Annotated in this window: 46 protein-coding genes, 1 tRNA gene and 1 pseudogene; 25 read left to right on the top strand and 23 right to left on the bottom strand. The window is 68.2% G+C overall.

Annotation, left to right across the window (positions count from 1 at the left end):
• Nucleotides 1-199, bottom strand: a pseudogene (locus BLT27_RS16060) (IS5/IS1182 family transposase); the annotation flags it as partial.
• Here BLT27_RS16060 and BLT27_RS16065 point away from each other — a divergent pair.
• The 5 genes from BLT27_RS16065 (at nucleotide 150) to BLT27_RS16075 (ending at nucleotide 2,677) form a co-directional block, all read left to right on the top strand.
• A complete protein-coding gene (locus tag BLT27_RS16065; RefSeq protein WP_245707817.1) occupies nucleotides 150-569 on the top strand; it encodes a GNAT family N-acetyltransferase in 420 nt (139 codons plus the stop codon). The pseudogene BLT27_RS16060 and the gene BLT27_RS16065 overlap by 50 nt on opposite strands.
• The gene (locus tag BLT27_RS20450) at nucleotides 566-694 is read left to right on the top strand and encodes a hypothetical protein (protein WP_281241463.1); all 129 of its coding nucleotides are present in this window, start codon (nucleotides 566-568) and stop codon (nucleotides 692-694) included. The genes BLT27_RS16065 and BLT27_RS20450 overlap by 4 nt, the downstream gene beginning before the upstream one ends.
• A 49-nt stretch (nucleotides 695-743) precedes the next feature.
• The gene (locus BLT27_RS16070) at nucleotides 744-1,040 is read left to right on the top strand and encodes a hypothetical protein (protein WP_089735728.1); all 297 of its coding nucleotides are present in this window, start codon (nucleotides 744-746) and stop codon (nucleotides 1,038-1,040) included.
• Between the two features lie 44 nt (nucleotides 1,041-1,084).
• Nucleotides 1,085-1,252: a hypothetical protein gene (locus tag BLT27_RS20250; RefSeq protein ID WP_368086037.1), complete on the top strand. Its 168-nt coding sequence runs from the start codon at nucleotides 1,085-1,087 to the stop codon at nucleotides 1,250-1,252.
• Between the two features lie 87 nt (nucleotides 1,253-1,339).
• A complete protein-coding gene (locus tag BLT27_RS16075; RefSeq protein ID WP_089735730.1) occupies nucleotides 1,340-2,677 on the top strand; it encodes a hemolysin family protein in 1,338 nt (445 codons plus the stop codon).
• 100 nt (nucleotides 2,678-2,777) lie between these two features.
• Here the strand turns inward: BLT27_RS16075 and BLT27_RS16080 are convergent, their stop codons facing one another.
• Nucleotides 2,778-3,716, bottom strand: coding sequence for a hypothetical protein (locus tag BLT27_RS16080; protein WP_089735731.1), 939 nt, complete (start codon nucleotides 3,714-3,716; stop codon nucleotides 2,778-2,780).
• 172 nt (nucleotides 3,717-3,888) lie between these two features.
• Nucleotides 3,889-4,503, bottom strand: coding sequence for a phosphoribosyltransferase (locus BLT27_RS16085; RefSeq protein WP_089735733.1), 615 nt, complete (start codon nucleotides 4,501-4,503; stop codon nucleotides 3,889-3,891).
• 209 nt (nucleotides 4,504-4,712) lie between these two features.
• Here BLT27_RS16085 and BLT27_RS16090 point away from each other — a divergent pair, with 209 nt between their 5' ends.
• Complete coding sequence (locus BLT27_RS16090; RefSeq protein ID WP_089735735.1) at nucleotides 4,713-5,126, top strand: OsmC family protein; 414 nt, start codon at nucleotides 4,713-4,715, stop codon at nucleotides 5,124-5,126.
• Between the two features lie 243 nt (nucleotides 5,127-5,369).
• On the opposite strand, the gene BLT27_RS16095 is transcribed toward BLT27_RS16090, so the two are convergent.
• Entirely contained in the window at nucleotides 5,370-6,707 is a 1,338-nt protein-coding gene (locus BLT27_RS16095) for a sodium-dependent transporter (RefSeq protein ID WP_089735737.1), read from the bottom strand.
• A gap of 590 nt (nucleotides 6,708-7,297) precedes the next feature.
• On the opposite strand from BLT27_RS16095, the gene BLT27_RS16100 reads away from it, so the two are divergent.
• Nucleotides 7,298-7,370: transfer RNA gene (locus BLT27_RS16100), tRNA-Gln, on the top strand.
• Nucleotides 7,371-7,795: 425 nt separating this feature from the next.
• On the opposite strand, the gene BLT27_RS16105 is transcribed toward BLT27_RS16100, so the two are convergent.
• From BLT27_RS16105 to BLT27_RS16130, 6 genes are all read right to left on the bottom strand, one after another.
• The gene (locus tag BLT27_RS16105) at nucleotides 7,796-8,785 is read right to left on the bottom strand and encodes an HNH endonuclease (protein WP_217639173.1); all 990 of its coding nucleotides are present in this window, start codon (nucleotides 8,783-8,785) and stop codon (nucleotides 7,796-7,798) included.
• A gap of 54 nt (nucleotides 8,786-8,839) precedes the next feature.
• Nucleotides 8,840-9,292: an arsenic resistance N-acetyltransferase ArsN2 gene (arsN2, locus tag BLT27_RS16110; RefSeq protein WP_089735800.1), complete on the bottom strand. Its 453-nt coding sequence runs from the start codon at nucleotides 9,290-9,292 to the stop codon at nucleotides 8,840-8,842.
• An 81-nt stretch (nucleotides 9,293-9,373) separates the two neighbouring features.
• Complete coding sequence (locus BLT27_RS16115) at nucleotides 9,374-9,667, bottom strand: hypothetical protein (protein WP_089735739.1); 294 nt, start codon at nucleotides 9,665-9,667, stop codon at nucleotides 9,374-9,376.
• Nucleotides 9,668-9,732: 65 nt separating this feature from the next.
• Complete coding sequence (locus tag BLT27_RS16120; RefSeq protein WP_089735741.1) at nucleotides 9,733-10,578, bottom strand: arsenite methyltransferase; 846 nt, start codon at nucleotides 10,576-10,578, stop codon at nucleotides 9,733-9,735.
• A complete protein-coding gene (locus tag BLT27_RS16125) occupies nucleotides 10,565-10,945 on the bottom strand; it encodes an ArsR/SmtB family transcription factor (RefSeq protein ID WP_089735742.1) in 381 nt (126 codons plus the stop codon). Before BLT27_RS16125 ends, BLT27_RS16120 begins: the two co-directional genes overlap by 14 nt.
• A gap of 149 nt (nucleotides 10,946-11,094) precedes the next feature.
• Nucleotides 11,095-11,958, bottom strand: a complete 864-nt coding sequence (locus tag BLT27_RS16130) for a universal stress protein (RefSeq protein WP_089735744.1) — start codon at nucleotides 11,956-11,958, stop codon at nucleotides 11,095-11,097.
• 256 nt (nucleotides 11,959-12,214) lie between these two features.
• Between BLT27_RS16130 and BLT27_RS16135 the strand changes: the two genes are divergently transcribed.
• The 5 genes from BLT27_RS16135 (at nucleotide 12,215) to BLT27_RS16155 (ending at nucleotide 17,614) form a co-directional block, all read left to right on the top strand.
• A complete protein-coding gene (locus BLT27_RS16135; protein WP_089735746.1) occupies nucleotides 12,215-12,907 on the top strand; it encodes a potassium channel family protein in 693 nt (230 codons plus the stop codon).
• Nucleotides 12,908-12,958: 51 nt separating this feature from the next.
• A complete protein-coding gene (locus BLT27_RS16140; protein ID WP_089735748.1) occupies nucleotides 12,959-14,518 on the top strand; it encodes a TrkH family potassium uptake protein in 1,560 nt (519 codons plus the stop codon).
• Nucleotides 14,515-14,733 (top strand): hypothetical protein, encoded by a 219-nt coding sequence (locus BLT27_RS16145; RefSeq protein WP_089735750.1) that lies wholly within the window; start codon nucleotides 14,515-14,517, stop codon nucleotides 14,731-14,733. Before BLT27_RS16140 ends, BLT27_RS16145 begins: the two co-directional genes overlap by 4 nt.
• 38 nt (nucleotides 14,734-14,771) lie before the next feature.
• Nucleotides 14,772-15,521, top strand: coding sequence for an Lrp/AsnC family transcriptional regulator (locus BLT27_RS16150; protein WP_089735752.1), 750 nt, complete (start codon nucleotides 14,772-14,774; stop codon nucleotides 15,519-15,521).
• A gap of 197 nt (nucleotides 15,522-15,718) precedes the next feature.
• On the top strand, nucleotides 15,719-17,614 hold the full coding sequence (locus tag BLT27_RS16155) for a cation:proton antiporter domain-containing protein (protein WP_089735754.1): 1,896 nt from the start codon (nucleotides 15,719-15,721) through the stop codon (nucleotides 17,612-17,614).
• 51 nt (nucleotides 17,615-17,665) lie between these two features.
• Here the strand turns inward: BLT27_RS16155 and BLT27_RS16160 are convergent, their stop codons facing one another.
• The 3 genes from BLT27_RS16160 to BLT27_RS16170 form a co-directional block, all read right to left on the bottom strand.
• Nucleotides 17,666-18,076, bottom strand: coding sequence for a methylated-DNA--[protein]-cysteine S-methyltransferase (locus tag BLT27_RS16160; protein WP_089735756.1), 411 nt, complete (start codon nucleotides 18,074-18,076; stop codon nucleotides 17,666-17,668).
• Between the two features lie 117 nt (nucleotides 18,077-18,193).
• Entirely contained in the window at nucleotides 18,194-18,730 is a 537-nt protein-coding gene (locus BLT27_RS16165) for a universal stress protein (protein WP_217639174.1), read from the bottom strand.
• A gap of 161 nt (nucleotides 18,731-18,891) precedes the next feature.
• The gene (locus BLT27_RS16170) at nucleotides 18,892-19,425 is read right to left on the bottom strand and encodes a halocyanin domain-containing protein (RefSeq protein WP_089735757.1); all 534 of its coding nucleotides are present in this window, start codon (nucleotides 19,423-19,425) and stop codon (nucleotides 18,892-18,894) included.
• A 346-nt stretch (nucleotides 19,426-19,771) separates the two neighbouring features.
• Between BLT27_RS16170 and BLT27_RS16175 the strand changes: the two genes are divergently transcribed.
• From BLT27_RS16175 to BLT27_RS16205, 7 genes are all read left to right on the top strand, one after another.
• A complete protein-coding gene (locus BLT27_RS16175) occupies nucleotides 19,772-21,685 on the top strand; it encodes a hypothetical protein (protein WP_089735758.1) in 1,914 nt (637 codons plus the stop codon).
• Nucleotides 21,686-21,758: 73 nt separating this feature from the next.
• Entirely contained in the window at nucleotides 21,759-23,843 is a 2,085-nt protein-coding gene (locus BLT27_RS16180) for a RecQ family ATP-dependent DNA helicase (RefSeq protein ID WP_089735760.1), read from the top strand.
• Between the two features lie 58 nt (nucleotides 23,844-23,901).
• The gene (locus tag BLT27_RS16185; RefSeq protein ID WP_089735762.1) at nucleotides 23,902-24,300 is read left to right on the top strand and encodes a DUF7575 domain-containing protein; all 399 of its coding nucleotides are present in this window, start codon (nucleotides 23,902-23,904) and stop codon (nucleotides 24,298-24,300) included.
• Nucleotides 24,301-24,357: 57 nt separating this feature from the next.
• On the top strand, nucleotides 24,358-24,951 hold the full coding sequence (locus BLT27_RS16190) for a TetR/AcrR family transcriptional regulator (protein ID WP_089735764.1): 594 nt from the start codon (nucleotides 24,358-24,360) through the stop codon (nucleotides 24,949-24,951).
• Nucleotides 24,952-25,213: 262 nt separating this feature from the next.
• Nucleotides 25,214-28,255, top strand: a complete 3,042-nt coding sequence (locus BLT27_RS16195) for an MMPL family transporter (protein ID WP_089735766.1) — start codon at nucleotides 25,214-25,216, stop codon at nucleotides 28,253-28,255.
• A gap of 4 nt (nucleotides 28,256-28,259) precedes the next feature.
• Nucleotides 28,260-29,033 (top strand): TrmB family transcriptional regulator, encoded by a 774-nt coding sequence (locus BLT27_RS16200; protein ID WP_089735768.1) that lies wholly within the window; start codon nucleotides 28,260-28,262, stop codon nucleotides 29,031-29,033.
• Between the two features lie 171 nt (nucleotides 29,034-29,204).
• A complete protein-coding gene (locus BLT27_RS16205; RefSeq protein WP_089735771.1) occupies nucleotides 29,205-29,483 on the top strand; it encodes a hypothetical protein in 279 nt (92 codons plus the stop codon).
• Nucleotides 29,484-29,649: 166 nt separating this feature from the next.
• On the opposite strand, the gene BLT27_RS16210 is transcribed toward BLT27_RS16205, so the two are convergent.
• Complete coding sequence (locus BLT27_RS16210; protein WP_089735773.1) at nucleotides 29,650-30,987, bottom strand: hypothetical protein; 1,338 nt, start codon at nucleotides 30,985-30,987, stop codon at nucleotides 29,650-29,652.
• A 325-nt stretch (nucleotides 30,988-31,312) separates the two neighbouring features.
• Here BLT27_RS16210 and BLT27_RS16215 point away from each other — a divergent pair, with 325 nt between their 5' ends.
• Nucleotides 31,313-32,503 carry an outer membrane protein assembly factor BamB family protein gene (locus BLT27_RS16215; protein ID WP_175526493.1) on the top strand — a complete coding sequence of 397 codons (1,191 nt, stop codon included), beginning with the start codon at nucleotides 31,313-31,315 and terminating at the stop codon, nucleotides 32,501-32,503.
• 131 nt (nucleotides 32,504-32,634) lie between these two features.
• Nucleotides 32,635-33,345: a hypothetical protein gene (locus tag BLT27_RS16220; RefSeq protein WP_089735777.1), complete on the top strand. Its 711-nt coding sequence runs from the start codon at nucleotides 32,635-32,637 to the stop codon at nucleotides 33,343-33,345.
• 213 nt (nucleotides 33,346-33,558) lie between these two features.
• Here BLT27_RS16220 and BLT27_RS16225 read toward each other — a convergent pair whose 3' ends face one another.
• On the bottom strand, nucleotides 33,559-34,413 hold the full coding sequence (locus BLT27_RS16225) for a hypothetical protein (RefSeq protein ID WP_089735779.1): 855 nt from the start codon (nucleotides 34,411-34,413) through the stop codon (nucleotides 33,559-33,561).
• 121 nt (nucleotides 34,414-34,534) lie between these two features.
• On the opposite strand from BLT27_RS16225, the gene BLT27_RS16230 reads away from it, so the two are divergent.
• The gene (locus BLT27_RS16230; protein ID WP_089735781.1) at nucleotides 34,535-34,735 is read left to right on the top strand and encodes a hypothetical protein; all 201 of its coding nucleotides are present in this window, start codon (nucleotides 34,535-34,537) and stop codon (nucleotides 34,733-34,735) included.
• A 3-nt stretch (nucleotides 34,736-34,738) separates the two neighbouring features.
• Here BLT27_RS16230 and BLT27_RS16235 read toward each other — a convergent pair whose 3' ends face one another.
• Nucleotides 34,739-35,086, bottom strand: coding sequence for a TRAM domain-containing protein (locus BLT27_RS16235; protein ID WP_089735783.1), 348 nt, complete (start codon nucleotides 35,084-35,086; stop codon nucleotides 34,739-34,741).
• Between the two features lie 171 nt (nucleotides 35,087-35,257).
• On the opposite strand from BLT27_RS16235, the gene BLT27_RS16240 reads away from it, so the two are divergent.
• Nucleotides 35,258-36,094, top strand: coding sequence for a DUF502 domain-containing protein (locus BLT27_RS16240; protein WP_089735785.1), 837 nt, complete (start codon nucleotides 35,258-35,260; stop codon nucleotides 36,092-36,094).
• 113 nt (nucleotides 36,095-36,207) lie between these two features.
• On the opposite strand, the gene BLT27_RS16245 is transcribed toward BLT27_RS16240, so the two are convergent.
• Nucleotides 36,208-37,437 carry an MFS transporter gene (locus BLT27_RS16245; RefSeq protein ID WP_245707822.1) on the bottom strand — a complete coding sequence of 410 codons (1,230 nt, stop codon included), beginning with the start codon at nucleotides 37,435-37,437 and terminating at the stop codon, nucleotides 36,208-36,210.
• 236 nt (nucleotides 37,438-37,673) lie between these two features.
• On the opposite strand from BLT27_RS16245, the gene BLT27_RS16250 reads away from it, so the two are divergent.
• On the top strand, nucleotides 37,674-38,348 hold the full coding sequence (locus tag BLT27_RS16250; protein WP_089735787.1) for a rhodanese-like domain-containing protein: 675 nt from the start codon (nucleotides 37,674-37,676) through the stop codon (nucleotides 38,346-38,348).
• An 18-nt stretch (nucleotides 38,349-38,366) separates the two neighbouring features.
• Here BLT27_RS16250 and BLT27_RS19925 read toward each other — a convergent pair whose 3' ends face one another.
• The 3 genes from BLT27_RS19925 to BLT27_RS16260 form a co-directional block, all read right to left on the bottom strand.
• Nucleotides 38,367-38,519, bottom strand: coding sequence for a hypothetical protein (locus BLT27_RS19925; protein WP_175526494.1), 153 nt, complete (start codon nucleotides 38,517-38,519; stop codon nucleotides 38,367-38,369).
• 143 nt (nucleotides 38,520-38,662) lie between these two features.
• Nucleotides 38,663-39,964, bottom strand: coding sequence for an oxidoreductase (locus BLT27_RS16255; protein WP_089735789.1), 1,302 nt, complete (start codon nucleotides 39,962-39,964; stop codon nucleotides 38,663-38,665).
• A gap of 56 nt (nucleotides 39,965-40,020) precedes the next feature.
• The gene (locus BLT27_RS16260; RefSeq protein ID WP_089735792.1) at nucleotides 40,021-41,427 is read right to left on the bottom strand and encodes an MFS transporter; all 1,407 of its coding nucleotides are present in this window, start codon (nucleotides 41,425-41,427) and stop codon (nucleotides 40,021-40,023) included.
• Nucleotides 41,428-41,704: 277 nt separating this feature from the next.
• On the opposite strand from BLT27_RS16260, the gene BLT27_RS19930 reads away from it, so the two are divergent.
• Complete coding sequence (locus tag BLT27_RS19930; protein WP_175526495.1) at nucleotides 41,705-41,869, top strand: hypothetical protein; 165 nt, start codon at nucleotides 41,705-41,707, stop codon at nucleotides 41,867-41,869.
• Here the strand turns inward: BLT27_RS19930 and BLT27_RS16265 are convergent, their stop codons facing one another.
• The 3 genes from BLT27_RS16265 to BLT27_RS16275 form a co-directional block, all read right to left on the bottom strand.
• Nucleotides 41,870-42,151 (bottom strand): hypothetical protein, encoded by a 282-nt coding sequence (locus BLT27_RS16265; protein WP_089735794.1) that lies wholly within the window; start codon nucleotides 42,149-42,151, stop codon nucleotides 41,870-41,872.
• Between the two features lie 184 nt (nucleotides 42,152-42,335).
• Nucleotides 42,336-42,818, bottom strand: coding sequence for a hypothetical protein (locus BLT27_RS16270; protein WP_089735796.1), 483 nt, complete (start codon nucleotides 42,816-42,818; stop codon nucleotides 42,336-42,338).
• A 25-nt stretch (nucleotides 42,819-42,843) separates the two neighbouring features.
• A partial coding sequence (locus BLT27_RS16275) for a transposase (protein ID WP_139172316.1) occupies nucleotides 42,844-43,163 on the bottom strand: 320 nt, incomplete at its 5' end.

A 43,163-nucleotide genomic window follows, 5' to 3' on the forward strand; every position in this document is an offset into this window, starting at 1 on the left:
CGTCACAAATCTCGGTCATGTACTGTAGCCGATTCGGTGTTTCACGGTAGCTGTGGCCGTCTTCGAGCCGGAAACAATGGAGAACGACGTGCTTCCAGCGGGCGAACCCGCCGCTGGCGGGCTCGCCCGCGTGCTTTCCCAACGCTTGTTTGACTAGCTGCCGACACTGCTCAACGAAGTCGAGGAGATCAACTTCCATAGCCAGAATCGATTTCCTCGGCTTCGCCCTTCTAACCCGTGACAACCGTCGATTAGATCGCTATTCAACACGGCACAAGATACAGGACCGCACGCGCTGGGCCGAGATCGCCATCAGCATCGCGCCCGAGCACTGGGGCAACGGCTACGCGACCGAAGCGAGCGAGCTCATCGTCGACTACGCGTTCACCGAGCGCAACCTCCACCGCCTCCAGGCTCGCGTCATCGAGCCCAACGACGCCTCCGCGAGCGTCTGGGAGAAGCTCGGCTTCACCCGCGAGGGCACCCTCCGCGAGAACCAGTTCTACGAGGGCGAGTACGTCGGCACGCGGTACTACGGGCTGCTCGAAGACGAGTGGGAGGGGCGGTGACGGAGCTCTCGGACGACGAAGTCGACCGCTGGCTCTCGGGGACGATAGCCTCGGGCGTGGCGACCGACGGGGAGTATATCGACGACATCGTGTACGGTCGAGAACTCGACCCGGAGACGGCGTAGCACGGCCCACGCAACGGTTAAGACGCATATCATCTTATTTAGAAGTATAATGTTCGAGAAAGTAACCCTCGTAGAGCTTCGTGTCGAAGACCCCACCGTCGGCGGCGCAGCCACCGGAGACGACGAGTCGGCCCGCGAGTCGATGGCCAAGGAGTCGAGCGAGTCCGAGGAGCAGTCCCGACGCTCCATCGGGGCCCGCGTCCGCCGCATCGCCATGCTCGGCGCGGTCCTCGGTGCGGTCGCAGCCGTCACCGCGGTCGCCCGCCGCGTGCGTGGCCGCCGTGGCATGGCCGACGACCGCGACATCGAACTCGCGCGAGAGGACGACGTCGAGCTGCCCGCCTGAGGCCGACCGCGTCGCGGAGCGCGGACGGCCGGCTGCGCGCGGCGATTCGGGAGACCTGCCGAGCGTACCGGCCCGACGTGCCCATCTGCTTCGACCTCGACTCCGGCCACACCGACCCGCAGCCCCCGGTCCCCATCGGCGGACACGTCGAACTCGACCCGACGACCGAGTCGGTCGTGTTCGGCGCGGGGCGGCGAGCAGCCGCCGCGTGACCCAGTGACCGCGTTTTAATACCCCGACCCGCAAGGTCCAGCCATGGAAACTCGACGTTCGAACGGACAGCCGACCGCGGAGGAGCGATGGTAGACCTCGTGTTCTCCGCGGCACGGGTCCTCGCCGCGCTGTTCCTCGTCGCCCTGAACGGCTTCTTCGTCGCCTCCGAGTTCGCCTTCGTCCGGGTCCGCTCGACGTCGGTCGAGCAGCTGGCCGAGGAGGGGCTCGCCGGCTCCGCCGCCCTCGAGGGCGTGATGGCGAACCTCGACGACTACCTCGCGGCGACACAGCTCGGCATCACGCTCGCATCGCTGGGGCTCGGCTGGATCGGCGAACCCGCCGTCGCGGCGCTCATCGAACCCGTCCTCGACCCGTTCCTCTCGGGGGACCTCATCCACCTCGTCGCGTTCGCGCTCGGGTTCAGCATCATCACGTTCCTCCACGTCGTCTTCGGCGAACTCGCTCCGAAGACCATCGCCATCGCCGACGCGGAGCGTGTCTCCCTGCTGCTCGCGCCGCCGATGGCCGCCTCGTACTACCTGTTCAAGCCCGGCATCGTCGTGTTCAACGGGGCCGCCAACGCCTTCACGCGCCTGCTCGGCGTCCCGCCGGTGTCCGAGACCGACGAGACGATGGAGGAGCGCGAGATCCGCCGCGTCCTGATGCGCTCGGGCGAGGAGGGCCACGTCGAGATGGCCGAGGTCGACATGATCGAACGCGTCTTCGACCTCGACGACACCACGGTCCGCGAGGTGATGGTGCCCCGACCCGACGTCGTGAGCATCCACGCGGACGTGCCGCTGTCCGAACTCCGCGCGACGGTCCTCGACGCCGAACACACGCGCTACCCCGTCGTCGACGCGGAAGACCCCGACCAGGTTGTCGGCTACGTCGACGTGAAGGACCTCCTCCGAGCCACCGAGTCCGACCTCGAGTCCGCGACCGCCGGCGACCTCGCACGCGACGTCATCGTCGTCCCCGAGACGACGACGGTCAACGACCTCCTCCTGCAGTTCCGCGAGGAGCAGCGCCAGATGGCCGTCGTCATCGACGAGTGGGGTGTCCTCGAGGGCATCGCCACCGTCGAGGACGTCGTCGAGGCCATCGTCGGCGACCTCCGCGACGAGTTCGACGCCGAGATCCGCGAGCACTCCATCAGCCGGCAGGACGACGGCAGCTACGACGCCGACGGCTCGGTCACGCTCTCGGACGTCAACGAGGAGCTCGGCACCGCGTTCGAGAGCGACGGCTTCGAGACGCTCGGCGGCTTCGTGCTGGAACACCTCGACCGACTCCCCGAGGTCGGCGACAGCGTCGACGCCGGCGACTACACCATCGAGGTGACGGGCGTCGACGGGGCGCGCATCTCGACGCTCCGGATCGAGGGCGGCGACGAGGACGGCGAGGAGACGACGGCGGCGTAGCTCGCCCCCTCAGCCGTCCGAGTACGGGTCATCGTCGGGGCGCAGCACCCCCAGCTGAACGGGGTCATCCGGAGACGGGTCGTCGACGGTTCGGCCGCCCTCACCTGTCGACCGCGGTCACCTCGAACGTCGTCCCCTCGTAGGCGAACGTCGCGCCGCGGTGGAACCGGGTGCCGAGCCTGCCGTTCGTCCGAACGGTGACGCGCTCGACGCCCGGTTCGAACTGTGCGAGGACGTCCCGCAGGAGCGGGTTCCCGTAGACGGACTCGGTGACGTACGTCGTCCGCTGGTCACCCGCTGGGGCCTCCTCCTCGGTCCGTCTCGTCACCGTCACCGAGCGGTCGGGGTCGTCCGCCCCGACCGTCACGGTCACCGTCTCGCCGTCGCGAGCGACGTCCTGGACGCGGTTCGTCGGGGTCAGTTCGAGGGGGTCGCCCTCGACCGTGAACGGCGCGGCGTATCCGACGACCGGCTGGCTCTCCCGCCACGGCTCGCCCTCGCCACCGTAGGACCCGACGACGACGAACGCGTACTGGCCGGGGCCGAGCGCCCGCAGTTCGAGTGTCTCGTCGGCGGTCACCGGCTCGACCGGGCGTTCGAGGCCGTCGTTTCGGATCGAGAGCGACCACGTGTGCGACCCACCGGGGGCGAGCGACGCGCCGGCAGCCGCCGAGAAGCGCCTGGCGACGGTCTCGTGCCACGAGCCGTCGACGTGCTTCTGCAGGTGCCAGTTGTAGAAGTTCCCGTTGAACGCCTCGTCGCGGTTGTTCACCAGCGTGAACGTGGTCGCGGCCGCCGGGAGTGAGACGGCCCGCTCCCCCGGCACGAGCGCGGTCTCGTCGGCCGCTGCCGTCGATTCGATGTCCGTGTTGCACTGCACGCGAACCTCACCCTCGAGGTCCGCGTTCCCGACGACCGAACTCGAAGTCGGACAGGGCGGGGCGTCGGACGAACTCGAGAGGGGACCAATGCCGTCGAGACAGCCGGCGAGCGCACAGGGGAGTGCGGCGCCTGCGTGGAGGAGGGTACGGCGTTTCATACACCTACCCGTGTTGTGACAGGACAAAAAGCTGTAACGGAATACTCGATAGCAACCGGGGTCGTCCGAGATGGGCTACCCGCCGTACCGGCGGCTGGGGTTCGAGACGGTCGTCACCGACCACCAGTCCGAACCCGCCGCCGGAGCGGCTCGCAGCAACCCGCGTCCCGGCTCAATCGTCCCAGATCGCCCGGTCGAGCACGCCGAGGTGGCGGAGGTCCCGGTGCCGTTCCTCGTAGTCCAGTCCGTACCCCACGAAGAACGAGTCCGGGAGCAGGAACCCGCTGTAGGCGGGATCGACGTCCACGTCACGGTCGACGTCGACCTCGAACAGCGTCACGATGGTGACCGAGTTGGGGTCGTGCGCCGCGACCCGGTCGCGGAGCGTCGCCAGCGTGTGCCCCTCGTGGAGGATGTCCTCGACGAGGACGACGTCCTTGCCGGCGAGGCGGTCCTCGTCGAAGAACTCGACGGCCGGCGTCTCGGTGGTCGGGCCGGAATCGTATCGCGAGGTGTGGACGATGCCCTCGCTGTAGGGCACCGCGAGGTCGACCTCGCACAGCAGGTCCACGAAGAAGCGCATCGCACCCTTGAGGACACAGACCGGGTAGAAGTCGGGGTTCGACCGGTGCTCGTCGGCGAGCGCCGACCCGAGCGCTGCCACGCGCTCTTCGAGCTCGGCCCGCGGAATCAGCACCCCCTCGAGCGCCGACTGGTGCGCCTCGCCGATGTCGAACTGCTCCGGCTCGTACAGGTCGCGGTCCCGGACGTCGATCGGTGCCAGCATCTGTCTCAGCTAGTCGTCTCGCCCTCCGTGCGTAAATACGATGTCGCTTCGTCGTAGTTCCCACCCCACCGGGGTCCTCGTACGTCGAGCCCGCCCGGCCACACGCCGACCCCCTCACCGCTTCCCTGCCAGCGGTGTCCCCCAGCACCAGCGCGTTCGGAGCAGCCGCGACCCCAAAGGTATTCTCCCGGACGGACGGACACTCTACCATGGGCGACGCAGACCTGACCCACTACGAAGTCCGTGCATCGCGTGTCAGCCCGAAACGGACCCGCGTCGACACCGGCGACGCGGAGTTCACCGTCGGCAAGGACGTGAACCCCGTGGAGTACTTCGTCGGCTCCGTCCTGGCCTGCCTCAACTCGACCGGGACGATGGTCGCCCGCGACATGGACATCGACATCACGTCGCTGGAGGCGTCGATCGAGGGCGACATCAACTACGCGACGTACCGAGGCGAGGACGTCGCGGACCGCGCCGGCCTCCAGGGACTCGCGGTGACGCTCTCGGTCGAGACCGCGGACGACGCCGACCTCGACGCCTGGCTCGCGGCCGTGAAAGACCGGTGTCCGGTCACCGACAACGTCGAGAACGAGACCGGTCTCGACGTCAGCCTCGACTGAGCCGGCCCGGTGAGCGTCCGCGACGGTCCGGAGTGAGCCGACCGACCCCCTTCCGGAGCGCCGTCGACACCCACTGTCGTATCCTCCCGCGACGACGGCGCGACGGGTGAACACCGGACCGTGCGACCGTTCGCCGACGCTCCACAGCCGGTGAAACACAGCGCGTGCACCGGCGGTGCGAGACGGAGCTCCCGGGCGGTCACGGAGCGCTCCCCCTGTTCTGACGACCGGAAGCGTTCGTGGTCAGAGCGGCGGGACGATGTACGCGTCGGATGGCGTCGCCAGCTCGAGGACGCCCAGCGCGAGGGTCCCGAGGACGGCCAGGAGGACGACGGTCCTGACCGACCACAACCACAGCGTCGAGATGTCCGGCAACCCCTCGGCTCCCTGGCGAACCTCGTCGACGGCGTCCCGGGCGACTATCCAGCCGACGAAGAAGACGACGAGAACCACCGTCAACGGCAGAAAGAGGTTCACGGCGATGGCGTCGAACCAGCCGAGCCAGTCGGTGTCCCACGCCGACGGGACACCCAGGACGAACAGCACGAGGCCGAGACCGCTGGCGACGACGGGCCGCGAGACGTCGTAGGTGTCGACGAGATAGGAGACGACCACCTCGAGCAACGAGATCGAACTCGACAGCGACGCGATGAGGACGATGGCGAAGAACACCACCCCGACAGCTCCCCCGAAGGGGAGTTCCCCCAGCGCGGTCGGGACCGAGATGAAGATGGCACCCGGACCGGCCGTGTCCGGCGAGACGCCCTCGGCGAACAGGAGCGGAAAGACGATGAGCCCGGCGAGCACCCCGACGAACGTGTTGAACGCGGCGATGGTCGCGCCGTCGACGACCAGGTTGTCGTCCTCGCCGATGTACGACGCGTACGTGATCATGACCGAGAAGCCCAGCGACAGCGAGAACAGCGCCTGTCCGACGGCCGCGGGAACGACGCTCCCGAGGTTCGCGGCCAGCACGTCGAGGTCCGGCGCGAGGAAGTACGCGAACCCCTCGCCCGCGTTCGGCAGCGTCGCCCCGAACACGGCGAGTCCCATCATCAGGAGCACGACGCTCGGGACCATGAACTTCGTCGCCAGCTCGATGCCATCTTCGACACCCAGCGCGACGATACCGACGGTCGCCGCCAGGAAGACGGCGTGGAGCACCACGGCCTCGGGGCCAGCCGAAACAGCCCCGAAGTACGCCGCGGGGTCGTCGACGTACCCGCCCGTTGCGCTCGCGCCGATGTACCGGATCACCCAGCCCCCGATGACGCTGTAGTACGAGAGGACCCAGAAGCCCGTGAACACGCCCAGTGCGCCGGCGACCTTCCAGTTCGGTCGGCCGAGCTTCTCGAAGGCCGTGATCGCGTTGATGTTCGCTCGCCGTCCCACGACGAACTCGGCGAGCACCGCGGGGATGCCGATCACCACGACGGCGACCAGGTAGACCACCAGGAACGTCGCGCCACCGTTCTCCGCGGTCTGGAACGGGAACCGCCAGATGTTGCCGAGCCCGACCGCGCTCCCGATCGACGCCAGGAGGAATCCGATACGTGTCGCCCAGGTCTCGCGTTCGACCATCCCGCTCAACTTGGACGATGGGGGGACGAAAAACTGCCGAATCTGGGGGTGACGAGGCGTGCTAACTGGGAGCGCGCCCTGCGTTCATCGTGCTTGTCCGTCCTGTGCTGGGAGCCAGTTCGACGGAAAGCACAGGCGAGCGTCCCCTTGCAGACTCGCTCCGTCTTCTCGTCTCCGACCCTGCGAACCTCTCGGGCGTCCTCGCCGAGGGGACCACCGGACACAGCCAGCTTCGAACGCCGTCAGATCGTCACGGTCCGTCCAGCTCGTGTACGTCGCAACCGACTTCCTCACCGCGACGGCGTCGACAAAGAGATGAACGTCGGCCAGCTCAGCAGCTACGGCCACGGCATAGACATCCTCCGCGGCGAAATCGTAAAATGCGACGTGCTCTGCGCCGACTGCCACCGCAAAGAGCACTTCGTCGACCACCTCGAAGCCGCTCCCGACGAGTGCGTGGCGACCCGGACGACTGACGAATCGCCGTACGTGAGTGCGTCTCACCACTGCGCTGTTTCGCAACACTCAAATATCCAAGCACAGTACTATGCTCTGTATTCCCGGCCGAATCGACGACCGGGAGACGTGTCAGTCCATTGGGGTAGTGGCCAATCCTGTTGCCTTCTGGGGGCAACGACCCTGGTTCGAATCCAGGATGGACTACTTTTCGTACTTTTGGCCCCGGAGAGCCGTCTTTAGTACAGTTTCGGCTCCGTACCGATGTTTGTTAGGTTCTGATTCGAAAAGAGGATATTACCCGTATGCTTTCATCCCTGAGACGTGGCCAACCGATACTCACGCCGAACTACCGCGTCACCACGACGAGTCCAGCGACCATCTGGACGACAGCCAAGAGCGCCGGAACGCCCCAGAGACCGCCGACGGCAATCATGACTGTGGCTGCTCCGACAGCCAGTATCCCCGCGAGGAGGAAACCCAGGACCAACCGGAGGGAGGGTCCGGGGACACGGGTGTTCCAGAGCGCTCGGAGGAGACTGCGCGTGCCACCACGAGTGGGTCGCGACTCAAGCTACTTCTGTCGGGTCCGGAGGAAGGCACGCCAGCGCTGATGGTGCCGGCTCGCGCGCTCACACCCAAGCCAGTTCCGCGTTGTGCTGGCGGAGATACCCCGCGTCCACGGCTTCCTCCGGCACGCCGACGCGCTCGCCGTCGCGGTTCAGAATCGTCCGTTCCAGCAGCTCACTCTCGGTCTCGAAGCCGGGGTTCACGACGAGCCGGTACTCCTCGTCGAGCGTGAACAGCTCGCGGTCGAACGCTGCGTGGTGGGTCCGGTCCAGCACGAGCACGTTCGAGAGGTCCGCCCGGTACGCTGGGTACTCACTCCAGGGGAGCACGTGCGCCACATCGAGCAGGCCGGTGTGGTCCACTCCCGAGACGGGACACGTCCGTTCGTACCGCGACAGCGCGGTCGCGCGGAACTCGGGGTCGACCGACCGGGCCTGGGCGGTGGTCTCGTACGTGCCGGCAGTCATCGCGTCGTCCGCACCATCCTCCACAGTCCATTCGGTCCCCGCCCAGTCCGCGACGGCACCCTCGACGAATTCCCGACCTTCGTCAGTGAGCGCGTACTCGTCGCCACGTTTCTCGACGAGGCCCATGCTGCGGAGCCAGTTCGCGCGCTGTTTCGGCATGCCGGTCTCGTTGCGGTCCCAGCCGAGTTCCGGGTGGGTGTCGAGCTGCTGGGCACCGATCTCCGCGATGGTCATCGGGCCGACGGCGAGCGCGTAGAGCAGGCTGCGGAGGCCGACGTTGCGGTCGCACATGATCCGAAGGAGCGTCGCCGTGTCGTGGCCGTCTGTGTACGCCTCGCCGTTCGGCCCGAGCGTCCATCCCTCCTGCCCCTCGGCGAGGAAGCCGACCTTCCGGAGGTAGCGCACGCGGCGCATGATGGAGCCCTCGCTCGACACGCCGTCGAACTGGCCGCGGTGCCAGCCGACGAGTTCGTCGGTCGAGGGTTTGTGGGCGTCGACGAACGCGAGGATGGCGTCGAGGGTCTCGACGTACCGGGTCGCCCCGCCGAACATGGGGACGATAGAGCGGACGCGCTCTTCCTGCATACGGGGTGGTCGGCCGGCCGTGGTATGATCCTTCTGCCCGGCCCGCATCTCGCTCTACCGACGGAGGGGCTTCATCAGACAGACCGCCGACGCCGGACAGAGGTCGGCGAACTCGGTCGTCTCCCGGATCGCGTCCGGGACGGCCTCCCGTTCGACGCGCTCGTAGCCCCGGGCTCGGAAGAACGGCGCGGCGGTCGTCGTGAGCAGGTAGAGGGTCTGGAAGCCGCGCTCCCTGGCGCGTGCTTCGAGAGCGTCACAGAGCGCGGCCCCGTAGCCCTGGCCGCGGTACTGCTCGGCGACGACGACCGAACGGAGCAGGCCGTTCGAGCCGTAGCGTTCGAGCCCGCCGACACAGGTCGATTCGTCGCGCTCGTCGACGGTGGACGCGATGAAGAACTCGGCGCCCCCGTCACGCACGTCCCGATGTGGGAGGTCGTTCGCCGCCAGCAGTGACTCGACCTGGGGGATGTCGGCCTCGGTCGCAGGTCGCAAGCTGAGGTCGTTCATAACGTCGGGCTGGTCGTTCGTGAGGCGCTCGGTTCGGTCGCGATGCGGCGACGGCACGGGCCGGGTGCCCGGACCCGACGCTCAGCAGCAGGCGTCATCTGCCGGGGGCCGTCTGACCGTGATCCGGGCGGTGCCGAACAGGTCGAACGTGAGTCGCTTGCAGCGCTGCACACAGCGTGCCAGCCGGTAGGCGTGTCGGGCGCCAGTGCCGAGCGTGCCGCCCGCGACGAGCGTCGTCGCAGCCGCGAGCGGACTGTGCACAGCCCACAGTGCGAATGGAACCGCGGCGACCAGCAGGTAGCTCGTGACGATGCGTCGCCACGTGAGGTCGTCGGCGAACTGGCGGGTTCGTGGGTCGAGTGGCGGTCGTGGCATCTGGCTGGTGGTCGACGGTGGCTGGTGGTCGATGCGAGCGCTGGTACTGACGGGCCGGTCGCGTACTACGCCCCCGCCTCCGGTCGTTCGGCCTCGATGGTTGCGGCGACGATGTACTCGCTCAGGTCGAGCGCGTCGTCCCACTCGCGGATGAACTCGTCGCTGTCGGCCTTCGGCTCGATGGTGACGTGGACGAAGCCGGCCTCGGTCAGCATCGACTCGAGCGCGGAGATGGTCGCCGCACCGGCGACACACGCGGCGACCGACTCCGGGTCGGTCCGCAGGTCGGTCGGGAGATCGGCGGTCAGCACGACGTCGGAGATGGCGACGCGGCCACCCGGCCTGAGGACGCGATAGGCCTCGCGGAACACCTGGGGTTTGTCCGGCGACAGGTTGACGACGCAGTTCGAGATGACGACGTCGACGGACGCGTCGGCGACCGGGAGGTGTTCGATCTCGCCGAGGCGGAACTCGACGTTGCTCGCGTCGTTCGCCGCGACGTTGTCGCGGGCCGTCTCGACCATCTCCGGCGTCATGTCGACGCCGACGACGTGGCCGTCGGGCCCGACCTCGCGGGCGGCCAGGAAGCAGTCGAAGCCGCCGCCGGAGCCGAGGTCGAGGACGGTGTCGCCCGCGTCGAGGCTGGCGATGGCGGTGGGGTTGCCACAGCCGAGGTTCAGGTTCGCGTCGCCCGCGACGGCGGCGAGGTCGTCGGCCGAGTAGCCGTGCTGCGTCGAGACCTGGGTGTCCTCGGCGGCCGTCTCGCCACAGCAGGAGGCAGTGTCGTCACAGCACGACCCGGACTCGGCGGCGATGCGGCCGTAGCGTTCGCGCACCGCGGTTCGCTGTGTCTTAGCGTCCAGTTGGTCGGCGTCGTCGCGGGTGGCAGCCGGCGTCTCAGTCACGGACATCACCCCTGGTCTCGTCGAGTGCGGCGAGCAGTCCTTCCGCACGCGGCGTCGAGGAGTAGTACCGCCAGCGGCCCTCCTTTCGCCGCTCCACGAGGCCGGCGCTGAACAGCCGGGAGAGCGCCTGGCTGACGGCCCCCTGACTCACGCCGAGTGCGGGCTCTATCTCGCAGACACAGACGTCGTCGTCGGCCGCCGCGATGATGCGGAGCGCCTCGTACCGGGTGTCGTTCCCCAGGGTCGCGAGGAGCTCGACGTCGGTGGCGACCGCCGACTCCGACAGGGCGTGCTCGTGGCGACCCGAGCAACAGCCCGTCTCCTGTTCGCGCTGTGCGTCGGTTGGCCGTTCGTCCGTGGTCGGTTCGTTCATTTTAGTATGCGCTAATATAAGACCCTGCTAATATAATGGTCGGGGTCGAGCGCTGTGCACGGACTATCGGGATGTGACTCACCGAGACCGGTCGTGGGCCACCGAGAAACAGGCCGTCACGGACCGTCGCCCGCCGGGAGCGACGGCCCTCAGTCGAGGCTCCCCGAGAGCAGACTCAGCTCCGGGTCGGCCCCCTTCCGGGCCATCACGACCGTGTTCTGTGCCTGCCCGCGGATCTCGGCGGCCTTCGACCCGAAGATCAGCCGCCGCAGCTTCCCCTTCTGTGGCGCTCCGATGACCGTCAGGTCGTGATAGCCCGATTCCTCGACGATCTCCGAGGTGACGCTCCCACCGTCGATGATCCTGGTGTCGACCTCGACGTCGTCGGGAGCCCGCGCCGCACCCGATTCGAGCAGGGCCGTCGCCTCGTCGCGGTCCGGACCGGAGTCGCCGGTCTCGAGGATGTGGACGAGTTCGAGCCACGCGTCGTTGGCTTCGGCGACCGCGCTGGCGACATCGACGGCGGCCCCGGAGTGTGACCCGCCGGCGATGGGGACGAGTATCGACGCGATCGACTCGGGCGGCGCCCGACCACCGACGACGACCGTGTCACAGCCCGTCTGGGTGGCGAGCTGGCTTTCGAGGCCTTCGGACGCGTCGTCACCCATCACGATGGTGTTCACCTGAAACGTCCCCGCCGCCGTGACGACAGCCTCGCTCGGGGACGGTCCGGTGAGTGTCTGTCCGAGGACGTCGGCCGCTATCGAGGGGTTCTGTCGGGCGTGAAGAACCGTCTCCGCGACCTCGCGTGAGCTCTCGTATCCCGCACCGTCGGTTCCTGTCTCGACGTCGCCGATCAGTAGTTGGCTGTCCAGTGCCGTCGCAATCGCTCCCGCGATGCCGAGCACAGTATCGGACTCCGCCTGAAAGATCGGGTACAGCGTCCGCGTCTTCGACGCACCCCTCGAACCACCGATCATCGGCCGCTCCCGCTCGTCCGACGAGTCACTCATTTCCCACCCATTTTCGCCTCGAGTATTTAGTACTATCTCTGCTATCAAGTGGCGCAAAATTTGGGGCCGATATTTTGGTTTCGGCAGAACAACCAATTCCGAAACAGATGCGTTAAGTCACTCCGGAATGCAGACCGAGACAGACTGATGATTCGCAGCGTTCGTTCGCCCCGTACGGTCGACTCGCCTGTCCCGGCTTCGTTCGGCCGACGACCAACTCGACACGACACGCACCCGATGCGGGTGTAGCCCAGCCATGTACATCATCATCGTCGGTGCGGGCGACATCGGCACACCGCTCATCGACATCGCGACGCGAGCGGGGAACGAGGTCGTCGTCATCGAGCGCGACGCCGACAAGGCCGACCGTGTCGCGGGCCAGTACGACTGCCTCGTGCTCAACGCCGACGCGACCACGAAGGAGACCATCAGCGACGCGGGCGGGGAGCAGGCCGACGCGATCATCTCGACGACGGACCAGGACGCGACGAACATCATGGTGTGTCTGCTCGCCAAGGAGTTCGATATCCCCGCTATCCTCTCTGTCGTCCACAATCCCGAACACATGGGGCTGTTCCGGCAGATCGGCGTGAACACGATGCAGAACCCACAGCAGCTCATCGCCGAGTACCTCTACCGCGCCGTCGCCCGGCCGGCCATCGTCGACTTCATGCGGATCGGTGAGGAGGCGGAGGTGTTCGAGATCGAGGTGACGCCGGCGGCCCCGATTGCGGGACAGACGCTGAACGAAGCCGCTAGCTCGGAGCTTCTCGACGACGAGATGCTCGTCGTGGCGATCGAACGGAACGGCGAAGGGCACCCGATCACCCCTCGCGGGAACACCCGGATAGAAGCGGGCGACCTCCTCACGGTGTACTCGGGCGTCGGCGCGGACCCGGAGATCACCGACATCTTCGGCCACCACGAGGACCGGACGTATGGGGACTAACACACACAGTGACCGCGAGAGACGGTCGAAACGAGGCTATATCTCCGAGACATGAACGGGTCGTACGCCCCGGTCGGTCGTGACATCGGCCGCATGCTCCAGGCGCTCTCCGGCCTGGTACTGATCACGATACCCGTCTCGCTCGTCTGGGGGGAGTACTACGTGCTCCCAGCGCTGCTGCTCTCCGCACTCGTCCCGCTCGCGAGTGGCCGACTCCTCACGTCCGCGTTCCGGGACGCATCCGACCCGGGCAAGCTCCACGGGATGATGGTCGCCGCAGCGGGGTGGTTCGCCGTCGCGCTGTTCGGCTCGCTCCCGTTCTTCCTGATCGCCTGGACGGTCGCGCTCGACCCGGTGCTGCTGGAGCCGCCGACGCTGAGCGGGCGGGCCGCGTCGACGGTCAGTGCGTTCAGGAACCCGCTCAACGCGGTGTTCGAGTCGATGAGCGGGTTCACCGGGACCGGACTGACGATGACCGACAACGAGGAGGCACTGCCCCGGACGCTGCAGTGGTGGCGGACGTTCATCGAGTGGGTCGGTGGTGTCGGGGTCATCGTCCTGACGACCGCGATCCTCGCCCGACCGGGGAGCGGCTCCCTCACCCTCTACGAGAGCGAGGCCCGGTCTGAGAAGATACACCCGAGCATCGTCTCGACGGTCCGGACCATCTGGTGGATCTTCCTGCTGTTCACGTTCGTCTCGATACTCGTCCTCTGGCTGGCAGGGATGCCGCTCTGGGGCGCGATCAACCACGCGATGACCGGCCTCGCCACCGGCGGGTTCTCCATCACGGACAACTCCATCGCGACGTACGACAGCGCCGTGATCGACTTCGCGCTGATTCCCGTGATGATACTCGGGAGCATCGCCTTCCCCATCCACTATCTGATACTGCAGGGCGACCTGAAGAACCTCTACACCGACCTGCAGACGCGATGGATGTTCGGCTTCTTCGGGGGCGGCTCGGTGCTCCTCTCGGCGCTGGTGTACCTGAGTGGGACCTACGACTCCTGGTTCGACGCGTTCAGGTACGGGCTGTTCCAGTTCGTCTCCGCGATGTCCTGTACGGGGTTCCAGACCGCGGTCGACTCGACGAACGTCGCCCTCGGCAAGTGGCCGGCCCAGGCACAGTTGACCGTCACCTTCGGGATGGTCGTCGGAGCGGCCGCCGGCTCGACCGTCGGCGGCATCAAACTCATCCGACTCGCGACGCTCGTGAAGGGCATCCGTCACCGGATCACGGACGTGTTCGTCCCCGATACGGCGGTTCGACGCCTCGAGATCGGCGACAGGCGGCTCACCGAGGAAGCGGCGAACCGCGAGCTGGGCGAGGCGGCCATCATCGCGGTGCTCTGGTTCGTGTTCCTCGCCCTGACGACGTTCGTGCTGCTGCTGGTGCTGCCCGAGAGCCAGTACACGCTGGAGAACGTCCTCTTCGAGGTCGCGAGCGCCCAGGGGAACGTCGGCCTCTCCTCCGGCATCACCGGTCCGGGGATGCCGACGGTCGGGAAGCTCTTCTTCCTGTTCAACATGTGGATCGGTCGACTCGAGATCATCCCCGTCCTCGTGCTGCTCAGGGCGTTGTTCACCCGCGGAGGGCTGTACCGATGAACCTCGACGACGTGCCGGTCGTCAACTACGTCCTCGAGTCCGGACCTGACGACCCCGTGTTCGATACGCTCCTCCTCAGTGGCCCGCTGGTCATCGGGATACTCGCCCTCGTCGGCCGGGAACCGGTCTCGGTCGGGCTCGGCGTGCTGTACCTGCTGGTGTTCGCTGGCTATCTCCCGTACAAGTGGCTCAGCGGCCGCGACCAGGACCGCTAAACGGAAACGGTTTGGCAGCAGCCGACCAAGTCGAAGGCATGGACTATCGGCTGGATGAGATCGACAAGCGAATCCTCTATCATCTGGCTCTCGAGGCGCGGGACACCTCCGCGCCCGACATCGCGGAGGAAGTGAACGTCTCCGCGGGGACGATCCGCAACCGGATCAACCAGCTAGAGGAGCGGGGCATCATCAGGGGCTATCACGCCGACATCGACTACGAGCGAGCGGAGGGGATGCTCACGAACCGGTTCAAGTGCACGAGTGCGGCGGCCGACCGGGCCAAACTCGCGAAGCAGATCCTCCAGATACCGGGGGTCGTGAACATCCGCGAGATCATGACCGGGAAGGCCGACCTAGAGATCAAGGCCGTCGGGAGCGACACCCGAGACCTCACCCGCATCGGTGACGCGATCCTCGAGCTGGGCGTGGAGATCGAGGACCAGGACATCATCAAGCGAGAGCACTTCCGCCCGTATCAGCCGTACGGCCCCGCCGAGACACGACACTCACCGTCGATAACCGACTTCATGAACCTCGCCGGCGACGCCGAGGTCGTCGAACTCACGGTGCGGGAGGGCGCCCCGATCACGGGAACCACGCTTCGGGAGGCGAACTCCGACGGACTGCTCGAGGAGGGGCTGCTCGTCGTCGCGCTCGAACGCGACGGTGACGTCCTCACGCCACACGGTGAGACGGAGCTCGAGCCGGGGGACCTCATCACCATCTTCGTCCACAACGGGCAGAGCGACCGGATCGAATCGGTGTTCGCGCCGCAGGAAGCCTGACGGGCAACTGGCCCCGAACCCTCCTGTTCGGGTCGGTTCCGGAAGCCATCGGCGAACAGTTCGACGGCCGGGTCGTCGTGGCCCGGGGCGTCGCCCGCTTCGGCACGAACAATTTTCAACTCGTCCGTCGTCAGTTCCCGGTACCGAGACCCAATGAACGCCCACCGCCCCCCGACGACGTCCAGTCGTGGTCGTGTATGAGTGTCTCCGTCGACATCATTCGGGTCGTCATCACCATCATGGGTATCGGGGTCGCGGCCCAGATACTCGCGGACCGGCTACAGGTCCCGAGTGTCCTCTTCCTCATCGTCTCCGGGGTGCTCGTCGGCCCGGAGGGACTCGGGTTGGTCGACCCCGACATCTTCGGCGACGCACTGCCGGCCATCGTCGGCCTGAGCGTGGCGATAATCGTCTTCGAGGGGGCGTTCCACCTCCACGTGAACCGGCTGCGTGAGGCCCCGAGGGAGACGCTCCGGCTGGTCACCGTCGGCGCGTTGCTCTCGCTGGTCGGGACGGCGGTTGCCGTCCGGTTCGCGCTCGGTGCGTCGTGGGACGTGGCGCTGCTGATCGGGGCGCTGCTGGTCGCGACCGGCCCCACCGTGATAACGCCGATCATGGACGTCGTCCCGGTCCGCGAGCGGGTCGCGACCACGCTGGAGACCGAAGGGGTGGTCAACGACGTGACCGCCGCCATCCTCGCGCTCGTCATGTTCGAGTACGTGCTGCTCGGGTCGAGCGGCCTCCCGACGCTCGTCCAGAAGTTCACGGTGCGACTCGGCCTCGGTATCCTCGTCGGCTGTGCCGTCGCTGCCGGCGTCTGGTACCTCCTCAACCACGTGAGCCTCTCGGTCGAGAACGCCCCACAGAACGCCCGCCTCATCGTCCTCATCGCGGCCATCGGGACGTACGGACTCGCCGAGATACTCGCCGCGGAGGCGGGTATCGCCGGCGAGCTCGGCTCGGAGTCAGGTATCGCCGCCGTCGCCGCCGCCGGCTTCGTCCTCGGGAACGTCTCGCTCCCGTACCGGGAACAGATCGAGCAGTTCAAAGGCGACATCACGCTCATCGTCCTCACGTTCGTGTTCATCACCCTGGCGTCGTTGCTGACGCTCGACGACTTCCTCGCCCTCGGTCTCGGCGGGGTCGTCGCCGTCGTCGCCATCGCGGCGGTCGTCCGGCCCGCGCTCGTGCTGCTCTGTACGGTCGGTGACCGGTTCACCGTCGCGGAGCGCCTCTACCTGAGCGCCATCGGCCCGCGCGGCATCATTCCGGCGAGCGTCGCGACGCTGTTCGCACTCGAACTCCGACCGGAGAACCCGGAAGCCGCGACCACGCTCGTTGGCGCGGTGTTCCTGGTTATCTTCGCGACCGTCGTGTTTGAAGGCGGGCTAGCTCGTCATCTCGCGCAGAGACTGAACGTGATTCCAATGCGAACGATAATCGTCGGCGGGGGACGTGTGGGACGCGCCCTCGCCGAGCGACTCGAGGACCGGGGCGAGGAGGTCCTGCTAATCGATGCCGACGAGGCGGCCGTCGAGCGGCTCCGGCGCGACGGGTTCTCCGCGCGCCACGGAGACGGAACGCAGCGGGAGGTGCTCGAGAACACCGGCGCGGGGAACGCCAAGGTCATCGCCGCAGCGACCGCGAACGACGAGGCGAACCTGCTCATCGGCCAGCTCGCGAAGAACAAGTTCGGCGTCGACACCGTCGTCGCACGCGTCAACAGCCCCGACAACGTGGAGGCGTTCGAGAACCTCGACATCGAGGCGATATCCAGCGGGATGTCCATCGCGTGGTCGATGGACAACGTCATCGAGCGGCCCGGCATCGCGCGCTGGATGACCGAACTGGACCGGGAGGGCGACGTCCAGGAGGTGGAGGTGACGACGGACCAGATCGTCGGGACGTCCGTCTCGGAGCTACAGGCCGAACTCCCCGAGGACTGTCACCTCGCCCTCATCACCAGGGACGAGAACAACCGACTCCCGCACGCGGACGACGTCGTGACGCACGGCGACCACCTGACGTTCATCGGGCGGAAGGAGGCGGTCCGGCAGGCACTCGAGTACTGTAACTCCTCGAATCTATCCTGACGGGGGCCGGTTCGAGGCGCGGCGGCACGACACCCCGACGCGGGGCGGTCCCTACGACTCCGTCGAGAGCCGCGTCGTCCCCTGCTCGAACTCGAGCAACCGACGCTTGGTCGCGACGCCGTCACCGCCCGAGTAGCCACCGAGCCCGCCGTCGCTCCCCACGACGCGGTGGCAGGGGACGACTATCGGCACGGGGTTGCGCCCACACGCCTGGCCGACCGCGACGGGCGCGGTGTCGAGCTCGGCGGCGAGCTCGCCGTACGTGCGCGTCTCGCCGTAGGGGATGTCGGTCATCGCGGCCATCACCTCGCCGGTCATGGTCCCGGGCATGGCGACCGTCAGGTCGAACGCCTCGCGCTCGCCCCGCGCGTACTCGCGGACCTGCTCGCGGACGACCGCGGGCGGTTCGGCGATGGCGGTCTCGTCGATCTCGACGGTGCTTCCGAGGATGGGGACGTGCATGGGATGGTCGACTGCGTGGGTCGGTACCGTCCGTACGACGGGGTCGCATATAACGACGTGCCACGGACCGGAACTGGTGTGGAGCGCGCACGGGCGTCCGACGGGCGGCCGGACCGGTCACTCGAAGTCCCGGACGAACGTCACCGGACAGGGCGCGTCGAGCAGCACCTGCTGGGCGGTGCTCCCGTGCCGGACCTTCCCGGCCGGGGTCCGCTTGCGGCCGCCGACGAAGACCCGCTTCGCGTCGACCGCCTCGGCGGCGGCGACGATCTCCCGGCTCACGTCGTCGCCGACGCGGCCGGTGACGTCCATCGTCGTGCCGTACTGCCGGAGGGGCGTACAGAGCTCCCCCGCGACCGCCCGCACGGGCTGGACGTGCGTCGCTGCCTCGTCGGGCGAGAGCGGCGTCTCCGTCGCCGGCGCGAGCTCCTCGTGGACCTGCTCCAACTGGGATTCCGTGAACACGTGCAGGATTCGGACCGTCGTCTGCAGCAGGCCGGCGGCCTCGGCGGCCGTCTCGGCGAGCGCCTCGGCGCGGTGGCCGTCGCTCGGGCCGACGGGGACCAACACCGTCTCGGTCCGCACGGGCGGGCGTTCGAGGACGTCCGCCAGCTCCTCGGAGGGCGGGAACGGGTCGGTCGAGAGCGCTGTCATGGCCGGTTCCGTGGTCGTCGCAGCGAGCCGTGCCGCGCATCCATCATCGGTACGTTGGGGGAGACGGGGCAGGACACGCAAAAGTGCTGTCTATTACCACTCCGGAAGCGCATAATACACCTAGTATCGGGGTGCGGCGTGGCGGTCCACTCGACGGTCGGTCACTCGACGACGACCGCACCCTTCATCCCGGCTCCCTCGTGGGGTACACAGACGTACAGCACGGCCCCCGGCTCGTCGAAGCCGTGCTCGAAGGTGAACCCCTCCTCGCCGGACTGCTCGCTGGCGAACGCGGCTCCGTGTCTGGCGACGACGTTGTGGGTGCTGCCCTGTCCGGTCCAGGTCCAGGTGACCGTCGTCCCCTGGTCGACACGGACGGCCGCCGGCCCGAACCCGAAGAACGCGCCGTTGGCCTCGACGCCGACGTCGACGCCGACGGCGTCGGCCCCCGTCCGGTCGACGACGCCGTCGAAGTTGCTCGTGTCGCTCAGGAACGACTCGACGGTCGGCTGGCTGGCCGTCTCCGTGCCGGCGTCGGCGGTCGTCGACCCCGTCGTCGCCGGTGGCGCGGTGGTGGCTTCGGGCTGGTCCGTCCCATCCTGGGTCGAGTCGGTGCCGAGACAGCCGGCGACGGTCCCGACGACCGCGAGACAGGCGCTCCGGACGACAGTACGGCGGCTGCAGCGTCGGCTCATGCTACTACCCGGTGTGAGAGTACTGTAATAGTGGTTGGGAACGTCCACGCGGTAATCGGACACTACTCGGGGACGGAAGTCGGACGACGTGTGCCGGACCGGACCGGGGCGCCGACGAAGGTCCCGTCCGCCGGCACGTCCTGGGTCACCTGGTACGAAGTCACTACCCGAGCGAGAACCCGGGACTGGGCGGGTGTCGCGGGGGCGAACAGCCGGGTCGCTGTCGGATTCACTGGAGCGAACAGTTGGGGCGCGTTGATAGCTCTAGCGACTGGTTTCCGCCGGTGGGTGGTTCAAAGGTCACACGGATTTATCCACGGGAGGCGACTCCATAGTGTGTTACCTTATGACATACGAGGAGCTCCGTGACCGAGTCGAGGAGACGAGCAGGCGACAGTTCATCGCCGCACTGAGCGTCGGCGCGGGCGCCTCGCTCGCGGGGTGCAACACCTCGGGGAACGGCGGCACGGACACCCCGATGGACACCCAGACGACGGCCCGTCAGACGACGACCGAGGCGACATCGACCACGACCGAGGAGCCCGAGGACCCGCCGGAGCCGGGCGAGCGCATCATCTCGGCGCGTCGCGTCGGGCCGCGCGACGTCAGCGACTTCGGCTTCAAGGAGCTGTGGACCTACCGGAAGCGACAGGCGGTCGAGGCGCTGGTCGACGACCCGGCGGTCAACGACGTCGCCAGCGACTGGGTCGCCTCCTTCGAGGCGTACGACCCGCTCACCAACCGGCTCGACGCCGTCAGTGTGCAGGGCACGACCGGCATGACCGTCGAGGGCGGGCGCGAGTCGGGGACGTTCGACGTGACGGCGACCGACCGGCAGGTGGCGTACGGGCTCGTCGACCGGCGGACCGACGAGCTGCTCGGCCTCCACATCACCGACCCCATCGACGTGACGTGGCAGCGCGGCGGCTGGAACGAGACCCAGCGGGCGCGCCACGACTTCGTCCTCGACAGGGACGAGGTCTGGCAGCACCTCGAGGGGAACGACTGGTACCCGATGGTGAAGGCGGCGGAGATCATCACCGCGTACGAGGGCTACCCGCACGGCGAGGTCTCGAACGTCATCTACTACGTGGACGACGGCGACCGGCTGTTCGTCGTCAGCGGTTTCATCCACGTCGCCGGCGAGGAGCTGGCGTTGCTCGACCTCCACGTCGTCGAGGACTTCGTCGAGCACCCCATCATGGAGCTCGCTCGCGAGACGAACCCGCCGGGTGAGTCGGTGCTCGGCGAGGTCCCCGTCCCACCGATGCTCCAGCGCCCGCAGATAACCGCCCCGAACGGCTACCACCGCATCGAGGAGCCGCCGAACACCATCGAGCAGGACGGCTGGACGGTCGAGTGGTCGGGGCCGCGGACCGTCGGTGCCGAGGTGAGCGCGAGCTACAACGGCTCGCCGGTGTTCTCGCTCACCGCGCCGTTCAGCACCTCTACGGGGTACGACCTCCCCGAGCGGAACGGGCGGAACACCCGCGAGTTCATGTTCCCGACCGACGAGCCGGTGTTCAGCGGCGAGTTGCTGTTCTGGGACATCCACAGCCTCAGCCTCGGCGGCCCGGGTATCCTCGGGATGACGGAGTACCCCGCCGAGGACGGCCGCCCGAGCGGGTTCAACATCCGCACGCACTACCACACGGGGGCGGTCGAGAACGCCCGCGACTTCCACTCCGGGCACCGCTTTGCGCCGTACAACTACTACATCAACTACCAGTTCTACGAGGACGGCGTGTTCATGCCGGTCTGGATGCGCCAGGGGCCGGGCTACGTCACCGAGTTCTACTCCTACCGCGACCGGGAGCGCTCGGGGCCGGCCCAGTACTACCTCGAGAACTGGCTCACCGTCCCGACGCCCGGAACGACCGACGGCGTCACCACGCGGGTGTTCGACGGCGACGAGTGGACGACGCCCGAGTCGGAGTTCTACCTCGTCGGCGACGAGGAGCAGGTCGTCCGCTTTGCCAATCCCGACGGGAGCGAGACCATCGACGTGCCGCTCGACGACACGCAGGAGGCCGTCGTCGTCCGGCCGCACGAGAACGAGATCGGCGAGGCGCTGCGGGTGCTCAACGCCCAGGCAGAGCTCGGCTTCTACCATCCCGCCCAGTACGTCGACGGGGAGGCGATCCAGGGCGAGAGCGTCCTCTTCTGGCTCCTGATGGAGGGGCGGACCGACGAGGTACCACACAGCTCGGGCATGACGACGTTCACCCAGTTGGCGGAGTTCAACCTCAGCGGCTACTGAGCGGCGAGCGCTCGGTGGCCACTCCCGTCCCGCCGCAGCACGATTTATCACCCGTGCCGGGCAGAGAACAGGTGTGAACGCTCCCTCCGAACAGGCATCCCAGGCAGCGGCGCAGGCGCTGCTCGAACGGAGCATCGGCCCCGATGCCGAGTTCCGCCCGCAGCAGTGGGCGGCCATCGACGCGCTGGTCAACCACCGGGACCGGCTCCTGCTCGTCCAGCGCACCGGCTGGGGCAAGAGCACGGTGTACTTCATCGCCACGAAGCTGCTCAGGGAGCGCGGCGAGGGCCCGACGCTCATCGTCAGCCCGCTGCTCGCGCTGATGCGCAACCAGGTACAGGACGCGAGCGCACAGCTCGACCTGGACGCGTACACCATCCACTCGAACAACACCGACGAGTGGGACGAGGCGAAGCGGCGCGTCGTCGACGGCGACTGCGACGTCCTGCTCGTCTCGCCCGAGCGCCTCGCGAACCGGGAGTTCCAGGCGGCGGTGCTGGCGGAGATGCGCGAGGCGTTCGGCCTGCTCGTCGTCGACGAGGCGCACTGCATCTCGGACTGGGGGCACGACTTCCGGCCGGACTACCGGCGCATCAAGCGCATCTTACGGGAGCTGCCCGAGCACATCCCCGTGGCGGCGACGACCGCGACGGCGAACGACCGCGTCGTCGACGACGTGACGCGCCAGGTGCCCGACCTGCAGGTGATTCGAGGGGACCTCGTGCGGGAGTCGCTGCGCATCCAGACCGTCGAACTCGACTCGCGAGCCGACCGGCTGGCGTGGCTGGCGGAGAACCTGCACGGACTGCCGTCGTCGGGCATCGTCTACTGCCTGACCACCGACGAGGTCGAGGTGGTTTCGTCGTGGCTGAACCGGCAGGGCTTCGACGTGGAGCCGTACCACGGCGGCATCGACGGCGACCGGCGGAGCGAGCTGGAGGACGCCCTCCTGGCGAACGAGGTCGACGCGCTGGTCGCGACGAACGCGCTCGGCATGGGGTTCAACAAGCCCGACCTTGGCTGGGTGGTCCACTACCAGCGGCCGCCGAACCTCATCCGGTACTACCAGGAGATCGGCCGTGCGGGCCGCGGGCTCGACGAGGCCTTCGCCGTGTTGCTCTCGGGCGAGGAGGACGACGATATCGCCGAGTACTTCATCGAGTCGGCGTTCCCGACGCCCGCGGAGTTCGAACTCGTACTGGAGACCATCGAGGAGGCCGAGGCGCCGCTGTACAGGTACGAGGTGCTCCAGCGCGCGAACGTCTCCTGGAAGGTCGCCTCGAAGTGCCTGGACATCCTGCGGGTCGAGAACGCCGTGCTCCGGGTCGACGACGGCTTCGAGCGCACGACCAAGCGCTGGTCGTACGACCACGAGCGCATCGCGTCCATCACGGCACAGCGCTACCGCGAGCTCGAACAGATACAGGCGTTCGTCGCGACCGACGACTGCCTGACGCGGTTCGTCGACGACGTGCTCGACGGGTCGCTCGACGAGCCCTGCGGGCAGTGCGCGAACTGCGCCGGCGACTTCGTCCCGCGAACCCCACAGGACGAGGCCCTCGTCGAGGCCGCGGTCGACCACTACGAGGCCGAATCGTGGAGCGAGCTCTCGCCTCGCTACTACATGCCCCGGCGCGGGGCCGGGAAGACGAAGATCGACGGGGACCGCAAGCCCGAGGACGGCCGCGCGGTCTGCAGCTACGGCGATCCCGGCCTCGGCGAGCTGGTTCGCGAGCAGTACGAAGCCGACGGGGACTACGGCGACGACGTGGTCACCGCGGCCGTCTCGCACGTCGCGGACGTGTGGGCGCCCGACCCCGAGCCGACCTGGGTGACGGCGGTGCCGTCGCGCTCGGGCGAGGGGCGGGTCGAGGACCTCGCCGCCCGCCTCGCGGCGCGACTGGACGTGCCCTACGTCCCCGTGCTCCGGAAGGTCGCGGCGACTGCGCCGCCCGCGGAGCCAAAGAACTCGTACCAGAAGCGCTGGGACGTCGAGGGCGTCTTCGAGGTCGGCGGCGAACTCCCTCCCGGCCCCGTTCTGCTGGTCGACGAGCTGGTCGATACGCGCTGGACGCTCACCGAGGCAGGGATGACCCTCAGGGACGCCGACAGCGGGCCGGTGTACCCGTTCGCGCTCGCGAAGCGGACACGGTGGTGAGCGCTCCCGAGACCTGCGAGGCGCAAGAGCCATATTGACTGAACAGTCAGTTAGGAACATGGGTAGAAACGCGACACCGCGTCCCTGGCTCGCAGCGGTGCTCGACGGGCTCGCCGTCGGCCTCGGCCACGCCTACCTCGGGCGGTGGCGCCGGGCGTTCGGCTGGCTGCTCGTCTGGGCGGCGGTCGCCACGGCGTTCGTCCCGACCGTCACGCTCTCCGGTGGGGGACTCCCCTCCGCGGACGCACTGCTACGGCTGAGTCCGCTGGTCCTGGTCTCGTCCGTCTGCGCGGCCGACGCGTACCTGCTCGCGCTCAGACGGCTCGAGGCGTCGCCTGCGTCGGACGAGCCGCCGGCGTGTCCGTCGTGTGGCGTGACCGTCGACCCGGAACTCGACTTCTGTCAGTGGTGCACGACGGAGTTCGAGCGGGTCGACGGTGAGGTGGTCGAGCGATGACGCCGGACGGGGCCGTCCGGAAGATACTTTCGCGCGGTCCGCCGAACTGGTGGGTGTATGTCAGGTAGCGACCGGGAGCCGACGGACACGAAGACGGCCATCATGGAGGCGACCTACCGGGCGCTCTGTGAGCACGGCTACGCCGACCTCACAATTCAGGATATCGCCGACGAGTTCGAGAAGTCCCGCTCGCTGCTGTTCTACCACTACGACACGAAGGAGGAACTGCTCGTCGATTTCCTCCGATTCCTGCTGGACTGGTTCGCGGACGACCTCTCGGCCAACGCCGACGCGTCGCCACCCGAGCAGCTGCGCGGGCTGCTGGAGCGGACGGTCCCGGCGGAGCTCGACGACGAGGGCGAGGACTTCCAGGTGGCCTTCCTCGAACTCCGCTCGCAGGCGCCGTACATCGACGAGTTCCGCGAGCAGTTCACCCGGACCGACGAGTTCCTCTACGACACGATCGCGGCGTACATCGAGGCCGGCATCGAGGAGGGCGCGTTCCGAGAGGTCGACGTCGACGAGACGGCCGCGGTGCTGGTCGGGCTCATCTACGGGACGATCCTCATCCGCGTCTCCACGGACGACGAGGCGTTCGCCAGCGCCCTCCGTGAGGGTGTGCTGGACTACGTGAACCGACTCGAAGCCTGAACGAGTCGCGGACGGCGGCAGGAAACTGGGAGTCGGCGACGACTCCCGGTTGACACGTGGGGTGCGAGACGTGTCTGTCGACGCAGTGCTGGCAGGGTGGTGTGCGGCCAGCACGGTAACTGACTGTTCAGTTAGTGTAGGCTTTTCGGTGTTGACTAACCGTTCAGTCAATCGCGATAGAGTTATATGTACTGACTAGTTAGTCAGGGCTGATGAACACCGTCAGTACTACCCTACAGACACCGCCCGACGGAGGGTCGCGATGAGTCGCACCGACCGTCTCGTCGGGGCGATAACCGACAACACGCGCATCCTCATCGCGGTGATGCTCGTCCTCACCGTCGCCTTCGGGGCCGGTGTGATGAACCTCGACCAGTCGTCCTCGCTCGACCAGTTCCAGAGCGACACCGAGGAGTCACAGAAGCTCACGTACATCAACGACAACTTCTCCACCGGCAACCAGAACACGACCTCGGCACAGCTCATCGTCCGGGACGACGACGTCCTCGACAAGGAGACGATGGTCGACGTCCTCGAACTCCAGCAGGAGTTCAGGCGGAACGCGACGATAAACCAGACGCTCGTCGAGCAGAACGCCATCGTCGGCATCCCGAACATCGTCGCGACGGCCGCCATCCGGGCCGACATCGGGGCGGAGCTCCAGCGCACCAACGCCGAGTTCCAGCGGCTGAACCGGACCGTCAGCGAGGAGCGCGCCTCGCTCCGTGCGGACGGTGCCGAGTTGGAACGGCGCGCCGCGACGCTCAACGCGACGACCGAGGAGCTCAGTGCCGCGCTCGACACGCTCCGTGCGAACCCGAACGCGTCAGTGCGTGAGACGTTCGCGTCCGTTCGCTCGGCGACCCCCGTCGAGTTCACCGACGAGGACTACGCGACGTTCGAGCGCGCGGTCGAACAGCTCCGGAGCGCGGAGAACAGAAGCGCCGCCGAGGCCGCCTACCGTCTCGGGACCCGGGGCGTCCTCGCCGACCAGTTCGAGACGCTTCAGTCCCAGCGCGAGACGCTCCAGCAACGGCAGGCCGACCTCCGCGAACAGGGCGAGCAGCTGCAGGAGCTCGGTGCCGAGCTCCGGTCGCTGAACGCCGACCTACAGAACGCGAGCGACCCGACGCTCGACCGGCAACTCGAGACGCTGCAGGCGATGAACGAGTCCGAGGTCGACGACACCATCGGGCTGGTCCTCGGCTCCGAGTCCGGCGGACAGGCGTTCGCGTTCATGCCGAACTACTACCAGCCCGGCGACACCTCGGTGAACGCGACGATGCTCGTCGTGACACAGACGACGGCCACCGAGATGTCGGCCGGCGCTGCCTCCGACCGCCTCGTCGACTCGCAGCTCGCGATGGAGACCGTCGCCGCGAACGCCGACGTAGCGGCCGACGACGTCATCGTCTTCGGCACCGGGAAGATCTCCGACGAGATCAACCGGTCGATGACCGACTCGCTGGCCATCGTCGGCCCGCTCGCGCTGCTGTTCGTGGTCATCGCGCTCGCCGTCGCCTACCGGGACGTCATCGACATCCTCCTCGGGCTGGCGGGCATCGGCGTCGTGCTGACGTGGACGTTCGGCGCGATGGGCTGGCTGGGCATCTCGTTCAACCAGATCATGATCGCGGTCCCGGTGTTGCTCATCGGGCTCTCCATCGACTACGCCATCCACATCTTCATGCGCCACCGCGAGGAGCGCCAGAACGAGAACACGCCCAGCAGCGTCGCCGGCGCGATGCGCGTCGCCCTCGCCGGCGTCGGCATCGCACTGGTCTGGGTGACGGCGACGACCGTCATCGGGTTCCTCTCGAACCTGACGAGCCCGGTCCCGCCGATACAGGACTTCGGTATCGCGAGCGCCGTCGGCATCAGCGCCGCGCTCGTCGTCTTCGGCCTGCTCGTCCCCGCGCTGAAGATCGAGGTCGACGGCCTGCTCGAGGACCGCTTCGGCTGGGACCGCCGGAAGGAGGCCTTCGGGACCGGCGGCGGGCGGTTCAGTCAGGTCCTCGCGGTCGGCGAGACCGCCGCACGGAAGGCACCCTACGTCGTCATCGTCGCCGCCGTCCTGCTGAGCGCGGGTGGCGCGTACGGCGCGAGCCAGGTGGACACGACGTTCAACCAGGAGGACTTCCTCGCCGAGGACCCGCCGGACTGGACGAAGGACCTCCCCGAGCCGTTCAAGCCCGGCGAGTACGACGCCAAGGCGAACCTCGACTACGTCAACGAGAACTTCCTGCGGCAGGACTCGCAGGCACAACTCCTCGTCGAGGGCGACGTCGCCTCGGCCGCGACGCTCGAACAGCTCCAACGGGCCCAGCGGACCGCGGAGGAGAGCGACAGCGGCGTCGTGCAAGTGCTCTCCAACGGCGAGGCCGACATCCGCGGGCCGCTCTCGGTGATGGAGCAGGTCGCCGCGAACAACGAGACGTTCAACGCGACGCTGGCGGCCGCCGACACCGACGGCGACGGCGTCCCCGACCGGAACGTCGACGCGGTCTACGCCGAGCTGTTCGCCGTCGCGCCCGACCAGGCGGCCGGCGTCATCCACCGGACCGACGGCGGCGACTACGAGGCCGTCCGGATGGTCATCTCGGTCCAGGGCACCGCGTCGATGGGCGAGACCACCGACGAGATGCGCGCCCTCGCCGACGGCATCGAGGCCGACTCGGAGCTGACCGCGACGGCCACGGGACAGACGATACTGTTCGACATCGTCTCCGACCAGCTGCTCGATACGGTCATCGAGAGCCTGCTCATCACGCTCGTCGCCGTGTTCGCGTTCCTGATGTTCACCTACCGCATCACCGAGGGAAGCGCCCTCCTCGGGGCGGTGACGCTGGTGCCGGTCGTGTTCAGCGTCACGTGGATCCTCGGGACGATGTGGCTGCTCGACATCCCGTTCAACATCATGACGGGGATGATCACCAGCCTGACCGTCGGGCTGGGGGTCGCCTACAGCATCCACGTCAGCGAGCGCTACAACCAGGAGCTCGAACGCGCCGATTCGATGTGGGACGCGATGGAGACGACCATCACCGGCACCGGCGGCGCGCTGCTCGGCTCGGCCGCGACGACGGTCGGCGGGTTCGGCGTGCTCAGCTTCGCCATCCTGCCGCCGCTCCAGCAGTTCGGCATCATCACCGGGCTGACGATCATCTACGCGTTCCTCGCGAGCGTGCTGGTACTGCCGAGCCTGCTCGTCGTCTGGACGCGCTACGTCGGGCCCGATGTCGGCGAGTCGGCCGCTGAGGCCGAGGCACCTGTCGGGACCGCCGCACCGGGAGCGGAGGACTGAGCCGATGGGGTCCGAGTCCGCGGCGGTCGACGCGCTCGAACGACTCGGCCTGACCAGCTACGAGGCTCGCGTCTTCGTCGCCCTGCAGAAGCTGGGCTCGGGCACCGCCCGCGAGATCGCCCAGGTCTCCGAGGTCCCTCGGTCGCAGGTGTACACCACCGCCGAGTCGCTGGAGGAGCGTGGGCTCATCGAGGAGCAACGGGCGACACCCATCGAGTTTCGGACCGTCGGACCCGGCGAGGCCCGGGAGAAACTGGCAGAGCGGCGGCGCGACGACGAGCGTCGTGCGTTCGAGTACCTCGCCGCGGTCGAGCACTCCCTCCAGGACCAGTCGGACGCGTCGGCGGATATCTGGACGCTTCGGGGACGGGACAGCGTGACCCGTCGCGTCACCCACCTGCTCGACGAGGCCGACGACCGCGTCGTCTTCGGCACTGCGTCCGTCGAGCTCTTCCCCACGGCGGTTCGGGACGCTCTCGCCGGGGTCGCCACGGACGGCGTCCGGGTCGTCGTCGTGAGTCGCGACCCGGACGTACTGGCCCTGGCGGAGTCGCTTCCGAACGTCGACTGCTGGCCCCTCGACGGCTCCTACGTCGACGACGTCGAGGGCGGACGCCTGCTCGCCGTCGATGGGGAGACCATCCTGCTCAGCGTCCTCGGGGCCGGCATCGAGCAGTTCGACGAGGAACACGCCCTCTGGAGCAGTGGGACGCAGTTCGCGACGGTCCTGCTGCAACTGCTCGACGGCTGGTTCGACCGTGAGCTGGCCGTCGCGTAGGCCGGACCGGGAACGGGCCTCAGTTCCGAGCAGACAGCGAGCAGACTGTTGCTGTCCGCTGTCGAATCCGTCCGCACTCGCGAAGCGGCGGCGATGGCCAGTCCGCGACGGGCAGCCGGTCCGGGGCGACACCACCGGAACATACAGCACGCCACGCCACCCCCGATGCGTATGGCGAAAACTGTCGACGACCTCCGGGACGAGATCCGGGAGGCAGTCGGGCGATACGAGCGAGTCGAATCGACGGCGTTCACCAAGGAGGCCCTCGCCGCCATCTGCGAGGCCGTGGACTACGACATCGGCGCGGGGTCGCTCCCGTCCAAGTCGCGGATGCGAGCGGGAATCCTCTGGAAGGTCGGCGAGCTCCCGGAGGACGACCCGGAACGGGCGAGCAGCGCGTTCAGGAAGGCGGAGCTGGCGGCCATCGCGACGGCACTCCGGCGCGAGTGACGGGGTCTCAGGCGCGGGTCGCAACGGGCGCTGTGGCCGCCAGCGCGGCTGGACATCCTCGTCCCAGCGCTCGGTGAGGGAGTACGCGACGGCGACGGGTTTCTCGCCGACGACCGCGCGTCGACGAGGTCGTGCTCCTCGAGCTCGTCGCGGGTCGCCGTCGGCGTCAGCGTCGGCGGCCAGCCGGTCGATGCTCGGGAACGTCGCCGGACGCGAAGAGGTCGCCGACGGCCGCCCGGTCGGGCGCGGCCCGAACGGAGACGCCGTCGTCCCGTCGCTCGACCCAGACGACGCGGTCGGCGACGCGCCAGCCGTCGTCGACCGACCGTCCCCGCGCGGCGAAGCCGTCGCGGACGGCCGCGGCGACGCGCGCCGCAGCGGTCGGGCTCCGCCAGACGGTCCGCCACTCGTAGCCGAACCGGTCCAGGTCGTCGACGTAGCCGTAGGCTGCCAGCCGGTCGCCGAGCCAGTCGCGCAGGAGCGTCGTCCGGAAGGCGTACCGGAAGGTGGTCGCCGCGGTCACGTCCGGGTCGACCTGCGCGGCCTCGTCGTCCAACGAGACCTGGCCCAGCGCGTACAGCAGTGTGTAGAGCCCCTCGACGCCGAGGCGGTCACGCCCGATGGGGAGCCAGTCCGCCCCCGTGGCGGCGAGTGCGGGCTCGACCGGGGTGGAGCCACCCTTGCGGAACCGGGTCGGGTAGGTGATCGCGGCCGTCGTCGCTGGCGGCGAGCGGTGGGCACGCCAGAGCGCGTCCCAGCCCGCCTCGCGCACCAGTTCGTGGGCGAACACCCGCCCGTTCACGTAGCGTGGCCTGTCGCCGGCGACGACGAACAGCGGCGCGTCCGGGTGGAGCCGTCCCCCGGGACCGAGCCGGTAGTCGTCGTACCGGCCGTCCCGGCAGGCCGCCCGGTACAGCCCGGCGACGTAGTCGGCGGTCCCCTCGACGACCGTCTCGCACGCCGCGGCCGCGTCGCGCGTGGCGTCGGCCGGGTCGATGGTCCCCACCAGCCCGTCCTGGAGCGCGTGAGTCAGCTCGTGTGCGACGAGGGGGTCGTGAGGGTACCAGTCCCCGTCCGGAAGCACGACGTCGTACCGGTCGGCGATGCGCGACAGGTCGAGCTCCTCGGGGTCGAGGAAGGAGACGGTACGCGTCGAGCCGTCGTACCGCGCGAGCCGTGCGGGGACCGACGACGGCCACGTCACCCCGTCGATAGCCTGTGCGGCCGCGACGGCGCTGGCGAACCGGCCCGTCGCATCCGATGCCCCCGCCACGTCACCGGCTCCCGGGTCGACGAACCGGACGTGGACGGGCGCGTCGAGCCGCCGCCCGACGAGGTCGCCGATTCGGCGTTCGACCCGCCGGCAGCGCGCCCGCGTGTCCGCGTCGACCCCGTCACCGAAGCGGAGCACCGAACCGCGACCGTCGTCGAGCGCGTACCCGACGACTCCCGCACCGGCGGTCGCGCCGAGCACTCCCAGCAGCCGTCGTCGCGTCACCTCCATCGTCGGCCGGTTCCGGCCGTATAATCAAAAACGTGACCCTATCGGCGTGCCCGGAGCGGGAGCGCCGGCGCTCGACCTCTCTGTCTCGACCACCTCGGCTGGAAAGGAGAGGCTAACCGGGCGATAATTTCATTTCTCGTGGAGAGAATACTTCTCGGACGTATAAGAAATGAATATATATGCGAAGTCCCGAAAACCCGACGAGCATGACTGGAGATCGCGTCGACCGGATGCGGACCCGGACGGTCCCCCTCGGTCCCGATCGGGCGACGAGGTGGTGCGGGCCGACCGGGGTCGCAGCGGCCGGACGCACGAGAGAGCGACGATGACCGGTGTCTCCCGTCGCGCGGTCCTCGGCGCGGCCGTCCTGGGTGGCATCGCCACCACGGCCGGCTGTACGGGCCTCGGCTCGTCCGACGACGCCCCCCGCGAGGACCGTGCCGACGAGCGAGTCGACGGCCGATGGGGATGCCACCACCGGACGGCCGAGAACACGCGACGGACGGAGACGGGCGGGCCGACAGCCGAGCCGACCGTCGTCTGGGAGCGGTCGGTCGGCACCCGACCGTTCGTCGACCCGGTCGTCACGGACAGCCTCGCGTTCGAGTACGCCCCCGCGGACTCGGTGACCCACACGGTCGAGGTGGCGACCGGGGAGCGGACGACCGCGCCGACGGTCGACGGCCGCGGCGAGTTCGTCCTCGCGGTCGACGACGACGTCCACTGCCTGACCCGGTCCGGCGGGGAGGGGAGCGTGGTCGTCGGGCGGGCCGCCGGGGACGGGACCGAGCAGTGGACCGCGTCGCTCCCGGGCGCACCGTCGATGCGGGCGTCGCTCGTCGACGGGGTGCTCTACGTCTCCGGGTTCGATCGGCAGTGGATACGCGCCATCGACGCCGGCGACGGCACCGAGCACTGGACGTACGAGACGGTCGGCCGCGTCGGCTCGCTGGCGGTCGAGGGGGAGCTAGCCACGTTCGCGACGGGGTCGTACCTGTTCGCGCTGGACGCCGTCGAGGGCAGCCGGAGCTGGCACCGGGAGTTCGACGCGTCGTTCACGACCGACGCGATGGCCGTCGGGTCTGCCGTGGTCGCCGGCACCGACGACGGCCGCGTCGTCGCGATGCGGCGGTCCGGCGAGCCGGCCTGGACGGTCGACGCCGACACTGGGGCGGTGACCGCGCTGGCGGCCGCCAACGGGAGGGTCTTCGTCGGCGGCGAGGACGGGATCACCGCGCTGGCGGTCGGGACGGGCGACCCGCTCGCCGAGACCGATACGGCCGCGTCGGTCGACGGCCTCTCCGTCGGCGGTGATCGCCTGTACGCGGCGACGCCCGACCCGGCGCTGACCGCGCTCGACCGGTCGTCGCTCGACGCCCTGTGGTCACGCGGTCTCGACAGAGACCCCGTCGGTGGGCCGGCCGTGCTGGACGACACACTGCTGCTCCGGCTCGGCGACGTCGGGACGGCCAGCGGCGACACCGACCAGTCGCTTGTCCGTTTCGGGGACCGCTAACCTGAGTGCGGACTGGGTTTTAAATTCCAATATCATATCTCGGAAGGCCGTATTCGTCCAGATGTGGGACCCAATCATCAAATATAATTAAATAAAAACTTTTAACTACTTGCGGTTTAGATTTTATATTGATGGTAGACGGAGAAAAGTCCGACACGTCCAGACGTGCGATACTCAAGGGAACTGCCGGGACGGTGGGGGCCGCCTCGATTCCGGCGACGGCCGCCGCCAACAGCTCGGGGCAGTCCATCGAACTGCGTCGCAAGCGCCTCGAAGCGCAACGCCGTATCCCGAAGGAGTACGACGAGGCGTCGGTACAGGAGGCCCTCGACGAGGACGCCGAGGCGCTGCTGCGCGCGCTCGCCGACGAGGGGTTCATCTCCAGCCCCGACCTCTCCGACTTCGCGTCCATCGAGGACCCCGCGTCGTCGGCCACGATGTCCAACAACCGAAAGGTCGCGACGGTGGGCGACGTCCACGAGGCGACCGGCCAACAAACTGCCCATCTGCAGGCGTACGCGACCACCGACTCCCACGACATCGACTTCCACGTCCTGCCCGACGTCGACGTCGCGTTCGCCGTGGCGAAGGAGCGATCCGGCGACGGCCTGTTCCTCGTCGACCCGTCGAACGACACCACGACGAGCGAGGTCTCGCCGCAGGGCTGCAGTGGCGAAAAGTGTCAGGCGATCTGTGACCCGACGAACCCGCGCATCGACCCGTACGTCATCCGGACGCAGGGTGACACGCCGTGTTCGAACACCTGCGTCGACTCCGAGGACATCTGCGGCGAGTGTCCTGACGCCGACGAGTGTGACGACAGCGGCGGTGGCGGCTGGTAAGCGACGCGACTGAACTGACCGCTCGCAGGCGGCTCCCCGCGCCGTTACAGCAGGTACCGGTAGTAGTCAGCGAACGTCTCGGGCACCGGTCGAGCTGGGACGGGTAGAGGTCGAACTTCACTCCGTGGCGGGAGGTTGACGAACGCTCCGGTTAGCAGTTCTAACTTCTACCGGAGCAGTTGGAAGGAAGACACGTCTTCCGTCCGAGGAGACTCAGCCGTGGTGACGCTCGTGGACCGCCGCGACGTCGACCGCGAACAGGGAGCGAATCCGCTCCCGGCGCTCGGCCGGCAGCCCCTCGAGGTGGGCCGCGAGCGCCGACCGTTCCGCCGCCAGCAGCGACGCCGCCTCGTCCGCGTCGACGAACCGGTAGAGGTTCCACGGCTCGCCGGCCTCGCGGCCGTGCTGCCTACAGTCGACGACGAACTGCTCGCACCGATAGTAGCGGCGGCCGACCCGTTCCGCTCGAGCGACCGCGTCGTCGGCCGCGCCCGCCGCCAGCGCACTCACCCCCGTGACGAAGCCGAACAGGCCGGCCTGCAGGTCGAGGATGTCCAGGTACGCCGCCAGCGACGGCTCCTGTCGTCGTTCACCGAAGGGCGCGCCGGTCAACCGCCGCGCTCGCCGAGACCAGTAGGCGACGACGTCGCCACCGAGTCGACCCAGTCGTTCCACGAACAGCGAGAGGAGCACCTGCAGCACGAGGAACACGCAGTCCTCGTCCTCGGGCGCGACGTCGCCATCGACGAGGTCGTCCGCGATGTCGTAGTACTCCGTCACGGCGACGGTGAACTCGCACACCGTCGCCAGGTCCGTCCCGTCGGGGTCGTGAGCGAGGTACAGCTGCTCGGCGAGTGCCAGTGTCTCCAGCTTCGGTCGCTGGCTGCGCTTCGGGAGCGCCCGGCTCGGGTCGAAGGCGAGTTCGTAGACCTGCTCCCGGGCGGCGTCCGACTCGACATCCGCGAGCAGCGCCTCGACGGCGTCGAGCGAACGGAACCGTAGCTCTTCCCGGTAGGCCGCCAGTTCCTGCTCCCGGTCCGGCGGGAGCGTAGAAGGCGCTTCGAACATAGTTCCACTCCACGTCGTCAGAAAATAACGGTGTCGGTCCGGACTACCCGTCACCGGGACTGAACTCCTCGACCGCCGCCGGTGCCGGACCGGCGTCGCGCTCCTGCTCGGTGGGTCCGACGTGCTGTTCCAGTCCGGGCGGACGCTCGCGTTCGTGCTCGCCATTCCCCAGCAGGCACTCCTCCGGCTCCTGGGGGAGCCACAGACACTCCTCTGGGCGGTCGTCGGATACCTCACCTGGTCCGACCAGCTGGCCGCTGTCGGGAGCGTCGAGCGGGTGCGGCAGTGGGCGACGGACACCGTCGGCGGCCCGAGCCGGTGAGCCCTACCCCACGACGGTCCCGTCGGCCGAGGTGCCCCCGCGGTTGAACGAGGTGATCTTCACGCGGACCACGTCGCCGACGGCAGCGCCCGAGGGCACGTCCTCGGCGAAGACGACGAACCCCTCGACCTTGCCGACCGCCACGCGCTCGCCGGAGTGGTGGTCGCTGAACTCGGTGATGCCGAACTCGACGGTGTCGCCGATGTCGACCGGTGCGTCGCGCTGCTGGGCCGCTTCGTGGGCCCGCTTGGAGGCGCGGGCGTCGTCGCTGCCGCGTCGCCGGAGGACGGCCGCGACGGCGACGAGGAGCACGACCGCTGCCGCACCAGCGGCGATGTAGAGCTGTTGCATGGGCGCGTGGTCATCCCGCACCGGCAAATAGCTTGGAGGTACACACGTACCCGGCGCGGGACCGGGTCGGTCGTCGCGGCCGCCGTTCGACGGACGCGTCAGCGGCCCACGGCGTCCGGACGATACCGAGGGAAGTGTTTTATGGCCGCCCCGGGACTCTACCGGACCAGTATGGACGATACGGATGTCGAGGAGCCGTCGGGCGGACCGGTACTGCGGACGGTGAGCGCGATCTACAACCACTTCTGGAACGTCGTGCTGACCGGCATCGCCATCATCCTCCCCGTGGTCATCACGCTGTACGTCGTCCAGCTGGCGGTCAGCTTCGTCCGCAAGGCGCTCGACCCGTTCATCCTCTTCCTGCAGTACTTCGGCATCATCGAGCGGTTCGAGCGCGTCGAGGTCGTCAGCCTGCTCATCGAGCTGAACGTCTACCGGTTCGTCTTCGACTTCCTGACCGAGATCATCGCGCTGGGCATCCTGTTCCTCATCGTCCTGGTCGTCGGTTCGGTCGGGCACAACCGGTACGGCGAACGGATAATCCGGTACGTCGACCTCACCATCTCCTCCATCCCGGGCGTGGGGACCGTCTACAAGAGCTTCCGGCGGATGGGCGACGTGATGCTCGACGACTCGGCCGAGAACTTCCAGGACATCAAGCTCGTCCGCTGTCTGGGCGACGAGATGTACGTCCTCGGCTTCGAGACCAGCAGCGCACCGGCGAGCGTCGAGGACGCCGCCGACCACGAGGAGATGGTGACACTGTTCATCCCGATGGCACCGAACCCCGTCACCGGGGGCTTCCTGACGTACGTCCCGCGGGAGAACGTCTACGACATCGATATGACCATCGAGGACGGCGTCCGGAGCATCCTGACGAGCGGCGTCGCGACGGGGGAGGGCGCGACGGACCCCGGACAGCTGACCCTCGACGACATCCAGAACGTCGCTCGCGTCGAGCAGCTCCAGGACGCCCTGCCGCTCCAGGGCGACGACCGCTCGAAGTGAGCCACCGCCGGTACCGGGTCCGCCGCCGGTCGAGCTGTCGGGGGCGTTCGTGAGACGGCTCCGGCCGTTACCGGGCGGCCGGCCGGGGGCCCGACAACACGGGCAGCCCGGGCCTACGGCTCCGGCGCGAACCAGGCGACGGCGATGCCCACGAGTCCGAGCGCGCCCGCGCCGAGGAAGGCAGTCCCGTAGTTCGTCGCATCGATGAGCGCGCCGCCGACGATGGGGGCGAGGAACGCACCGGCGAGCCCGATGCTCGTCAGGAAGGCGACGGCGGTGGCGGCGACGGCGGGCTCGACGAGCTCACGGACGTAGGCGAACACGAGTCCGAGACAGAGCTGGATGGCGAAGCCGGCGACCAACAGCGCGGCGACGACGACCGGCACGCCGCGGAGGGACGTGAACGCGGCGACGGCCGGCGTCGCCAGGACGAAGGAGGCCAGCACGACCGGGCGACGGCGACCCCCGAACAGCCGGTCGGAGAGCACGCCGCCGCTGATGCGCGAGAGGACCCCGACAGCCGGGAACAGCGCCGAGAGCGCGCCGCTGGCGACGAGCGTGAGGCCGAGTTCGTCGGTCAGGTAGGACGGGGCCCAGCTGTTGACGAACAGGTACAGCGAGTAGCCGAGGAAGCCGAGGACGCCGACGAGCCAGACGCGCCGGTCGGTGACGACCCGCGAGAGGTCCGCGAACGTGGGCGTCGGCGTGTCGCTCGCGCGGCCGCTCCCGCGGCTGGTCGGCCAGAACAGCGCGAGGCCGACGAGCGAGAGCGCGGTGAACACCGGGAAGACGGCGGGCCAGCCGAACGTCTCGGCGACGAGGGGTGCGGCGGCCTGCCCGACGGCGAAGCCGACCGGCCCGCTGGCGGTGAACGTCGCGACGGCGGTCGCCTGGCGCTCGGCCTCGAACGACCGCCCGACGACGTCGATGCCGGCGTTCCAGACGACGACGTAGGCGAGCCCGCCGAGCACGCGCGAGGCGAGCACCAGCGCGAAGGACTCGATGGTCGCGGCGTACCAGCCCCAGAGGCCGGCGACGAGCAGGAGGCCGACCGCGACGGCGACCGCGTGCCGGGAGTTCGTCCGGTCGAGGACGACGCCGACCGGGATGCTGGCGACGACGGCGGTGCCGAACATCACGCTGACGATGAGCCCGGCCGCGGAGGGGCCGATGTCGAGCGACTGCCGGATGAGCGTCGTCACGCTCGCCGGCGCGAGCTCGTAGGCCCCGAGCGAGACGGACATGACGCTCGCGCCGAGGAGCAGTCCCCAGCGGGCTCGCTCGCTGGAGACGGCTGGTCCCTCGGACGGCCCGTCGTCGCTGGTCGCGTCGGTCGTGGACACGCCACACCGGTTCCCCCGGTGGCCGTATCAAGCTATCGTGGGAACTGCTCACGGACAGCATGGGTTGGTCGGCGACAGGGCGGCTCCCGGCGTCACGTGCGCATCGCCGGCCAGCACGAGCGGTTCGGATGGATCGACTGGGCCCGAACCACAGTCCATTCGTTCGCTTTCCAGTTGAAACAGAGGGGGCAGAGGAGACCAACACGGCTATTCGTGACGGGTGCCTAGCGACGCCCATGCGACGACGTACGTTCCTCGCGGGTTCGGCTGCACTCGGTGCGGCCACTCTCGCAGGCTGTCTCGGCGGCGGGAACGGAAACGTGACGGTGGCGGACGGGGAGACGATCACGCTCACACCCGTCGGCAAGACGTACGAGTGGTTCCAGGACGACGCGGCCCGGTTCGTGGACGCTCGCGGGACCGGCCAGTACGAACAGTCCCACATCGTCGGGGCCGTGAGTAGTCCGGCGTCGAACCCCGGCGGCCCCGGGGACCCCGTGATGGACTGGCCGACCGACACTCGCATCGTCTGCTACTGCGGCTGTCCGCACCACCTCTCCTCGCTGCGTGCCGCACACCTCCAGAAGAACGGCTACTCGAACGTCTCCGTCATCGACGAGGGGTTCTTCGAGTGGGTCGACCGCGGCTACCCGGTCACCGGGCAGTCGAGCACCGCGTTCTACGAGATCACCGGCGAGACGGACCCCGCGGACGCCGGCGAGATGGCCTGGGTCCGCGACCTCGAGTCCGACCAGGACGAGGCCGCACCCATCGCCGCGGACGGGTCGTACACCGTCCACGTCCGCTTCGCGGACATCACGGACGACACCGTGTTGACGCTCTCGACGCCCTCGTACACCGTCGAGGCACCGCTCGGCAGGCTCACCGACGGACTCGTCACTGGCCCCTGACCCGTACCAGAGGACGCCTCAGCCTTGCGCCTGCTCGAGCAGGCAGGAGATGCTGCAGTAGTAGTGCCGTATCTGCTGCGTCGAGCCCTTGTACTCCATCGGCTTGACGACCTCGATGTGCGTCTCTGCCTCCTCGTCGATGTCGTCCATGCAGACGTTACACTGAGTCATGCTCTATCGAACCCCCGTGTCGTGCCACCCGTGCACTGGAATCGACCCCATGTGACTGGTGTACACGACCTTGCGGACTACACTATCATAAGGTTTGTAGCCACTCACGTGGCTTCACCCGGGATATTCCGGGTGCGACTGCCTCAGCGGCCGGTCTCGTACGTGCCGCCGCGCTCGCGACGGGCCCGCTCGCGAACGACGCTCGGCGTGCGACATCGGCCCGGTTCGTCCGTGACCTGCGGGACGGTGCAGTTGTTGCAGTTCTCACAGAGTGCGGCGGTCTCCGGCGGCACCCCGCCGAGCAGCCGCGCCGGGAGCTTCGGTTCGGCGTAGAACGGTCGCGCCATGCCGACGAGGTCGCACGACTCGCCGAGCAGCCGGTCGATGCGACCGCGCTCCCGGATGCCGCCCTCCAGCATGACCGGCACGTCCACAGCGTCACGGATACGGCGGGAGATGCCGGCGTTCCAGGCCGGGTCGAACCCGTAGAACAGCGACTCCACCCGGTTCCCGACCTTCACCGCCCCGGTGCGGAGTCGGCCCCCGAACGCCTCGTGGTACGCGGGCTGGAGCGACGACTCGTCCCACGCCCTGGCGGGGTACTCGCCGCGCACGATGCTCATGTCCCATACCACCGAGGTCTCGACCGGCGCGAGCGCGTCGTAGCCGATTTCCGCGAGGCGTTCGGCGATGACGACCGCGTCGTCGGCGTCGATGCGACGGCGGACGACGGGCGGGCTCGGCGTCTCCACGGGCACCTTCGTCACCAGCGGCGCGTCGCCGGCCCGCTCGCGGAACTCGTCGTGCAGCAGTTCCAGGAACCGCACGCCGTCCGCGAACTCGTCGTCGCGTCGGTTGTAGAACGGGGAGAGGAACTGCTGGACGATGCCCATGTTCGCCCCGGCGACGTGGACGCCGTCGTAGCCGGCGTCGATGGCCCGAGCGCCCGCGACGGCGAAGTCACGCGCCAGCTCGCGCACCGCCTGCGTCGAGAGGACGTGCGGCGAGAACTCGAGGAACCCCAGCCGGTCGAGCAGCCGGAGCTGCCACGGCGGCCGCGAGACGGCGAGCTGTTCGAGGTCGGGATGCTCGGCGCGGTAGCCGGCGTGCCAGGTCTCCATGCTCCGCAGGCCGCCGTGCTCCAGCTGGCAGAAGATGTGGCTCCCGTGTGCGTGAATCCGGTCGGTGAGCTGCTCGAGTTCGGCGACGAACTCGGGGTCGTGGACCCGGGTCATCCCCGGCGCGGCACACCCCCCTTCCCCGCGGACGATGGTCGCGCCCTGGCAGAGCAGGCCGGCACCGGCCGCCGCACCCGGTTCCAGGTCGTCGATGAGCGCCTCGACCGCGCCGTCGCCGGTGCCCGCACACTCCAGCAACGGCGCGCGGTAGAGCCGGTTCGGGAGCGTCAGCGGCCCGATGTCGACCGCGTCGTCGAGCGTCGGCATGGGAGGGGATTCGACTGCGAGCGAGGAAAACCCGTGGGATGGTCGGCGGGAGGGGACTACCCCCCGTCGCCGTCGCCCGCCGTCGTCACGTCGAACGCCGCGGGGTCGGCGTCCGCGACGGACGGGAGCCCGCGAATCCGGGGACGGAGCAGCGTGTACAGCCCGGTGAAGCCGAAGCCGAAGGCGGCCAGGCCCATCGTCGTCTGGGTACCGAGCACCGCGGCGACGACGCCGCCGACGAGCGAGCCGAGCGGGAGCGTCGCGCCCGAGGCGGTCCCCTTGACCGAGGAGACGCGGCCGAGCAGCTCCTTCGGGAACACCGTCTGGTTCAGCGTCGCCGTGAGCACGCCGCTCGCGCCGGCGGGCACCCAGGAGAGACCGAACAGGACGACGGTGAGCGCGGGCGTCGGCGCGTAGACGGCGGCGAGCCAGCAGACCGCGCCGAGCGAGTGCCCGACGAGCAGTAGTCGCCCGTACTGGACGTCCTCCAGGTAGGGGGCGACGACCGAGCCCGCGAGCCGGCCGATGCCGAGCGCGCCGAGCAGCAGGCCGTAGACGGCGGGGCCGCCGAGGCCGTCGCCGAACGACGGTAGGATGGCGAGGGTGACGCCGACGGCGAAGTTGGCGACAGCCGTCATCAGTATCAGCTCGACGAAGACGCTGCCGCGGAGGGTGTCGATACCCGCACGGAGGTCGTCGAGGTAGGCCCCGAGGACCGACTCGTCGGTGTCGTCCTCGACCTCGCTCGGCTGCCCGTCGTCGCTGTCGTCCCGCCCGATGCCGACACCGGCGAACAGCAGCGCGGCGAGTGCGAACGTCACCGAGTCGAACAGGAACAGCGTCGTCGCGCCGAAGACGGCGATGAACGCGCCGCCGAGCGCGTCGAACACCATGTCCAGCCCGAGCGTGACGGTCGCGAGCGCGGAGTTGGCCTTCGAGAGCCGCGTCTCGGGGACGATACGGGGAAGCAGCGTCGTCTGCATCGGTGCCATCACCAGCGTCGACAGCACCAGCAGCGGGACGACGGCGAGGATGACCCCGACGGTCAGGTTCCCCGTCGCCGCCGCGAGCGGGAGCACGAGGACGACCACGCCCTGGACGACCTGCGAGCCCACGAGCACGGGCTTGAGCGGCAGGCGGTCGACGACGGGGCCCGCGAGTATCTGCAGGAGCCACGGGAGCAACAGCATCGAGTTCGCGATGCCGGTCAGGACCGTCGAACCGCTCAGCCCGAAGACGAGCCAGAGGACGGCGACGGTGTAGAGGCTGTCGCCGGCGTTGGTGACGAACTGCCCGGCGAAGAATCGCCGGAAGTCGCGGTTGCGCCAGAGCGAGGGCTGGCTGTCGGTCGGTGCTGTGCCGGCTGTGGGTGATTCGTGGTCGGCAGGCGATTCCTGGTCTGTCTGCGATTCGGCGTCGTGTGAGTCACCGCTCGACGGCGGCGACTCGGAGCCTGTCGGCATCTGTGTCTGTGTTCGAGTGGGACACTGCGGCTACGGAGTGTAGCGAGGCGAACCCGAGTGCTGCGGCTATCGGGCCCGCACAGAAGCAGGCGGCGAGCGGGGGTCGAACACCGGACGGCCGAGATGCCGGCGAGTCATGAAACGCTCTACGCGATACCTGTACGGCGCGTAATAAAGGACTGGGGGCGGTGTGTCACGCTGCGACACACAAACAGACCGACCGGCCGACCACCCGAACACGACAGTTCAAACCACGGCAGGAGCCAAAGGAGGGTAGATGAAGCCAGCGGACGTGCCCGGGGTGCCCGAGGCATTCGTCGACCAGCTCCGCGAGCAGGGCATCGAGGAGCTGTACCCGCCGCAGGTCGGGCGGACGATTGCCAAATCACGTCACCCAGCTAGCGATGTGTCGGCGGTCCAGCGCGGCGGGACGACGTTCTAGCTACTCCCCGGGTGAAGACTCGCTCGCAGTGACCCACCCTCCGCCCGAGATCTTGCCTGAAGCGGTGTAGTCCGAGAGCGAAACCGGACCGTCGGTGGCTGGGTCGAACGTGAAAACAGGAACAGTCTGACTAATAGGGGCGACGGAGAAATCGGTCTCTTCCTGTCCAACGAGCGACCCACTCGTTTCAACTTTCGCCATCGCTGTTGACTCGCCGATAGACTCGCCGTCGTTCCGGATGAGAACACGAACCTGAATCATGTTCGCGTCCGTCTTCTCCATAGTGACGTTCTCTACATACAGATTCGCAGGCTCGTCGCCGGTGGTACAGCCAGCAAGTACTCCGACCAATGCTACTGAACCCGCCTTCGATAACAGCGTTCGTCTTCCAACCATTCGATTTTGTGTATTCATCACCATTGTAATAACATCTGAATTTGTGATATACGCCCGCTCTTGACCCTGTTCAAGTCTCGACGCTGGTGTACTCCACGATATTGCTGACCAATCCTGTCTTCGTGGTCTTGAACACTGTCGGTGCAACATCACACGGACATCTCCCGGTCCGATAGTCGAGATAGCCGAACTCGAATCGAGAACGTGTCTCGATCTGTGCTGTCCACCCAGACACCATTCCGTTTTCGACCTTGAAGCTCGCACCGGCGATGTTATCCGTCTGGTCGGGAAAGTTCACGTTACCCTCCTCGTCATTCTGTTCGAGAGGGAGGTCCCAATAGTACTGTTCCTGGTCACCGCCGTTTGAATACCCCGAGTTGTAATCTACGGTGATGCCGCCGTTCGAATCCGCGTTCAGTGCGTACTTGATCACAGCAGTTGAGATACCGCCGTATACACCGGTCACACTGTTCACGACGTCGAGTGCGAGGTTCATGATTCCGTCGTCTGGACTGGAAGAGTCGTTCTCTCCGTCCGGCTGGGGTTTGCTCATGGAGGAGCGTGTCATAGAATCCATCTCATAGTTTCTCACAGCCCGGTTCGTTTCCTCGCTCGTAGTTGGTGATAGCAATGACGAGCCGGAGACACAGTGCCAGGAACACTTCTGTTCGTGCGTGGACGCGGCCTCGGGCGCGGACGTGCCCGAGGCCGCAGTCCTTGACTGCGTCGTTGGTCCGTTCGACCCCTGTCCGGTGGTTGTACGTCTCGTCTAAGACTGACTGCTTGAGCTGAACGTCCTCGCTGTGTTCGGTGATGCGGTCTTCGACTCTGTACTCGATATCTTTCGGGTGGTCAGTGTTTCGCGGGTTGTATGGAGCGATTGGCACGACCCCTGCGG

The organism is Haloarchaeobius iranensis (assembly GCF_900103505.1).
Taxonomy (GTDB): domain Archaea; phylum Halobacteriota; class Halobacteria; order Halobacteriales; family Natrialbaceae; genus Haloarchaeobius; species Haloarchaeobius iranensis.

What these genes read in the sequence shown, in the direction of transcription:
- BLT27_RS16070 (WP_089735728.1), top strand. Translation starts at nt 744, where the DNA reads ATGTTCGAGAAAGTAACCCTCGTAGAGCTTCGTGTCGAAGACCCCACC.
- BLT27_RS16075 (WP_089735730.1), top strand. Translation starts at nt 1,340, where the DNA reads ATGGTAGACCTCGTGTTCTCCGCGGCACGGGTCCTCGCCGCGCTGTTC.
- BLT27_RS16080 (WP_089735731.1), bottom strand. Translation starts at nt 3,716, where the DNA reads ATGAAACGCCGTACCCTCCTCCACGCAGGCGCCGCACTCCCCTGTGCG.
- BLT27_RS16085 (WP_089735733.1), bottom strand. Translation starts at nt 4,503, where the DNA reads ATGCTGGCACCGATCGACGTCCGGGACCGCGACCTGTACGAGCCGGAG.
- BLT27_RS16090 (WP_089735735.1), top strand. Translation starts at nt 4,713, where the DNA reads ATGGGCGACGCAGACCTGACCCACTACGAAGTCCGTGCATCGCGTGTC.
- BLT27_RS16095 (WP_089735737.1), bottom strand. Translation starts at nt 6,707, where the DNA reads ATGGTCGAACGCGAGACCTGGGCGACACGTATCGGATTCCTCCTGGCG.
- BLT27_RS16105 (WP_217639173.1), bottom strand. Translation starts at nt 8,785, where the DNA reads ATGCAGGAAGAGCGCGTCCGCTCTATCGTCCCCATGTTCGGCGGGGCG.
- arsN2 (WP_089735800.1), bottom strand. Translation starts at nt 9,292, where the DNA reads ATGAACGACCTCAGCTTGCGACCTGCGACCGAGGCCGACATCCCCCAG.
- BLT27_RS16115 (WP_089735739.1), bottom strand. Translation starts at nt 9,667, where the DNA reads ATGCCACGACCGCCACTCGACCCACGAACCCGCCAGTTCGCCGACGAC.
- BLT27_RS16120 (WP_089735741.1), bottom strand. Translation starts at nt 10,578, where the DNA reads ATGTCCGTGACTGAGACGCCGGCTGCCACCCGCGACGACGCCGACCAA.
- BLT27_RS16125 (WP_089735742.1), bottom strand. Translation starts at nt 10,945, where the DNA reads ATGAACGAACCGACCACGGACGAACGGCCAACCGACGCACAGCGCGAA.
- BLT27_RS16130 (WP_089735744.1), bottom strand. Translation starts at nt 11,958, where the DNA reads ATGAGTGACTCGTCGGACGAGCGGGAGCGGCCGATGATCGGTGGTTCG.
- BLT27_RS16135 (WP_089735746.1), top strand. Translation starts at nt 12,215, where the DNA reads ATGTACATCATCATCGTCGGTGCGGGCGACATCGGCACACCGCTCATC.
- BLT27_RS16140 (WP_089735748.1), top strand. Translation starts at nt 12,959, where the DNA reads ATGAACGGGTCGTACGCCCCGGTCGGTCGTGACATCGGCCGCATGCTC.
- BLT27_RS16145 (WP_089735750.1), top strand. Translation starts at nt 14,515, where the DNA reads ATGAACCTCGACGACGTGCCGGTCGTCAACTACGTCCTCGAGTCCGGA.
- BLT27_RS16150 (WP_089735752.1), top strand. Translation starts at nt 14,772, where the DNA reads ATGGACTATCGGCTGGATGAGATCGACAAGCGAATCCTCTATCATCTG.
- BLT27_RS16155 (WP_089735754.1), top strand. Translation starts at nt 15,719, where the DNA reads ATGAGTGTCTCCGTCGACATCATTCGGGTCGTCATCACCATCATGGGT.
- BLT27_RS16160 (WP_089735756.1), bottom strand. Translation starts at nt 18,076, where the DNA reads ATGCACGTCCCCATCCTCGGAAGCACCGTCGAGATCGACGAGACCGCC.
- BLT27_RS16165 (WP_217639174.1), bottom strand. Translation starts at nt 18,730, where the DNA reads ATGACAGCGCTCTCGACCGACCCGTTCCCGCCCTCCGAGGAGCTGGCG.
- BLT27_RS16170 (WP_089735757.1), bottom strand. Translation starts at nt 19,425, where the DNA reads ATGAGCCGACGCTGCAGCCGCCGTACTGTCGTCCGGAGCGCCTGTCTC.
- BLT27_RS16175 (WP_089735758.1), top strand. Translation starts at nt 19,772, where the DNA reads ATGACATACGAGGAGCTCCGTGACCGAGTCGAGGAGACGAGCAGGCGA.
- BLT27_RS16185 (WP_089735762.1), top strand. Translation starts at nt 23,902, where the DNA reads ATGGGTAGAAACGCGACACCGCGTCCCTGGCTCGCAGCGGTGCTCGAC.
- BLT27_RS16190 (WP_089735764.1), top strand. Translation starts at nt 24,358, where the DNA reads ATGTCAGGTAGCGACCGGGAGCCGACGGACACGAAGACGGCCATCATG.
- BLT27_RS16195 (WP_089735766.1), top strand. Translation starts at nt 25,214, where the DNA reads ATGAGTCGCACCGACCGTCTCGTCGGGGCGATAACCGACAACACGCGC.
- BLT27_RS16200 (WP_089735768.1), top strand. Translation starts at nt 28,260, where the DNA reads ATGGGGTCCGAGTCCGCGGCGGTCGACGCGCTCGAACGACTCGGCCTG.
- BLT27_RS16205 (WP_089735771.1), top strand. Translation starts at nt 29,205, where the DNA reads ATGGCGAAAACTGTCGACGACCTCCGGGACGAGATCCGGGAGGCAGTC.
- BLT27_RS16210 (WP_089735773.1), bottom strand. Translation starts at nt 30,987, where the DNA reads ATGGAGGTGACGCGACGACGGCTGCTGGGAGTGCTCGGCGCGACCGCC.
- BLT27_RS16215 (WP_175526493.1), top strand. Translation starts at nt 31,313, where the DNA reads ATGACCGGTGTCTCCCGTCGCGCGGTCCTCGGCGCGGCCGTCCTGGGT.
- BLT27_RS16220 (WP_089735777.1), top strand. Translation starts at nt 32,635, where the DNA reads ATGGTAGACGGAGAAAAGTCCGACACGTCCAGACGTGCGATACTCAAG.
- BLT27_RS16225 (WP_089735779.1), bottom strand. Translation starts at nt 34,413, where the DNA reads ATGTTCGAAGCGCCTTCTACGCTCCCGCCGGACCGGGAGCAGGAACTG.
- BLT27_RS16235 (WP_089735783.1), bottom strand. Translation starts at nt 35,086, where the DNA reads ATGCAACAGCTCTACATCGCCGCTGGTGCGGCAGCGGTCGTGCTCCTC.
- BLT27_RS16240 (WP_089735785.1), top strand. Translation starts at nt 35,258, where the DNA reads ATGGACGATACGGATGTCGAGGAGCCGTCGGGCGGACCGGTACTGCGG.
- BLT27_RS16250 (WP_089735787.1), top strand. Translation starts at nt 37,674, where the DNA reads ATGCGACGACGTACGTTCCTCGCGGGTTCGGCTGCACTCGGTGCGGCC.
- BLT27_RS19925 (WP_175526494.1), bottom strand. Translation starts at nt 38,519, where the DNA reads ATGACTCAGTGTAACGTCTGCATGGACGACATCGACGAGGAGGCAGAG.
- BLT27_RS16255 (WP_089735789.1), bottom strand. Translation starts at nt 39,964, where the DNA reads ATGCCGACGCTCGACGACGCGGTCGACATCGGGCCGCTGACGCTCCCG.
- BLT27_RS16260 (WP_089735792.1), bottom strand. Translation starts at nt 41,427, where the DNA reads ATGCCGACAGGCTCCGAGTCGCCGCCGTCGAGCGGTGACTCACACGAC.
- BLT27_RS19930 (WP_175526495.1), top strand. Translation starts at nt 41,705, where the DNA reads ATGAAGCCAGCGGACGTGCCCGGGGTGCCCGAGGCATTCGTCGACCAG.
- BLT27_RS16265 (WP_089735794.1), bottom strand. Translation starts at nt 42,151, where the DNA reads ATGGAGAAGACGGACGCGAACATGATTCAGGTTCGTGTTCTCATCCGG.
- BLT27_RS16270 (WP_089735796.1), bottom strand. Translation starts at nt 42,818, where the DNA reads ATGAGCAAACCCCAGCCGGACGGAGAGAACGACTCTTCCAGTCCAGAC.